This window comes from Ruegeria sp. CDSA079 (assembly GCF_059612245.1).
The window spans coordinates 1-54,678 of record NZ_JBXWQF010000018.1; the positions used below are offsets into that span (position 1 = coordinate 1).

Genomic DNA, 54,678 nt, shown 5'->3' on the forward strand with positions numbered 1-54,678 from the left:
ATGGTGTCCTCCGTCAGATCTTCGACAACAAAGTCCTGATGCACCTGAGGGAACACCTCGTTGAGGTATTGCGACAGTTCATCCCGATTCATTGCCAAAGCCATACTTTCCCTCCTGCTCTTCCCGACCTAGAGTTGGCCCAACTTGGGATCGGAGGGCAAGATGGCAATTCTGGAACGTAACGACACAGGCGCAGTTGCGCGGCTTATAATGAACGCCCCAGAGCGGTTAAACGCACTGAGCGAAGAGATGCTGGAAGCGCTTCAGGCCGAACTTGATGCCTTGCGCGATGACAGAACCATCCGCGCGGTGATCCTGGCAGGTGCTGGAAAAGCGTTCTGCGCGGGGCATGACCTGAAGCAGATGACGGCCGGACGTCAATCCGAGGATGGAGGCAAAGCCTATTTCCAGGATCTGTTTGCGCGCTGCGCCCGGATGATGATGTCAATTCAATCCCTGCCCCAGCCCGTGATAGCTCAGGTCCATGGCATTGCCACGGCCGCCGGTTGCCAGTTGGTGGCGACCTGCGACATGGCCATTGCGGCCGAAGGCACGCGATTTGGTGTGAACGGCGTGAATATCGGACTGTTTTGCTCGACCCCCATGGTTGCGCTGAGCCGCAATATACCCCGGAAACAGGCTTTTGAGATGCTGACCACTGGCACATTCATCTCAGCCGAGCGCGCCGCAGAGCTTGGGCTGATCAATCGCGCCGTCCCGGAAATGTTGCTGGAACATGAGGCCGACACACTGGCCGAACTGGTTGCCTCCAAGCTTGGGGCCGCCGTCAAAATCGGGAAAGAAGCGTTTTATCAACAGCTTCAGATGCCTTTGGATCAGGCCTATGCCTATACCGGAGACGTAATGGCGCAGAATATGCTGCACCGGGATACAGAAGAAGGCATTTCCGCCTTTATTGAAAAACGCCCTCCGAATTGGACCCAATGAGGCAATTGTTTTGCATATTTTTTGCCACTGTTTTGATTTTAGCACTTTTCAAAACGGCGACTCTGTGGCAAAGCTGGGTCGAGGCTGAGGCCTCAGGACACTTTTGGGTCGTCGTGGGCGGAAGGTCCCTCCAGCTGGTCTCTCTCACCAGCGCTGACATTCCCGCAGCGGCGACCCCAAGATTCCCCTTTAAAATTGGCTAAATCAGCGCTGGCTGAGTTGCGCCCGATTGTGGTCTGCCCTATGTGGCAGCGCATGACACAAGTTTTGCATATTGTAGGCGGCGGAATGGCCGGATCCGAGGCGGCGTGGCAAGCGGCTGAAATGGGCGTTGACGTGGTGATCCACGAAATGCGCCCCACGGTTGGCACATTTGCCCATCAAACCGGCAATCTGGCTGAAATGGTGTGCTCCAACTCGTTCCGGTCGGATGATGACGAACAGAACGCGGTGGGCCTGTTGCATTGGGAAATGCGGGCCGCCAACGGGCTGATCATGACAACCGCTGATTCCCATCGCCTGCCCGCCGGAGGGGCTCTGGCGGTGGATCGCGATCCCTTTGCCGCAAGCGTCACTGCAAAACTCCGCGCCCATCCGCGTATATCGGTCACGGACGAAGAAGTGACCGCCCTGCCCGATGATGGCCAATGGATCTTTGCAACCGGGCCTCTGACCTCGCCTGCGCTGAGTGAAGCAATCCGCACGGAAACAGGTGCCGAGGCGCTGGCCTTCTTTGATGCCATTGCCCCCATCGTCTATGCCGAAAGCATCGATATGTCGAAGGCTTGGATGCAATCGCGGTATGATAAGGGCGAGACTGAAGAAGAGCGCACAGCCTATCTGAACTGTCCGATGGACCGCGATCAGTATGAGGCGTTCATCGACGCGCTTTTAGCCGCTGACAAGGCCGAGTTTCACGAAGGAGAAACAGCTGGCTACTTTGACGGCTGCCTGCCCATCGAAGTCATGGCAGAACGCGGGCGTGAGACCTTGCGCCATGGTCCGATGAAACCTGTTGGCTTGACCAATCCGCATGCGCCGGACGTGAAATCTTATGCCGTGGTGCAACTGCGCCGTGACAACGCATTGGGCACACTATTCAATATCGTGGGGTTCCAGACCAAGATGAAATATGGCGCCCAGACCGAGGTGTTCCGTATGATCCCCGGCCTTGAGAACGCAAGTTTCGCACGATTGGGCGGCATTCACCGCAACACGTTCATCAACTCGCCCACGCTGCTTGATGCGCAGATGCGGTTGAAATCGAAACCCAACATCCGGTTTGCCGGGCAGATCACAGGTGTTGAGGGCTATGTCGAAAGCGCCGCAATGGGGTTGCTGGCCGGGCGTCTGGCCGCTGCCGAAATCTTGGGCCGCGACCTGCCGGAATTGCCACAAGACAGCGCTATGGGCGCCTTGATCCATCACATCACGGGCGGGGCCGAGGCCAAGACATTTCAGCCAATGAATGTGAACTTTGGCCTATTCCGACCAGTAGACGGCCTGAAAGGTGGGCGGCGGGGTCGGAAGGACCGATACAAAGCCTATACGGACCGTGCCAAGTCGGAATGGAGCACCTGGTTGGAGCATTGCTGACTGGACGCACAATGTGGTCTCGGCTTAGCATGCAGTTATGACCGACAAGTTCCTAGACAGCACTTACAACCTCGGCACGCCACAAGAGACTGAATCGCATTACAAGAACTGGGCCGCGACCTATGATGAAGAGGTCGAAGATCACGGGTACGTCACCCCGGGTCGCGTAGCGGCGGCTTTGTGGTCTGTCCACCCCCACCCTGAAACTCGGATTCTGGATTTTGGATGTGGAACCGGACTTTCCGGTCAGGCTTTGCGCGCAGTCGGGTTTGAAATCATCGATGGCATGGACCCCACCCCCAAAATGCTGGAAGAAGCAAAGGCTAAAGGTGTTTACAAAACGCTGACCGGCTTTGATATCACCAAGCCTGCTCCACTCAAGCGTGATGCCTATTCAGTTATCACGGCCATCGGTGCCATCGGTCAGGGTGCAGCACCGCCAGAGACATTCGACGTTTTGATGCACGCTTTACCCAAAGGAGGACTGTTTGCGTTGTCTTTGAATGATCACGCGCTGGCAGATCACACATTCACATGCCGCATCACCGATTGGGTCGACATGGGGGCTGCACGTTTGCTGTTTCGTGAACATGGGCCACATTTGCCCGGCATCAACCTTAACTCTGACGTGTATGTATTAGAAAAAGCGTGACTCTTATAACGCGCTTCGCGCCTTCCCCAACCGGGCCACTTCATCTGGGACACGCTTATTCCGCATTGATAGCCAGCGACATGGCCACAGCTGAATGTGGTCAATTCTTGCTGCGGATCGAGGATATCGACCAATCTCGTTCGCGACAGCATTGGGAGGATCAGATCTATGATGATCTGGCTTGGCTGGGCCTGAATTGGCCACGTCCGGTTATGCGCCAGTCGGATCGCATGGCGGTCTACGACGCTGCCCTGAATCACCTCTGGGCGCAGGGCTTTCTGTATCCCTGCACCTGTAACCGCAAAGATATTGCCGCTGCAGCCAGCGCTCCGCAGGAAGGCGCACCGCTGCACGGGCCGGACGGAATAATCTATCCCGGAACTTGTCGAAATTTGCATGCAGGCAAAGACTTAACCCAGCACCCTCGTCCAAAACACGAAGCAGTGCGGCTGGACATTTCCAAAGCTTGCCAAGCGATTCACGACAGTTCCAGGTTTCAATTCACCGAATTCAGTTCAGGGCCTGACGGGGAAACCGGAACGATAGCCTTCACCCCTGATGAATTGGAAGCAACCGTCGGCGATGTTGTTCTGTCCCGTCGAGACATGGGTACGTCTTACCATTTGTCCGTTGTCCTTGACGACGCCGCGCAAGTAATCACGCAGGTGGTCCGAGGTCAGGATTTGTTCGAAGCCACCCGCATTCATGTTCTGCTTCAAGCGCTGCTGGACTTGCCAACGCCCGCGTATTTTCACCACGATCTGGTCCGTGATGATGCAGGCAAACGATTGGCCAAGCGCGACGATGCGCGCGCGATCTCGAAATATCGCGCTGAAGGGGCCAGCCCTGCAGATATTCGGTGCCTGGTCGGGCTTTGATCTGGCACTCTTACTCCATAGGAGCCATCAGTTCTGTCTCGTTCCCATCACGAACAGCTGTGTAGAAACAGGTTCGGCGATTGGTGTGGCAGGCGGCCCCGGTCTGACGCACCAGAACCAGTAGGCAATCCCGATCACAATCGATCCGAAAATCCACCAACTCCTGCACATGCCCCGAGGTTTCGCCCTTGATCCAGAAAGATTGACGCGACCGCGACCAATAGGTCACCTTGCCCGTTTCCAGCGTCTTTTCAACAGCCTGGGCATTCATCCATGCCATCATCAGAACCTCGCCTGACACATCGTCCTGCGCAATGGCCGGGATCAGGCCGGCGTCATTGTATTTCAGGGTCGCTGGATCAAACACGACGGTATCAGTCATCTCGAAAAACCTTTTGCATCCGGTGGGGTGACCACTATGTATGAGGAACACACGACGAGGGAAAGCCATGAGCGGCGAGAACGATCTGATCAAGTTGTACTCTGGGCGCATTCTGGCGCTGGCGGCGGATATTCCGCATCTGGACCGTCTGGACAACCCGGACGCGACGGTCAAGAAACGCTCGCCGCTGTGCGGTTCGACCGTGACGGTGGATGTGAAGGTTCAAGACGGTCGTGTCAGTGCCTTTGGTCAGGACGTCAAAGCCTGCGCCTTGGGTCAAGCCTCGGCTGCGGTTGTCGGGGATGCTATCATTGGCACGACCCGCGCTCAAATCGAAGCTGCGCGCGGCCAACTAACCGCCATGCTCAAGAAAGACGGGCCTGCCCCGGATGCGCCCTTTGACGGCCTTGAGGTTCTGATGCCTGCAAGGGACTACAAGAACCGGCACGCCTCGATCCTGCTGGTATTGGACGCCACGGCCGAAGCCATGGCGCAGGCGGAACAGGCGCACTGCGCCTGATTGTAGCTATTTAAGGTAAACCCGTTTACCTTCCGCTAAGATTTAAGGAGGGGTGGGTTTGAACAATTTGCTTGAACATTTCGTGACGCTTTGGGTCGTCATCGACCCGATTGGGACAATTCCTGTATTTATCGCTGTCACCGCAGGCCTCACCGCAGCATCTCGACGCAAAACGGCTTTGTTGGCGTCGCTCATCAGTGCCGGGGTTCTTCTTTTCTTCCTGGTTTTCGGACAATTGCTGATTGAGGCGCTGGATATAGGCCTGAATTCCTTTCAGGTGGCAGGCGGCATCATCCTGTTCCTTTTTGCGCTGACTATGATCTTCGGCGAAAGCAAACAAGAGATCGAGCAGCGGCAAGCTGAAGAAGATCAGGAAGACAAGTATCACAAGCAAAATCCGGCGATCTTTCCCCTCGCCGTGCCCTCACTGGCCTCACCCGGGGCGATGCTGGCCGTCGTGATCCTGACGGATAACCACCGGTACAGTGCAACGGACCAGGGAATCACTGCTTTGGTCATGCTGTCCGTACTGTTGGTTGCTTTTGTTCTGATGCTTCTGGCGGAGCCGATCATTCGCCTGATCGGTCATTCGGGTGCGGCGATCATAAGCCGTATCATGGGGATGATCCTGGCCTCGGTTGCGGTCAACTCCGTCCTGTCCGCGTTGCTTGAGATTTTCAAAACCGGCCAGCTATAAAAAAACCGCCGCACCTTCCGGGCGAAAGGGCGGCGGCAGGCATTGCGTGTCTCGTGTGGGGTCCGGTTCACCGCGCGGGGCCGAGGCATGGCCCCTCAAGGGGTTTGGGACAGGCAGGTCACCCTTGACTGAAATGGGGATGACAGCGCGGTTTTTCGGCACGAGATCGCAGGCAGAAAGGCTTAGAAACCAACCGGCAAGTGAAGGGCCACCATCAGGATCACGACCAAGGACATCACGCCAACTGCATCCTGAAAGATGGTCGATTGCGCGCGGCTGAAAGCGGTCTTGATCTGGGTCAGCATAGGGTCACCTCCGGTCAGAGTTTTAATCCTTTGTTGACCTTTTGTTCTCATATTTACCCGAGTCGGTAAAGAACTTTTTGAGAACATTTGTGAACTTTTCGGAACTTCTCGCCTAACCCACTGAAATCAAACGGATCGCCTGATCCTGTTTCATCAGCCAAAGTAGAACACGCGCCGCACGTCCCCGGTCTGAGGTCAGTTTGGGGTCGGCAGTCAGCAAAGCCCGGGCATCAGATTGGGCCACAGCCATCAATCCAGCCTGACGTTCCAGATCGGCAATGCGGAATTTTGGCAGGCCCGACTGCGCTGTTCCGATCAGGTCCCCGGCCCCGCGCATTTCCAGATCGGTTTCGGAAATGCGGAACCCGTCTTCGGTTTCGCGCAGAACCTCCAACCGTTTGCGCCCGCCGTCGCTGAGCGGCGGTTGATACATCAACAGGCACGTCGAGTCCGCGTCGCCGCGCCCCACACGACCACGCAATTGGTGCAGCTGGGCCAGGCCAAAAATCTCGGCCCGCTCAATGACCATGATCGTGGCGTTGGGCACGTTGACCCCAACTTCGATAACGGTCGTCGCCACCAGAACCTTGGTTTCGCCGGTCTGAAAGGCGCTCATGGCCGCGTCCTTGTCGGCGGGTGGCATCTGACCATGAACCAGCCCTACCACGCCTTCCCCCAAAATAGCGCGCAGGCGTTTGAACCGTTCTTCGGCTGCGGTCAGGTCCGAGACTTCGGATTCGTCGACCAACGGACAGACCCAATAACACTGGCGCCCTTCTTCAATCGCGCGACGCAGATGCGAAACGACCTCATCCATGCGCTGGGTGGTGACAATCGCCGTCTTGATCGGTTTACGTCCCGGCGGCTTTTCGTCCAGCACCGAGACATCCATGTCCCCATATTGCGCAAGCGCCAGACTGCGTGGAATCGGCGTCGCCGTCATTACCAGAACGTCGGCACCCTGCCCCTTTTCTGACAACTCCATCCTCTGCCGAACGCCAAACCGGTGCTGTTCGTCTACGACTGCCAGTCGCAGAGCCTTGAATTCCACATCACTCTGAAACACGGCATGGGTGCCCACCAGAATATGAATATTGCCCTGTTTCAGAGCCTCAAGCTTGGCGCGACGCTCGGCACCTTTGTCGCGTCCGGTGAGCAGTTCCAACACCACCCCGGCCTCTTCGGCCAATGGCCGCAACCCTTCCAGATGCTGGCGCGCAAGTATCTCGGTTGGGGCCATCATCACCCCCTGCCCGCCGGCCTCGACCGCAATCAGCAAGGCCATGAAAGCCACCAGTGTCTTACCCGCCCCCACATCGCCCTGAAGCAGCCGGTTCATCCGAGCGTCTGATGCCATATCTGCCGAGATTTCCGCGACCGCGCGGCTTTGGGCTCCGGTCGGGCGATAAGGAAGGCTGTCCAGCACCTTGGATTGCAAAGCTCCCGTCGCAACGCTGACGATTCCACGGGATTTTCGTTCCCGTTGGCGGGCCAAGGCCAGTGTCAACTGATGCGCAAAAAGCTCGTCATAGGCCAAACGCTGCCGCGCGGGTGCAAACGGGGCGACGTCATCCGCCCCTTGAGGGTTGTGCCCGGCTTGAATGGCCGAAGCCCAATCCGGCCAGTTTTGTTGCGCCACCTGCGCAGGGTCGATCCATTCCTCAAGCTCGGGCGCGCGCGCCAACGCGCTGCGGCTGGCCTTGAACGCGGTTTTCTGGGTCAACCCTTGTGTCAGATGATAGACCGGTTCGAATTCCGGGATTTCTTGGGCCTGTTCGACCGGTAGCATGTGGTCCGGATGCACCATCTGGGCCAATCCGTCGAACAATTCCAACTTTCCTGAAACCACCCGGCGCGATCCCTCAGGCAGCACCTTTTTCAGATAATCCCCGCGCGCATGAAAGAAGACCAGCTGGAAATCGGCCTGACTGTCTTCGACATGAACGCGATAGGCCCCACCCTTGTTGCGCGGCGGGCGATGCGTGCCCACCGTCACTTCAACTGTCAACGTGGCAGGAAGATCAGCGCGCTGAATCGTATCGCGCCTGCGCCGATCAACCACCGCGTATGGCAGACCAAACAGAACATCGCGCGGGCTTTCCACGCCAGTCTGTGCCATGACCTGCGCAGTCTTTGGGCCGACACCGTCCAGCGTCTCCAAACCCGCAAAAAGCGGGAAAAGCTGCTCGGGCCGTCCGCTCATGCGCCTTCGACCAGCTGTAGCCAGCCATCCTCATCCAAGGTTTCGATTCCCAGTTCTGCGGCCTTTTTCGCTTTCGATCCAGCGCCAGGACCTGCAACCAGAATATCGGTTTTCTTGCTGACCGAGCCTGAAACTTTAGCCCCCAACGCTTCGGCCCGAGCCTTGGCTTCGGCGCGCGTCATCTTTTCCAACGTTCCGGTAAACACAACAGTTTTGCCTGCCACTGGACTATCCGACGCGGGCGCATCTGGTGCAACGACCGTCAGTTCCTTGCGTAACGTGTCAAATGCGCGCCTCTCTTCCTGATTTGCAAATGCGTCGGACAGAGACAGACCAAGCGTTGCGCCGATCCCATCGATACCGATCAGATCAGACCAAGCCGCATTAGCCTCTGAAGGAACACAGGCTGCTACAATGGCCGCATCACGTACTTCTTTGACGCGGGCACGGCGGTCTTCGGCCAGCGCCGCTGCCCGTTCAGAATCTTCCGCCTCTTCGGCTTGCCGTTGAGCCAGAGCGGCCGGGCGCGCTGCGTCCAGCGCTTGCGCCATGGTATCCCACTCGCGGTAATACAGCGCCAGATCACGCGCGCCGACCTCACCCACATGTCGAATACCCAAGGCAAACAACAGGCGCGCAAACGGAATTGTCCGTTTTTCGTCAATCGCAGCAAACAGATTTCCGGCCGAAGTCTCCCCCCATCCATCCCGGTTTTTCAACCGGGCCAGATTACCCTTGTCGCGCGGTTCCAGTGTGAAGATATCCGCAGGCGTATTTATCGGCAGGACCGGATCATCGTAGAACATCTCGATCTGTTTTGCACCCAGACCTTCGATGTCAAACGCTTTGCGCGAGACGAAATGTTTCAACTTTTCAACAGCCTGCGCGGGGCAGATCAAGCCACCTGTACAGCGGCGCACGGCGTCGCCTTCCTCGCGGATCGCTGCACTTTGACATTCTGGGCAGAGGGTTGGGAACGCAAAAGGCTGAGCATCAGACGGGCGTTTCGAAAGGTCTACATCTGACACTTTCGGGATCACGTCACCCGCACGATAGACCTGTACCCAGTCGCCGATACGGATATCCTTACCCTCACGGATCGTACCGCCCTTGGCATCACGCCCGGCAATATAATCTTCGTTGTGCAAGGTCGCGTTGGACACCACAACACCGCCAACTGTCACTGGATGCAACCGAGCCACAGGACTGAGCGCGCCGGTGCGACCAACCTGAATGTCGATCGCCTCCAGCCTCGTCCAGGCCAGTTCGGCGGGAAATTTATGCGCAATTGCCCATCGCGGTGTGGTCGAGCGGAACCCCAAGCGCGCCTGGAGCGACAAGTCGTTGACCTTGTAAACAACACCGTCGATGTCATACCCCAAGGTTGAACGTTGCGCCTCAATATCCTGATAATGCTCTAACATCTCTTGAGTCGTTGCGCATAGGCGGGTCAGATCATTCGTTGAAAACCCAAGCGATTTCAGCCGATCAATCGCCCCAATTTGCGTGTCAGCCATGGGCTCTGACAGTTCTCCCCAAGCATAGGCGAAAAACTTCAGAGGACGGGACCGTGTGATTTCCGAATCCAGTTGCCGCAAAGACCCGGCCGCTGCGTTACGTGGATTGGCAAAAGGCTTTCCGCCCCGCTCTGTCTGTCGGGCATTCAGCGCCTCGAAATCCGCGTGGGACATATAGACCTCGCCCCGCACCTCTAGCACAGCCGGTGCGCCCTCGATCCTTTGCGGAATATCCGAGACCGTGCGGGCGTTGGCGGTGACATTCTCACCGACTTCACCATCTCCACGAGTTGCGGCTTGAACCAGTTCGCCATCCTCGTATCGCAAGGACAAGGATAAGCCATCAATCTTGGGCTCTGCTGTGAAAGCCAGCGGCGTGTCCGCGGCCAACCCGAGGTATTTTCGGATCGAACGGTCGAAATCGGCCACATCTTCATCGTCAAAGGCATTGCCCAGCGACATCATGCGCATGGCATGCGTGACCTTGGAAAACCCGTCTGCTGCGCGGGCTCCGACCTGTTCGCTTGGGCTGTCGCTGCGTTTGAGGTTCGGGAACTGTGCCTCGATCTCGGCATTCCGGCGTTTCAGCGCATCGTATTCCGCATCTGAAATCTCGGGCGCATCTGCCCCGTGATACAGCGTGTTCGCCCGAGACAACACATCCGCCAGGCGCGCCAATTCGGCGCGCGCTTGGTCTTCGGTCAGATCAGAGATGGAAATAGAATTGCTCATGGCCTCGCCCTGTCACGCGTTCTTGGACCTCAGTGATAGGGCGAGGCCATGGCCAGGTCCAGACGTGCTGAGCCGTGAGTGCAAAGTGCCGCCCTGGACCACCAGCGGCACAGGTGGTTCAAATCAGAGGCCGACAGCCATCCGCGTCTCGTCCAGAGTGTTGCTTTGCGGGTCGCGCAGCACATACCCACGCCCCCAGACGGTTTCGATATAATTCTCGCCGCCAGTCGCATTGCTGAGCTTTTTGCGCAGTTTACAGATGAACACGTCGATGATCTTCAGTTCGGGTTCATCCATGCCGCCGTAGAGGTGATTCAGGAACATCTCTTTTGTGAGGGTCGTGCCCTTGCGCAAGCTGAGCAGTTCAAGCATCTGATATTCCTTGCCGGTCAGGTGAACAGTCTTTCCATCCACTTCCACGGTTTTGGCATCCAGATTAACCGCAACACGACCGGTATGGATAATAGACTGCGAATGTCCTTTCGACCGGCGGATAATGGCATGAATGCGCGCCACCAGTTCTTCGCGATGGAAGGGTTTGGTCAGGTAATCATCTGCGCCAAAGCCAAAGCCTTTGATCTTGCTTTCCGTGTCATCGGCCCCTGACAGGATCAGGATCGGTGTTTCAACCCGTGCGATGCGCAACTGGCGCAGCACCTCATGCCCGTTCATGTCCGGCAGGTTCAGATCCAGCAATATAAGATCGTAATCGTACAACTTCGCCAGATCGATGCCTTCTTCGCCAAGATCCGTTGCATAGACGTTCAGGTTCGCGTGTGTCAGCATCAATTCAATGCTTTTCGACGTAGTCGGATCATCCTCGACAAGAAGTATGCGCATTTCTTACTGCTCCAATTCGGGTCAACAATTCCAATTAAAATTAAACCTGAACAAGAATGGTTAATCTGACGTTACCGTTGAATCATTTATTCACACTCTCCTCTAGGTTGTCGATATTTTTTTAGCGCGGTGGCCTTCAACGCCTGGACCCCATGCTCTGCAACGAGGGACACCCAGCCGTTGAATTCTTCATCGCTGATACCGTAATTCTTTTTTACTTCGGACAAGCTGATCAGGCCGTAAAGCACTCCACGCACGACCAGAATTTTGCGCGAAGCCACCCAACGCCGTGTATCCGCAGGCGGTAGATCAGCGCGTGTCAGTATGGAGCCGTCGGGGAGTGTCACTGACCGAGGGCCTTCAACTTTGTGCAAAAACATCTTTCAACCCTTTTATTACTGCATCACAGCTGACATCAGGCTACTTAAGACCGTGTGAAACCGCCCCTTGAGAATGTGTAGAATTTTCTTATATTCCGGCAGTCTTCTTTAACCCGAAACGGAACTGCTCATGGCCCTCGATACCGAGACTCCGCTGAACTCGCTTGGTTTTGCAAAGCCACCCTCGGAAACGCGGGTGGTTGTTGCGATGTCGGGTGGCGTCGACAGCTCTGTTGTGGCGGCTTATCTGGCTGATCAGGGCTATGACGTCGTGGGTGTTACGCTGCAGCTTTATGACCACGGCGCAGCCCTGGCCAAGAAAGGCGCGTGCTGCGCCGGGATCGATATCCACGATGCCCGCCGCGTGGCTGAAGAGCGCGGCTTTCCGCATTATGTTCTGGACTATGAGAACATCTTCAAAGACGCCGTGATCGACGAATTCGCCGACAGCTATCTGGCGGGTGCAACCCCTGTGCCGTGCATTCGCTGCAATGAACGGGTGAAGTTCAAGGATCTTCTGGAAACCGCCAAGGATCTTGAGGCCGACTGCATGGCCACCGGCCACTATATCCAGCGCAAGATGGGCCCCAACGGACCCGAGCTGCATAGCGCCGAGGATGCGAACCGCGATCAATCCTACTTCCTGTTTTCGACCACGCCGGAGCAGTTGGATTTCCTGCGTTTCCCTCTGGGTCACCTGCCCTCAAAAGACGCAACGCGTGAGATGGCGGCGCAATACGGGTTGTCCGTGGCCGACAAGCCCGACAGTCAGGACATTTGCTTCGTGCCCAACGGCAATTATGCCAGCGTGATTGAAAAACTGCGCCCGGGTGCGGCAGAACCCGGTGAGATCGTTCACGCCGACGGTCGCGTTCTGGCGCAACATAATGGGGTGATTCACTACACTATCGGGCAACGGCGCGGTCTTGGCATCGGCGGCCTGACTGAGCCGCTGTACGTCGTTAAGCTGGACGTCGATAAGAAACAGGTTGTTGTCGGCCCCAAAGAGATGCTGGCTACACGTGTCGTTCCGGTGCGCGAGATCAACTGGCTGGGTGATGAATCCTTCACGTCGCGTGATGAATGGCACCTGAAGGTCAAGGTCCGCTCGACCCGCCCCCCGCGTGAAGCAATCATCCGCCCGCTGTCGAACACCACAGCCGAGGTCGAGCTGCTAACGCCCGAGGAAGGTATTTCACCGGGTCAGGCCTGTGTGTTCTATACAGGTGAAGGCAGCCGCATCTTTGGCGGCGGCTGGATCTGGCGTGGATACTAAGCCGAAACCGGTTCAACCTCGGTTTCGATCTGGATCTGAAGCGCATCGTTGAAGCGGTTGAAGGCACCGCACAAAGCGATGCGCCAGGTCAGCTCAACGATTTGCGCGTCCGCGAACCACTCCCGCAGGTCAGACACTTCAGCGTCCCGCATACGGCCGGATCGTGTCGTCACAGCCTCGGCATAGCGCACCACGGCTTTATCACAGGCGTCCAGCTCTGGATGATCCTCAACGTTCGGCAGACGCGCGGCGCCTTCTGGGCTCAGGCCTGCGACGGTCAGCAGCGGTGTGTGATGTGAAACGCAATAATCGCAGGCGTTGAGCTTCGATACCGTTACCATCGCCAGTTCCAGCGCTCGCCGCGGTAGGTTCTGCTGTTCGCGCAAGGTCGTTAGCATTCCTGTAACGTGGTCCAGAACGGGTGGACAATAAGCCGCCACACGTGCCCAGTTATCGAACGGGCCATACGCGCCCAAAGCCGCGTGGGACGCGCGCGCCTCTTCAGTCATCTCCTGATCCGACAATGGGGGAATGCGAGTCATGGCAAAGCTCCTTTATTGGCCAAGATACCCCAGGCCGCTGCCCCTACAACAGCCGGATAGAGATCACATATACGAGACACGACGCGTCTCCTGCCGATCACACAATATCCGTGGGCGAGTTGAAGAGAATATAAAGCCCGACACAGACCATGATATACGGGGCGATCCGATCCAAGCGGGCGACACGGGGGCCGAGGCTCTTGGCGCGAGGCGCACCCCAGGCCGCGACAGCAACAAGTGCGGTGGCTGCCGCGACAGCGCCAACCAGCGCAGCAACGCGATAAGTTGGTGCCGAGTCTGCAAGCAGAGGCGTCATAACCGCAAAACTGTCGATCGAGAGGCTCAGGAAAAGCGTCACCACCGAGGTCACGGCCCCTTTGGACTCTGTTTCCCGCGCTTCAACGTTGCGATACTGCTTCCAGATGCCGCGCAACCCAAAAACCAGGGGCACGATGCCCAGATATCCGATCCAGAACGGAATACCGCTTTGGTTCAGGCCAAGTGCCACGGTCATCGCCAAGGTCAGAACAAGTGTCTGGGCGACCGCAAAGCCAATGATGGCGCGGCGTTGTTCCATGACCAAAATCAGGCCCAGCAAGACGGCCAGATTGTCGAGATTGGTGGAGATCACCGCGATTCCGGCAGACACCGCGAACAGCGCATGATCAAGCATAGTCGACCTGCATTCTGTCCAGTACGGCCCGCGCTGCACGCAAGCCGGGGTCTTCGCCACCTCGACCCAATCTTTCCATGGTCAGGCTCATGGCATGCTGTTGCGCGTCCGGGGCGTTGACCACATTGCGCAAGGCGTCAGCAATCTTTGCGGGTTGGCAATCATCCAGCAGACATTCCGGCACTGCACGCGTATCTGACACCAAGTTGACCAGGGTCACAGTGTCCAGTTTGACCATCCGTTCTGCCATCTTCTGCGTCAGCCAGTTGAGTTTGTAGGCAATGACCATCGGCGTGTTCTGAGCTGCAAGCTCCAGCGACACTGTCCCCGACGCCGCAAGCGCCAAATCGGCGACGCCGAAGGCTGCGCGCTTATAGGCCAGCGCCTGATCCGCACCTTCGTGACGCGGCTCCAGCACAACCGGGCGTCCGGGCCAGTCCGCCACCCGTTCTTTGATAAGATCGGTTGTCGCGCCTACAGTCGGGATCACCACACGATAATCTGCATGGTCTTCCATAAACAACTGCAATGCCCCGCCGAACGCGTCCGCCAATCGTTCGATCTCGCCCCGGCGTGACCCGGGCAAGGCCAGAAGGATTGGCGCGTCGCCCAGATCAAAACTGCTTCGAAATGTTGCAATCTCTTCCGGGGTGGCAATCGGTTCACTGGCCACAGGATGGCCGACAAAGTCGCACTCCATCCCTGCCCGCTCCATGTACGGCGGCTCAAAAGGAAGCAGCGCCAGCACATGGTCAATAACCTTGGCCATCTTGTCGGCCCGTCCCGGTCGCCAGGCCCAGACACTCGGGGCGACGTAGTGAACCGTGCGGATGTTGCTTGCGGCCTTAACGATCTTGGCAACACGCAGACTGAAATCCGGGCTGTCGATGGTGATCAACACATCTGGCTTCGTGTCCAGCACGGCCTGCGCCGTTTCAGATATCCGGCGCTTGAGATGGAAGAACTTCGGCAGAACTTCTACAAGGCCCATGACCGAGAGTTCCGACATGGGAAACCGGCTGGTCAGACCCTGCGCCGCCATCAGCGGGCCACCGATCCCGTCAAATTCAACATCGGGGATCAGAGTCTTCAGCCCCTCCATCAACGCGCCGCCCAGCCGGTCGCCCGAGGGTTCACCGGCGACCAGAAAGACACGCATCAGACCGCCCGCTCGCGGACGTACAGAAACAGACCCAGACGGTTGCACTCGGCGATGACCTGCTCTTGCCGCAACACAAGCACACCGCCTTTTTCCAATACGATCCCGGTCAACCCAGCCGCGACCGCGTCACTGACGGTATCGGGTCCTATGGCAGGCAAGTCGGCGCGCCGGTCCTGATCGGGTTTGGGCCCTTTGAACAGAATACCTCCGCCCGCATCCGGTCGTTGTGTCAGAGATTGCAGCATCCAGGCGGTGCCAAAAATTCCTTCAATCGCCAGAGCCTGGCCATTTAACACAGCGCAGGCTTGCCCTGTATCCGCAGCCCCCATTGCACGCAGAATACCAGCAGCACGGTCGGCATCGGCCATGTCGGCCTCGGACGGCTGCGTATCCGTCAGGCACCCCAGAGGCGGAAGCAAACCGGGCGCAATTTCGTGCGCGGCACGCATTTGCAGCCCTGCATTTTCAAGAATCCCGATGACCGCACGCAAAGCGCCGTCATCGCCGGACATGATCGCCCTTTGGATTACCGGAACCAACGGCAGGGTCGCTGCGTCAATGCGACTTGGGTCAATGGGCGGACGCCGAACGGCACCGGCCAGACAAATCTGGGTCACGCCTCGTGCTTTCAGATCAACAATGAAGCTGCCCAACTGCTCCAGCGGAAACACGACATCTGCGTTCAGATCGTCAGGCAAAAACCCTTCCATTGCGCAGATCAAAGGTCGGTCGGTCAGCTGAGCCACAACTTCGGTTGGCAGCGCCCCTGTTCCCGCAATCAACGCCAGCATAAGCTTACTTCCCCGGTGTCAGGAACGAGCGGTCACTGTGCCCGGTGACAAAGTCGACGATCCGCTGCACGTAATCGCTTTCATTGCCTTCGCCGATCCGGGAGGCACGGTCCATGAAGGTTCCATCGCCTTCGGACAATTCCTTGAACGCAGCGCGCAGCGCCGAAATATCCTCGCGCGAGACGCCTTTACGTTTCAGACCCACAAGATTCAGGCCGTCCAGCTCACCACGTGATGCCTGCACGAGGCCATAGGGAATAACGTCCTTGGGCACCATGGTCAGCGCACCAATAATCGCGCCACGCCCGACTCGCACCCATTGATGCAGGCCCGAGATGCCACCGACAATCACATCGTCTTCAACGATACAGTGACCAGCCGCACCTGCATGGTTGACCATGATGACGCGGTTGCCGATCTGCACGTCATGAGCCACGTGAACGCCTGCCATCAGTAGGCAATCGTCCCCGATCCGCGTCACGCCGCCACCTCCATCGGTGCCGGTATTGATCGTGACATGTTCCCGAATGCGGTTCCGTTGTCCGATTTCGAGTCGGGTGTTTTCGCCACCGAATTTCAAGTCCTGCGGGATTTCACCAATTACCGAGAAATTGAAGATGACGGTGTCTTCGCCAACCGACGTATCTCCGGTGACGACCACATGAGATTTCAGCTCAACCCGATCCGCCAGTTTGACATGCGCACCTACGTAGCAAAACGGACCGATGGTGCAGTCCTGCCCGATCTGAGCGCCCTCTTCGATAATTGCGCTGGGATGGATTCCGCTCATGTTGTTTTTTCCATGTCCCAATCCACATAGGCCGAAAACTCGGCCTCAGCCGCCACTTCGCCTTCAACCGTGGCCCGGCCGCTGAACTTGAAAAGCTTGCCGCCCTTTTTGCCGCGGACTGTTTCGACGTGCATCTCAAGAACGTCACCCGGCACAACCTTGCGGCGGAACTTACACTTGTCGATGCTCATGAAATAGATCAGTAGCTCAGTATCGATGACATCCATGCCAACACCCAGCATGACACCTGCGGTCTGGGCCATGGCTTCGACAATTGTGACGCCCGGCATGATCGGCGTGCCCGGGAAATGTCCCTGAAAATGCGGTTCGTTCATGGTCACATTCTTGATACCACGAGCCGACTGATAGCCCGAGATGTCTACCACCTTGTCGACCAGCAAAAACGGATAACGATGCGGCAGGATCCTCTGGATCAGCTGAATGTCGGCGCTTTTGGTTTCCGTGGTCATTGATCAGATATCCCGTTTTGGATGTTTCTTTTCCGCGTGGTTAGCAATACGGCAATCCAAGGGCAAGCAGCCCTATTCGCCGTTGTCCTCTTGCAGCGCGCTGCCATCACCGATTGCAGCATCGATACGGGCAATAGCGGCCTCGGTAATGTCGGCCGTGCTGACGACCACATTGGAACGTTCGATCATCACGCTTGCACCAAATTCACGCAGCAAGTCTACGAGGATGGGACGGACGATCTCAAAAAAAGTCTGTTGCGCTTTTTCGCTGCGCTGGGCCAGCGCATCCAGTTTGGCGCGCTGGCCTTCGCGATGAGACTGAACCTTGACATCAAATGCCTCGGCCAGCGGGCGAAACTCCTCGGTCGGCAAGGATGTTCGCTGTTTTGTCAGTTGCTTTTCTTCCTGGCTGAGCTCAGCCACGATCCGTTCGTTTTCTTCGGCCAGCAAAGCGCTTTCCGTTTCGACTTCACGTAGAACGCGCTGACCGAACGCTGAATCCGAAAACAGCTTCTCACTGGACAGCGTGACGACACTGGCCTGAGGCACCCCCAGCTGCTGTGCCTTCGCGACAGGAGCACCAAAAAGGACCGAAAAAACACACAGGGCCCGCATTGGGCCCCGTGCTATCATCAAGAGCTTGTTCAGCATCTGCGATCAGAACCGGGCCTGAATGGTCAGGTCAAAGTTCTGTTCCTTGTCGAAAGATTCTTTCTTGAGGGGCTGTGAAAAGTTGAACTGCAGCGGTCCGAAAGGCGTTTCCCACAGAACCGATATACCAATTACATGACGGATCGAGCCATTTGCGCCGACGATAGTTGCACCTGCAGTGTTCACATTGTCGATGTTGTAAAGGTTGCCAACATCATAGAACAAGCCACCGCGCAGCCCCAACTCTTCGGGCAAACCCAACGGGAAGTCGGTTTCGAACCGGGCAACCCAATAGTAGTTGCCACCGATAGCGTCATCCTGACCATTGGACAAATCACGTGGGCCAATACCGGCAGGTTCAAACCCGCGGAAAGTGTTGGGCCCCAACACGAAACGGTCGACGGCACGGCTGAAATCATTGCCAGTCCAGTTCAAAGCGCCAAGCTCAACCGTGGCCCGCAAGACAACTTCTTCGTTCCAAACGCGGGTTTGGGCAATACCACGCGCCGTGGTCTTGAAGAACTTGTTGTCTCCGCCAAGACCGGCCGCATCAACACCCACTTCGAACAGAATGCCCGAGTTCGGATCCAGACCACCGCGTCTGCTGTCATACACGTAGGACAGTCCCAGAGTGCTGGATGTCCGCTTGCCCTGTGCAATCTCTGACGAGATCACCGCGCCGTTTACCTCGTTGTCCTGCTGCGTCATCTCGCTGCGATCCCAACCATAACGCAGTCGCAGTGACGAAAGTTCGCCAATGGCATAAGTCAGCTGTGGGGTGAAGAACAAAGAACTGGTGTCATAGCTGGCAAAGCCCGAGTTTGTTCCCGACAAACCCAAACCCAGGTCAAAACGCAGTTTTCGGCCCAACAGGTAAGGTTCGGTGAAGCTTATCGAGTATTCCTCCGAATCCTGCGCGGTCGAAATCGTCAGACCAAGGTTCTGACCACGGCCCAGGAAGTTGGATTCGTTCAGACCAATTGCGATCCCGAAACCGTCCGTCACCGAGTAGCTACCACCCAGGCTGAGCGAACCGGTGGGTTGTTCTTCCACATCCACATCCAGGATCACCTGGCTGGGTGACGACCCTTCACGCGGCTCGACATCCGCGTTGGCGAAGAAGCCCAAAGCATTGATCCGTTCGGCAGCCTGACGAATTTCGCGGGGGTTGAACGGGTCGCCCTCTACCGTGTCAAACTGACGGCGGATGACGCGGTCCAGCGTGGTGGTGTTGCCTTCGATATCGATCCGTTCAACAAAGATGCGCGGACCTTTTGTCAGTACGAATTCCACATCCAGTGTCAGGTCGCGGTCATTGCGCGTGATACGCGGCTCGACCCGCAGAAAGTCCACGCCTTGCTTGACGCCCAGACGTTCCTGGCGGGCGATCGAGTTTTCAATCAGCGTGGGCGTATAGGTCACGCCCGGTTTGATCTTCAGCGCATCTTGATAATCGGCGGCGTTGATGCCCGGAATTTCGCTGACCGTCGTGATTTTGCCGAACGAGAATTTCTGACCTTCGGTAACGTTCATCACCAGAAAGAATGCATCCCGCTCGCGGGTAAACTCGACATTGGCACTATTCACACGGAAATCGATATAGCCGCGCGACAGGTAGAAATCGCGGATGACCTGTTTGTCGAACTCGATGCGGTCGCCGATAAACGTGTCGTTACGGAAGAAAGTCCGCAGGAATGTCGCCTGTTTGGTCTCAAGAACGCGGCGCAAACGGCGATCCGAAAAGGCCCGGTTGCCGACAAAGCTGACACGCTCAACTTCGATGGTTGTACCTTCCGATACTTCGAAAACCAGATCGACACGGTTATCACTGCGGCGAATGATCCGAGGGATGACAGTTGCGGCCACCCGGCCCTGTGCCGAATACACTTCGGCTATAGTGTCTGCATCCGATTCAGCGACCTGAGCGGTAAATACGCGGCGCGGTTCGGATTGAATGACGTCGAGCAGAACGTCGTCTTTGACGCGTGAGTTTCCTTCGATGCTGATCTGGTTGATCGTGGGGTATTCCTGAACTTCGATGACCAGAGTCGTGCCACTTGGCGTTAGCTCAACTGTTTCAAATACACCACTGTCAAGCAAACGCTGATAGGCGTCATTGATCTGTCCGGCTGTGACCGTCTGGCCCGGTTCGATTCCCGTTCGGGCGATAATCGTACCGGTTTCGATCCGGCGGTTGCCCTCAACCTGGAAGGAGTTGATCGTGAAGTTCTGCGCCTGCGCAGCGTTCGGAAATGCGGTCGAACTCGCTGCAACAAAAAGGAAAAGAACCGTTAGCGCCTGCCACAAAATATTGTTTGTCGGCATTTGCCCCCCGCAGGATGTGCCCGCGTCTCGCCTGTCAGTCATTTTGCGCTCTACCCAGAATTTTACGTCTTTAATGCTGAGTAACGGGATTGAATGAGCTTGTCAAAAGGCGAAATAGAAGCACTCGGGCACGCAGCCAGATCGGGGGGAGTTGTCGATTTAAGTAAGAATCACAATCCGGCCAGATAGACACCGGCTAAGTAAGCTGCACATGCCAGCGCCAGAGCGGTCATCGCAAAACTCAAAAAAACATCCCAGTTCAAAAGGAACAGAAAGCTGAAGCCCTGGTAGGATTTTTTGAGCGCTTTGGTCATGGCAATACCCTTTTCAACGCGAAAGACTATAGCCGTGAAATAAGGCGGGAATGCGGCCCAATTCTGCGCCGCGCGCCACAATCAGCAGAACAGATCGTTACTGACCGACAAAACCATCAGCGAGAGGATAAAGGTGATTCCAAGCGCCATGAGAATCCGAAGCGCTCTGTCACTGGGTGGTTTGCCGGCGACAGCTTCATAGGCGTAGAACACCAGATGACCGCCGTCCAAGGCTGGGATCGGGAACAGGTTCAGCAAGCCGACAGCTGTCGAGAGAACAGCGATGAAGAAGATAAAGTTCTGCGCCCCCTGGCTGGCCATCGCGCCCGAGGTTTCGGCAATCCCAATCGGACCGGAAATGTTGCAGGTACTGATCGCACCCGTCACCATATGCCACATACCAGACAGAGACCCTTCGATAATGCGACCCGTCTGAATGAAACCACCACGCAGGGAATCGTAGATACCAGCGGGTTCCGTTGCTGGGTCCAGCATCATGCCGCCGACAATCCCGATCCGCCAATGTGTGACGAAACCACCTTCCGGTTTCGGTTCATCCGTGCGGCGCGGGGCCAGAGCAAACTCCAGGTCCGACCCTTCCCGCCAAACATCCAATAACAGAACCTTTCCATCCGAGCTTTCGACGAAGTCCTTCAGCTGATCGAAGGCATAGATAGGCTCGCCGTTCACGGCGGTGATGACATCCCCCTGCTCAAGCTGGATATCCATGGCAGCACTGCGCGGAGCCACCTGTCTGATCAGCGGCGGGAACATCCAGGGGGCCTGAACATCCATCGTTTCGCCATCGCGGATTACCGTATAGTTCAGAACCGGTTCCACGAGCAGCGCATCGATGAAATCCTGCCAAGCACCCTCTTCATCATAATCCGGTGTCGGGATGCCTGCGATTGCAGTGATCACATCGCCTTCCCGCAGCTCCTGTACCGTCCCGGGCAGAGGTTGCAGAGAACCCACGGTCAACGGCTCGCGCGATACCCCCTGGGACCAAAAGATCATACCAAAGACCAAAATGGACATGGCGAAATTGAACGCCGGTCCAGCCGCCACTGTGGCAGCCCGCGCCCATAAAGGGGCCCCATGCATGGTGCGCCGCAACTCTTCCGGGCTTTGGGTCGCGATCTCGCCCATCGCCTCGTCATCCTTGCCCGACGCGGCATTGGCATCACCCAGAAATTTCACATATCCACCAAATGGTAACAGCGCGATCTGCCAGCGGGTGCCACGCTTGTCGACACGGCTCCACAATACCGGCCCGAACCCGATCGAGAATACCTCAGCATGGATGCCTGACCACCGTCCGACAATGTAATGACCGTATTCATGCACGGCCACGATGACCGACAGCGCGATGACAAAAGCCACAATCGTCCAAAGAAGATTGCCAAATTGCGGTATCAGCGAAAGTACGTCCAAAATTCTATCCTGCTCGTTCCACCACGGTGTCATCGACCCATTGTCGTGCCAAATGGTCCGTTTGCTGTACGTTATCAAGGGTCATCGGGGCATCAATAAGGCTGTCTGCGACATCAAAGCGGTCCAGAACCGCCGCCACAGCATCTGCCATGTCAAGAAATCCGATCCTGCGCGCAATGAAATGGTCCAACGCACGTTCTTTGGCGGCGTTGAAAACAGCGCCCGCCAGACCACCACGATCCATAACATCCCACGCCAATTTCAGCGCAGGATACCGCGTCAGATCCGGTGCCTTGAAATTCAACTGCCCCAGTTTCGCAAGATCAAGTTGTTTCACAGGAAGCTCACGCCGTTCTGGCCAGTGCAGGGCATACCCGATGGCATGACGCATATCTGGTTCGCCCATATGGGCCATCATCGCACCATCCCGAAACCCGACCATCGCATGCACAATCGATTCCGGGTGAACCAAGACCTCGATTTGTTCAGGCGAAACGGCAAAGTACTCATGGGTTTCAATCACTTCCAGAGCCTTGTTGAACATGGACGCGCTATCGATCGTAATGCGCTGTCCCATGTCCCAATTCGGGTGACTGGACGCCTGTTCAACCGTTGCATTGGCCAGTTCTTCCAACGGCCAGTCGCGGAAAGCGCCGCCGCTGGCCGTAATGATCACACGCTCCACCGCGCCGATGTCCTCTCCGACCAGCGCTTGAAACACGGCTGAATGCTCGCTATCGACCGGCAGCAATTGCGCGCCGTGCGCCTTGGCCGTGCGCAAAACCAAAGACCCGGCACAGACCAGCGTTTCTTTGTTGGCAAGCGCCAGCGTTGCCCCCTGTTTCAGCGCTTCAAGTCCTGGTGCCAGTCCCGCGGCACCCACGATGGCAGACATGACCCAATCCGCAGGGCGTGCGGCAGCTTCCGCAATCGCACGTGCCCCTGCCGCCGCTTCGACGCCGCTGCCGGCCAGAGCTGTACGCAGATCATCCAACCTGTCTTCATGCGCCGTCACAGCCAGTTCGGCCCCCAAACGGCATGCATCATCGGCCAGCTTCTGGATGTTTAAGCCGCCCGTTAAAGCCACGACCTCGTAGTCGTCTGGCGCGCGGGCGATCAGGTCGATTGTGTTTTGCCCGATCGAGCCCGTGGATCCGAGAATAGAAACCCTGCGCATTACATTCCACCTGGCGCATAGATCAGCCCCGCGATCAGAACAAACAAGGCAGCGCCCATCATACCATCAAAGCGATCCAAAAAGCCGCCATGGCCCGGGATCAGGTTTGAACTGTCTTTGACTCCAAACTTGCGTTTGACCGCACTTTCGACAATATCACCAGCCTGACTGGCCATTGAGGCCAAAACCGAAACAATAACGAAGGCCACTCCGAAACCGGCATGGGCCGCAAAGACAATCCCGACGCAAGCAGCAGCCGCCCAACCCCCTGCCGTACCCGACCATGTCTTTTTCGGACTCACCTTAGGCCAAAACTTGGGGCCACCTATCGCTTTGCCTACAAAATAGCCTGCAACATCCGTCGCAACCACGACCGCAATCAGCCAAACCATCCAGCCAAAGCCAGAATTCTCACGGATCGAGATAAAGCCTAGTCCAGCCCCAACGATCCAAACTGCAAACAACGCATACAGAATTTTCGACCGGCTCAACTGCCCCATACCCACCAAGGCGGGCGCGATCACCACGGGCAGTGTATAAACTGGCGGCAAATGATAGCTCAGCAGAACCGACGCGCTTGTAAGAATACCCAATTGAACGGCCACGCCAGGGCTTTGGGGCTCGATCATGCGCACCAATTCCCAGGCCATCAAACCACAGGCGACCGCAATAAAGGTTTCGAACCACACGCCACCCAGCCACACCTCAATCGCGCCGATCGCGACCAGTACCGCTGCCGAAAGAACTCGCGCCGTCAGGTCAGACCATCGGCCCTCGCTCATGCCAGAACCGCTCCGAACCGGCGTTCTCTCGAGCCGAAATTGCGACATAGCCGTTCAAGCTCGGTGGCGGTGAAATCCGGCCACAGGGTATTGATGAACTCATACTCAGAATAGGCGGACTGCCACAAAAGAAAGTTTGAAATTCGCGCTTCACCACTGGTACGTACGACAAGATCGGGGTCAGGAAGTACACGCGTATCCAGATACTTAGGCAACGTCTCCTCATCCACCTCGTCAGGTTTCAACCGTCCTTCAGCGACATCCCGCGCCAGTCTTTTCGTGGCGCGCGCCACTTCATCCCGGCCACCATAGTTTAGCGCCACGGTCAGATGAACGAGGTCATTGTTCTTTGTTTCTTGTTCCAGAGCATCCATCAATTCGGTCAGTTTTGTGTCCAACCGCACGCGGTCACCAATAAATCGTACGCGTACGCCGTTTTCAGCCAGCGTCCGGGTTTCTTTGATGATGTACCGGCGAAACAGGCTCATCAGCCCCGCCACTTCAACCTGTGTCCGCTTCCAGTTTTCAGTCGAAAACGCAAAAACGGTCAGATACTTGATCCCCAATCTTGGGCAGGCTTCGACGATCTCGCGAACCCGACGCGCACCGGCGTGATGACCGAACAGCCGGGGGCGGCCACGCGCCTGAGCCCAGCGACCATTGCCATCCATGATGATGGCGACGTGACGCGGGCCGCAGAGCAGTTCGGGTTGGGGATCTTTGGGCATCAAACCAGCTCAGACCTGCATGATTTCGGCTTGCTTGGTTTCAAGTGCTACATCAACCGCCTTGATCATCTCATCCGTCAGATCCTGAACTTCGCTTTCCCACAGCTTCTGATCGTCTTCCGACATTCCGTCTGCCTTGGCTTTCTTGATCTGGTCCATACCGTCGCGACGCACATTGCGGATCGCAACACGCGCGCTCTCTGCATATTGCCCGGCAACTTTACCCAGTTCGCGGCGGCGTTCTTCGTTCAGTTCGGGAATCGGCAACATGATGATGGTGCCGTTCAGCTGAGGATTGATACCAAGGCCGCTTTCGCGAATGGCCTTTTCTACCTTTCCAACCAGTGACTTATCCCACACATTTATAGTCACCATTCGGGGCTCGGGCACGTTTACTGTGCCCACCTGGTTGATCGGCGTCATCGAGCCATAAGCGTCAACCATCACCGGCTCAAGCATCGATGCCGAAGCACGACCCGTGCGCAGCGAGGCAAATTCGGTTTTCAGATTGGCCATGGCGCCATCCATGCGGCGCTGCAAATCATCGATGTCCAGTTCGAAGTCGTCAGACATGCTGCTCACTCCCCGTATTCAGGTACTCTTTGGATGGGTCTTACGCCATCACAATTGGGATGTATAGCAATCATGGTCGGGAATTGTATCAATGGCCAGAGGTGTTGCGACCATTTTGTACCAACTTGACACAGCTCCAGCCGAGTGACCTCGGCCAGAGCTGCCCGGATACCCAAATCTATGCGTTCACATCAACCACAACGCGGCCCTTGACCTGCCCTTTCAGGATATCGGCACCCAACTGAGGCAGATCCGAAAGTGCGGCGGGCTGGACCATCGCGTCCAACCTGTCCATCGGCAAATCAGTGGCGATCCGCTTCCAGGCGCGCAACCGGTTGCCATAAGGCTGCATCACGCTGTCGATCCCCAACAGGTTCACTCCACGCAGCAGGAACGGAATCACCGTCGCGGGCAGCGCCGCGCCCCCGGCCAAACCTACCGCTGCAACCGAACAGCCATATTTCATCTGACCCAGAACACGCGCCAGCATCTCGCCACCCACTGCATCCACGCAGCCAGCCCAGGCCTCGCTTTCCAGCGGACGTTTGGTGGTCTCGTTCAGGTCATCGCGCGGCACAATGGTCGTCGCCCCCAATGACTTCAGATAGTCACCGGTTTCGGGCCGCCCGGTTACTGCGGCAACCTCATATCCCAGATTGCCCAGAATGGCCGTGGCGACCGACCCGACACCGCCAGCAGCCCCTGTTACCAGAACCGGCCCTCGATCCGGGGTCAGCCCGTGATCCTCCAGTGCCATGACCGCTAGCATGGCCGTGAAACCGGCGGTACCGACAGCCATGGCCTGCCGCGCGTCCAACCCGTCAGGCAGCGGGACCAACCAATCGGCCCGCGCATTGGCTTTCTGAGAGTAGCCGCCCCAATGCGCCTCACCGACACGCCAGCCGGTCAGAACAACCTTGTCACCGGGTTTGTAGCGATCATCTGACGAAGCTTCGACCGTACCGGCAAAATCGATGCCCGGCACATGCGGATAGGCCCGCACCAGCCCGCCCCCTTTGGGAGACAGGCAAAGACCGTCCTTGTAGTTGACCGTTGAATACTCAACAGCAACGGTGACTTCACCTTGCGGCAGATCATCTTCCGACAACTGTTTGACCGATGGGCTCGCCAATCCGCTTTCTTCGTCCTTCTCCATCACCAGAGCATTGAACATTTTCAAATCCTTTCGTGTTTCTGCGCCTAGCCCGGTTCTTCACCTGGCCCAAAATATCCCGGGGGAGTCGCGTAGCGACGGGGGCAGCGCCCCCAACCCCCCTTTAAATCCAAAAATGCGCCTGCACGGTTGCGCGACGCATTCCATCCGGTGTTTCCACGTCCAGTTCCGTTCCCGCTTCCCAGTGGCTCAATCGCACCATGCCAATCGCCACGTTGGTTTTGAAATCAGGCGACCAGGCGGCGGACGTCACCTGACCGACCCACTTTCCGTCCGCGTAAAGACCCCAAGGCCGATCGCAGCCCGGCACAGGATCGCCCGCAATCGCGATAGGTCGGATTTGCTGAATGGGCCCTTCCTTGGCCACGCGCAGCAACGCGTCGCGACCGATGCAGCCGATGGCCGTGTGTGTGTTGCAGAATTTGCCCAAACCACATTCATGTGGGGTGTTGTCATCAGTCATGTCATTGCCATAGGACAACAAACCGCCCTCGATCCGCTCGATCAGGTTTGGACAGCCTGCACGCACCCGAAGATCTTCGCCTGCACCAAACAACGCGTTCCAGAGGGGCATACCAATGTCGCTGCCCTCAACATAAATCTCAAACCCGCCCTGTTTGGAATAACCCGAGCGCGCCACGGCCAGATCGCGCCCTTCAAATTCGAACATATCGAACTTGAAGAACCGGATGTCCCGTACTCGGTCTCCAAACACGCGGGCCATAAGCTCATCTGCCTTGGGGCCCTGAACCGCAAGCGGCGATACATCCGGTTCGTCCACCAACACATCCAAACGATACCCTACGGCGATCCCTTTGACCCACAGCAACAAGTCACTGTCAGCAATCGAGATCCACCAACGGTCTTCAGACAGTTTCACCGCCACGGGATCATTCAGCATTCCACCCGTTTCATCAACGATCGGCACATAGAAACACTGGCCGGGCAACATCCCTCGCAAGTCGCGCGGAGTCAGCATCTGCATCAGACGTGCGGCGTCCGGCCCGCGCAGTTCAACCTGACGTTCACAGGCCACATCCCACACCTGCACATGGGTCTTCAAATGCCGGTAATCGGCCTGAACGCTTTCGAAAACAGTGGGCAACAACATACGGTTATATACCGTATACCCCTTGACCCCAGCGGCTTCGACCCCATCCGAGAATGGCGTGCGCCTCAGGCGGCGAGAAGCAGATATTTGCGGCATTCAAACCTCCTGTGGCATGAAGACAAGATCACTGACGGGTGCTTGAGATCCAGCCTCGGTCAGCATTTTGTGCAATTGTCCGCGGTGGTGGGTCTGGTGGTTGAACATATGGATGACGCAACGCGCGTAAGGTAAAGTAATGTCGGCCTGTTTCGCGGCCGAATACCATGTGAACGGACCTGTCAGAGGTTCATCCTCCAGGGTTTCCGCCCATTTGATGATCCGCGCGTCGATCTTTTCACGCAGGGGCAGCCACGCAAGCAAGTCGGGGCACAGATACACGCTTTCATGAATACCACCGCCTGCGCGGTGAACGTTGCTTTCCGGTCCGTCCCCATTTTCAAAACGAGACATCCAGATCCAATCACCCCAAAGCAAATGGTTGGCTGTGCCCAGTATCGAGCCAAAAAAAGCACCACGTTCGAGGATCAGTTCTTCGTGAGAAAGTGCCTGAAAGAACTCCGCCAACTGCTTGTTTTGCCAATGATTGTACTGCGCCATCTCACGTGCGTATGCGCCGGTGATCATCACTTTGGCCCGCGCCAGTCAATCGGGCAAATTTCTGCTGACTTTCCGCCAAAGTCCCAAACCCGACCGTAATCACGCACTTTCGATTTCGTGCCCCGTGCCACGATAATGTCCGGTCCCATCCAGTATTTCGAGTTCGATACCATGACAGGATGCTCTGGATCTTTACCGCCGAGCATCTCGATCTCGCCCTGAATCTTGCGACCTATCATGATACGACGCTTGGTCCCGTCGCGTTCAATCTGAACCGGTGCGCGCTCGGCCCCTATGATCTCGCTGACCAGCATGGTGAAAAGCCCGGTGGTACCGCCCGCTTGTCCGCTGAAGATTTGCAGTAAACCATTGTAGGCCTTACCGCTGGCCCGTTCGTCGACATACGCCGCCACTTTCCACTGACCTTCGCCCATCCGGCCCGGAATATCGACCAGCAGTCCGACATTCAGCCCCGACAGATCTTCGCCCTCGTAATGTCCTTCATCAACGATGATGCCCATCCAGGCATGGCAATGGCCCTCGGTCGGAGGATGCGCGCCCAGCGACACAACACAGGGGCAGAACACATCGCACGAGCAGTTCAGGATCAATTCGCCTTTGATCGCCCATTCAGTCGGGCTCATCTCGCGCCGTTTAGGGTTTGGCATCCGGCTGTCGATCCGCTGGCTGATGGGCAACCTATCGGCTTCTGGTTTTCTGTTTTTTGCCATTGGCTTAACCTCCGTAGCTAATTGGATAGACGAGCAGGACCAGACCGCCCGCTATTAATGCAAACCCCATGGGCCGCGTTATCGCGTGCCCGATCTGGGGGAGTTTTTCCAAAACCATGAACAGCGTCGCGAGACCCATCCACAACAGGCTCATGACACCGCCCACAAATCCCAGCGCCATAAAGCCCCAGCAGCAGCCGACGCAAAACACGCCCAGGCCTAATCCCATGCGAACACCACCCGCGAAACCGGTTTTCCAGTGGCCTAGAAAATAGGTCATAGGGGCGTGACAGACTCCGTGGCAGACCTCTTTCGCACGGGTGAACTGAAAGGCCCCAACTGCGATCATCAATCCGCCCGCAAGCCAGCCGGACTTGGTTATGCCCAGCATATCGACCACACCGCCAAACAACAAAACCAGCTGAATTCCTGCAATCAGAGCCGCAAATCCAACCCAGACGATCGAATACCCCGCCAGAACGCCCATCCAGCCCGCACGGCTGCCATTGGCGCTGCGGATCAGGTCGTCATAGCTTCGCAGGGTTGGTACAAGCGTGGGCAGCATCATCGCCGCCATCATGATCGCCCACATTGAGAACAGCGGCCCAAACTCGGCCATCGGCATATACATGTCCATGCGCGGGTCCATGGCCGCCATGGCCTGCCCCATAGGCCCTGGGCGACCGATCATATCAAGGTCCATGTCCCGGCTCATTGAAAACATGACCCACCACGCCCACAAGATCAGGACATAAAAGCCCAGCCACATTCCGCTGCGCAGCCACGTACGACTCACTTCGGCCTCCCGACTCAACTCCCTTGCTTTTCAAATGTCAGACTTTTAAATGTCAGACAAATAAAAACTTGCCCGAGGTCCCCTGAAGATGAAAGCCGCGCCCCGGAAAACCGCTGACCTGTCCGCCCAGATCGCGCAAGCCATTCGGGATGCGATTGTGTCAGGTGAGCTAATCGTCGACGCACGCCTGCCTTCCGAGGCTGAGCTGTCCGATCAATTCCAGGTCTCACGCCCAACCGTGCGTGAAGCGTTGAAACGGCTTGCAGCACAATCCCTGATCCGCACACAACGCGGCGCGTCAGGCGGCGCTTTTGTGAACCGGCTGAGTTTTGAGGACGCCTATTCCCAGCAGGTCACGACCTCGATCCTGCTGCTTTCAATGAACGCCGTCAGCTTCGATACCGCCTGCGAGGCGCGCTATGCTCTGGAAAGAGCCTGCGCCCCGTTGTCTGCACAGCGACGCACAGCGGACCAACTGGCCACTATGCGAGCCGAGATTTTCCGTCAGTCCCAGCCCGGTCTGACGGATGAAGCATTTTGCGCTTCAGATGTCACCTTCCACCGTGCGCTGGTGGACGGGGCGGAAAATCCGGTGCTGTCTTACCAACTGGCCGGAGCTGTAGAAGCGATGCAGCCGCTGATGAACATGATCACCTTCACAGCGCGGTCCCGCGAGGAAATTATTACGTTGCACTCCAGAATAACCGACGCGCTTGAGGCACAAGACGCTGCAACCGTGGACTCAGCCCTGATCGATCTGGAACACTATACCCGACAGCTGGCACAGGATGTGGTCGAGAGCAAACGCAAACCCGCCTAAAGGCGCACACGCACTCAGCAGACGAAAGGCAGAAGAGCAGGTAGAATGTCACCCGGCGCAAGACCGGAACTCTCAATACGAATTGAAGACCAATGACTTACGGGAGGACGTTATGAACACTAGACCGGACCCAACCTTTTATCCATCCGCCAAACTTGCGATGGAGGGCCCCACTGAAACGCTTGCTTTCACCTTGATGCTAAGCCCTGATTTTTCGCAGCCCGACGGGCTGGCGGTTGTGAATGTCGATCCGACATCCGACGATTTCGGGAAGATCGTACATCAGGTGATCATGCCAGAGAAAGGCGACGAGTTTCACCATTTCGGTTGGAACGCGTGTTCATCCGCTTTGTCACCGCTGACCGGGCACGCCTTTTTAGAACGACGCTATCTGATCATCCCAGGTATTCGCTCCAGTCGGATATACATCATTGATGTTAAAAACCCGCTCGAGGCGAAGATTCACAAGATCATCGAACCCGAAGAAGTCTTTGCAAAGACTGGGTATTCCCGCCCGCATACGATCCATTGCGGACCCGAAGGCATCTATGTCAGCACACTGGGCGGTGGTGGTCCCGACGGCACCGACGGACCTCCGGGCATTTTCATCATGGATTGCGAGAGCTTCGAGATCATCGGGCGCTATGAGATCGAACGCGGTGTGCAGGACAAGCACTATGATTTCTGGTGGAACCTGCCGCGGGATTACATGGTCAGCTCTGAATGGGGCCTGCCCCCGCAATTCGAAAACGGAATCGTTGCCGAAGATCTGCTGTCGAACAAATATGGCCACCGCATCCATTTCTGGAACCTGCGCAACCGGACAAATATCCAGACCATCGATCTGGGCGAAAATCACCAGATGGCGCTGGAAATCCGCCCGGCCCATGACCCGGTCAAGCAGTACGGGTTCTGTGGCGTTGTTGTGGATACCACCAACCTGCAAGGTGCGATCTTCACCTGGTGGCGCAATGATGACGGCACATTCGAGGCCAAAAAGACCATCACCATCGATCCGCAACCTGCTGATCCGGATGATCTGCCAGATTTGCTCAAAGGGTTTTCGGCTGTGCCACCTCTTGTCACCGACATCGATCTCAGCCTGGACGACAAGTACCTCTACGTCTCGTGCTGGGGCACAGGAGAGATGCACCAATACGATGTGTCGGACCCGATGAATCCCAAACTGGCGGGCATGGTTGAAATCGGGGGGATCGTAAAGAAAACCAAGCATCCGAATGGCCAGAATTTTGGCTATGGCCCTCAAATGGTTGAAATCAGCCGCGATGGCAAACGCGTCTACTGGACCAATTCGCTCTATTCCACATGGGACGATCAGTTCTATCCCGGCGAAGGCGGCGCGGCCATGGTCAAAGCGGATGTTGGCGAGAACGGCGGGCTGACGCTGGATCCGAAATTCTGGGTCGCGTTCCCTGACGGCTATCGCAGCCACCAAATCCGATTAGAGGGTGGAGACTGTTCGACCGACAGCTTCTGCTACCCATCGGTCTGAGTTGGACGTTTTGATGACATCAACGGCCGGCCTTTGGCTGGCCGTTGTTCTGAGTGGCGCCTATCACGGTCTGAACCCCGGCATGGGCTGGCCGCTGGCGGTATCATCTGCCTTGATGGAACAACGCCAATCCGCCCTATGGCAGGCGCTGGCGGCTTTGGCAGGCGGGCATTTCGTGGCCATGCTGGGGGTGTTGCTGCCTTTTGCCCTGATGACGGTTCTGGTCGATTATCAGAAAGAAATCCGAATCGGAGCTGCGCTGATCGTCATCGGGATGGGGCTGTTCATCGCCATCACCCGCCGCCATCCCCGTTTTCTGTCACGTATTCCTCCAAGCAAACTGGCGTTATGGTCTTTCCTCGTCGCGCTCGCCCACGGGGCCGCCCTGATGCTGGTTCCAATCTATCTGGGTCTGTGCGCTGTTGATGAACTGGACGCTGGGCATCAAGCAATTTCTCAGATCATGACAACCAACACCCTACTGGTTCTTGGTGTTGCCGCGTTGCACACGGCCGCCATGGTTCTGGGCGGAGGTCTGCTGGCCTTCGCCGTCTATCGCTGGCTGGGCCTGCAGGTTCTGACGCGCAGTTGGTTCAACCTGGAACTCATCTGGGCGCTGAGCCTTATTCTGGTCGGAGGTCTTGGCCTTTGGTCCGCGCTCGGGTGAGCTTGTACTTTGTTTTGAAACGCGCTTTGTCCTCGGCAAGACAAATACGGAGCTTCCAAATGCAAGACCAAACCCGCCCAACCGAAATGCTGCGTCTGGGCAGGAACAAAGACTGGCAGGCCGCCACCACCCACGCCTTCACGCGCGAACTGTCCGACGGCACCCTGCCTCAGGACAAGATGCGTTGGTACTTGCGGCAGGATTATCAGTTCGTAGACGGGTTTGTGCGCCTGCTGGCCAGTGCCATCGCGCACGCTCCGACACTCGCAGACAGCGTGCCTGCCGCGCAGTTTCTGGCGGTGATCACTGGCCCCGAGAACACCTATTTCCTGCGTGCCATGGAAGCTTTGGGCACAGAACCCAGCACTGACCCCGCGCCTGCCACACAGGCGTTTCAGGACCTGATGGCCGAGGCGGCAGCCTCTGGCCGATACCAGAACATGCTGGCCGTGCTTGTTGTGGCCGAATGGGTCTATCTGAGCTGGGCCAGCCCGGAAAATCCACCCAAAGACGGCTTGCCCTTCTGGTTTGCCGAATGGATCGCGCTACATGCGGGCGAAGGCTTTGAAAGCGTGGTCGAATATCTGCGTTGCCAGTTGGACAAGGTCTGGCCCACGCTGGATGCGGCTGAACAGGCCGAGGTCACGCGGTTGTTCCATCGCGCGGTCGAACTGGAACGCGATTTCTTTGACGCGGCCTACGCGGCCTGAACCACAAGGGGGCCGGAATGGTCACAACATTGAACGTCATCGCCGCCTTGCTGACCGTTGGGTTCGGCGCGTTTGGATTTCTGGCCCCGGCGCACACAGCGTCTGCTTTGGATCTGGCGCCCACCAACAGCACAATGGGACTGTCCGAGATGCGCGCCTCGGTCGGCGGATTGTTTGTTGTGACCGGACTTGTCGTGATCTGGCTGAACAATCCGATGGCCTATGTGATGCTGGGCGTTGTCTATTCCGGGGCGGCTTTGGGCCGGTTCGTGTCGATTGCACTGGACAACCCGCCATTCGCCAAGGCGTTGATCTTTGGGGGAATTGAGCTGGTTCTGGCGGTTTGGCTGATTGCTGCGAACTATCACAAAGCGTCTTAACCGGCTTAAGATTTAAGCGGTTCAGACGCCATTCCGAGTTTGCATCCGCCCATCACCTCACCTATATAAGACATGTCCTTCTGGACTATGGACATAAACGCGCTCGTAATAAGCGGATCGGACCCGGGGGCGGTACCCGGCGGCTCCACCAATCATCCTTCGTTTGGGGATTTTGGGGCCGAAACAGGATCGACGAACGTCTAAAGGGGTTAGCTTTGTCTCGGCTGTCTGCCACCGTTACCGGCGAAAATAGTACAATTGCAAACGACAATCGTGCTCCGGTTGCAGTTGCTGCGTAAGCAGTAACAAGACCGAAATCTAAGCCCTTGCGCCTAGCCGCGTAAGGCGGGGTTCGCAGGTACCTGGCAACAGAAACCTGCATAACCCCCAATAGGTCTGATTTTATTGCCCTGCTCTGCGCGCATTCAGAGTTTGTTCATTCCTGCCTGTCATCATGCCCTCACTTGGACAGGAGAACTGGGATGACAAATTCAGAGATACTCAGAACATGGTATTCTGAGGTTTGGGAAAACGGAAACACCGAGGCGATCGATCAGTTCTTTGCACCTGAAACAACGGCGGAAGGGCTGATTCCTGAAATGCAGGTCGGTGCTGACGATTTCCGTGATCTGGTCACGGCCTTCCGCCATATCCTCGGTGACATCAAGGTAGAGCTGCCCAAGATAATCGAAAACGAAGATTGGGTCTCGGCCATCCTGCATGTGCATACGTCCCGCGCCGACAATGGCGCACCGCTGGAAGTGACCGGTCAGGTAATGGCGCGGTTCAAGGACAACAAAATGGTTGAGGCGTACAACCACTTCGATTTCGTCTCGTTTTTTGAAGAACTGGGCCAGTTTCCCGCAGACACCCTGCCCGTTTGCATGACCGGGCAAAGACTGGACTGGGCCTGAATCCAAAGCAATCTTGACCCCAACGGTGCTTGCACGGTAGCAAGAGCCATGGGGTAAAATTGCGAACGCCCCGTGAGGCGACAGCCTAAGTTTCGCATGTATCCGAAATAGCTCAGGAGACATGCCATGGCTGCACCCAATTCAATAACACCGAAACAACTATTGCGCCTGATCGGAACGTCCCAGGCGCCGGTCTTGGTCGATATCTGCGTGGATGCCGACTTTGACGACGATCCTTTTTTCATCCCAGGTTCCGTTCGCCATGCCGCCAAAGATCTTCCGGGGCTTCTTGACGTCATTGCGGACCGCCCCAGTGTCATCATCTGTCAAAAGGGTAAAAAGCTGAGCCAGGGTGTCGTGTCATGGCTTCGAAGCGAGGGTCAGCAGGTCGAGTATCTGGAAGGTGGTATGTACGCATGGCGAGATATGCCGGGCGCTCCACGTATTCCCGCCTCTGCTATTCCGCCGTTCCACGACCGCGGAACCCTATGGGTCACACGACATAGGCCCAAGATTGATAGAATTGCCTGCCCCTGGCTGATCCGCCGGTTTGTGGACCCTAATGCACGTTTCTTATTCGTCGCCCCGTCAGAGGTTCAAAGCGTCGCCGATATCTTTGGTGCGGTCCCGTTTGATATCAATGATACGTTTTGGAGCCACCGCGCAGACAAATGCACATTTGATACGATGCTCGACGAGTTCAACCTACACTTGCCTGCGCTGGATCGTTTGGCAACCGTCGTTCGCGCAGCAGACACCAATCGACATGACCTCGCACCAGAAGCCGCGGGATTGCTGGCCATCTCGGTCGGACTATCCCGCCAATACCGTGATGATCATGAGAATCTGGACGCAGGATTGTCTGTTTATGACGCCCTGTATCGCTGGGCCCGCGACGGCTTTGATGAAAGACATGACTGGCCAGCGGAGCGTCACACATGACGCCGACACTGAATGAGTTGGTCAAAGTATTTGGTCGTATCGGCCTGTTATCATTCGGCGGTCCGGCGGCACAGATATCCCTGATGCATCAGGAATTGGTTGAACGTCGACCTTGGCTGGATGAACAGACCTATCTGCGCGCCTTGTCACTGTGCATGTTGCTGCCGGGCCCCGAGGCGATGCAACTGGCCACCTATGCCGGCTGGCGCTTGCGTGGGGTCACCGGCGGCTTAATCGCCGGCAGCTTGTTTGTCTTGCCCGGAGCCTTGATTATCGCGATCCTGGTCGCGCTTTATGTTGCGTTCGGAGATGTTCCGTTGGTGCAGTCGGCCTTTATCGGCATCAAGGCCACCGTCATCGTGATCGTCCTGCAGGCGCTGCGCAACCTTTCGCGCAAGGCTATGACGGACAAGGATCATCGTATCATCGCTGCGCTGTCCTTCCTGTCCATTTTCCTGCTGAACCTGCCCTTCCCGCTGATCATTTTTGCTGCCGCACTTTGGGGATATGCGACATTCAGAGGCCCGTTCGAACCACCTGAGCCGAACCAAACATCGCAGCTTGCACGCTCTGCCCGAACGGCCGCTATCTGGCTGCCGCTTTGGCTGGGCCCGCTGGTTGCGTTAACCCTCAGCGGTCATCAATTGCTGAGCGATCTGGGATGGTTCTTTGCGCGACTGGCCGTTGTTACCTTTGGCGGCGCTTATGCGGTGTTGGCCTACATGACGCAAACGGTTGTGGATCAGTATCACTGGATCAGCACAGACCAGATGATTGACGGGTTGGGTCTTGCCGAAACGACACCCGGCCCACTGATTCTGGTGACGCAATTCGTTGCGATGCTTGCGGGCGCGCTGAGCGGAGGTTTCGGCCTGGCGCTGGCTGCAGGGGCCGTCGCGCTTTGGGCTACATTTGTGCCTTGCTTTCTGTGGATATTTCTGGCTGCCCCCTATCTGGATCGGTTGGCCGCACGCCCGCGACTGTCTGCGGCTCTTCATGGCATCACCGCGGCTGTTGTAGGCGTGATTCTCAACCTCTCCGTGTGGTTTGCCCTGAACGTTCTATTCGAATCAGTCCCACACATATCCTGGGGTCCGCTGGCAATACCCGTGCCGCAACTTTCTCAGCTGGACTTCACAGCTTTGGGCTTAACTATTCTGGCTGGGGTCTTGATTTTTCGAGTCAAATTGGGGATGGGCATGGTGTTGGCCCTGATGTCCGTCGCCGGGCTGGCCGCTCACAATATCTGATCAATCCGGCCATACCCGCTCTTTCGTTTCCGAACAAAAGCCCTATGCTGGTCGTAACCACTTTTGAGGATCACACATGTCGCAAGGCATCGATTACGGTAACCTGATGCACTCCGCCATGCGCGGACTTATCAAGAAAGTGCTGACGGATGTTTCCGAAACCGGTTTACCCGGGGCGCATCACTTTTTCATCACGTTCGACACACGCGAGGACGGGGTCGAGATCGCCGACTGGCTGCACGAGCGGTATCCCGAAGAAATGACAATCGTCATGCAGCATTGGTTCGAAAACCTTGAGGTTGGCGAAACGGGCTTCGCAATCACATTGAATTTCGGTGACTCACCCGAACCGCTGTATATCCCGTATGCTGCGATCAAAACCTTTGTGGACCCGTCAGTCGAGTTTGGCCTGAGGTTCGAAAGCCCCGAGGATGAGATCGATGATGAGGACATCTTGGAAGAGTCGATTGAGGTCGAAGAGGAAGAGACACAACATGACGCCGATGTTGTGTCCTTGGACAGCTTCCGGAAGTGACCCGCACAACCCCGCCCCGTGCGGGGTTATTTTCTTTGCAAGAATGTCTCGACCGACCTGGATTTTACCCCGTCAATAAAGCGAGAGAAGGACAGGTTCAGCCCGCCTTCACCCAGTGTTCGGTCGAATTGCTGTAATTCGTATCCCCCGTCCTCATCAATGAACAGGGAATACACGGTCAGCGTGTCCTCGACGATGCGCCCCCAGACAAAGGGTTCACCCTTCATCGGGTCCAACGGCACTTCGTGGCCGAACACGTTGCGCTTCATGGCTGCCGAAAACAAATCGCCACGCCCCGAAGGCACAAAGTCGATAGAGAATTTTTGTTCCTTTACGCGACCGTCCAATTTGTAGGTCGTGGTCCGCCAACTGACATTAAACCCGTTTTTGGTTTCAAAAATGGAAACGCTCATGTCCCGCGGGGTCGAAGTGCCGTCCACATCCTCGACGCTTGCAGAACCGATATAATCTCCGACAAACGGGGCAATTTCTGCTGCCCGTGCAGAAAGGCTGAATACGGACAACCACACCGCGCAAACAGCAATGGCCACGACGGCTTTGGACAGCGCAAATCGATGGAAATTCGGCATTTTGTCCTCCACGGCGTTGACCCTCCTATTGTAGCTCAGAGGGGCCTGCACACAATGGCACAATCCATCTCTTTCTCATTTAAAGTGACGCACCCCGGTACCTATACCTTTGGAGCACCTGAGTTTAAGGTGCGCGCAACTGGCCGATTGCGTCACGGCTTTGCTGCGGCTAAACGGCATACAATCGCATACCAGACGGAGTGACAGATGTCTCATACCCGCACCGAATCCGATAGCTTTGGACCGCTAGAAGTCCCTGCCGACAAATATTGGGGCGCACAGACGCAGCGTTCGATCATGAATTTCCCCATCGGTTGGGAAAAGCAACCCGTCGCCATCGTCCGCGCGCTGGGCGTGATCAAAAAGGCCTGCGCAATACAGAACAAGGCCACCGGCAAACTGGACGCCAAGATCGCCGACGCGATCATCGAGGCCGCCGGTGAAGTGATCGAGGGAAAGTTTGATGACAACTTCCCACTGGTCGTCTGGCAGACCGGCTCTGGCACCCAGTCGAACATGAATTCGAACGAGGTTATCGCAAACCGCGCCATCGAAATCCTGGGTGGTGTGATTGGCTCAAAAGACCCGGTGCATCCGAACGATCACTGCAACATGGGTCAGTCCTCAAACGACACCTTCCCCACCGCCATGCATATCGCCACTGCCATGAGTGTGCGCGACGTGCTGCTTCCGGGGCTTGAAAAACTAGCCTCGGGGCTCGAGCAGAAGGCCGAAGAATTCAAAGACATCATCAAAATCGGCCGGACCCACACCCAAGACGCGACGCCTTTGACGCTGGGACAGGAATTCAGCGGTTATGCCCATCAGATTCGTCAGGGAATCGCCCGCGTTCACGCGGCGATGCCGGGAATTTACGAACTGGCGCAAGGCGGTACTGCAGTTGGTACTGGGCTGAACACGCAGCATGGTTGGAGCGAGGCCGTCGCCGGCCATATGGCCGATATCACCGGCCTGCCCTTCGTGACCGCGCCGAATAAATTCGAGGCACTGGCGGCCCATGATGCCATGGTGTTCCTGTCCGGCGCTTTGGCGACCATTGCCGGTAGCTGCTACAAGATCGCCAATGACATTCGTTTCCTGGGCTCCGGCCCGCGTTCGGGTCTGGGTGAACTGATCCTGCCCGAGAACGAGCCCGGCTCGTCGATCATGCCCGGCAAGGTGAACCCGACTCAGGCCGAAGCGCTGACACAGGTCGCCGCGCATGTGATGGGCAACAACGCCGCGATGACTTTTGCAGGCAGCCAGGGTCATTTCGAACTGAACGTCTACAACCCGATGATGTCCTACAACCTGCTGCAGTCAATCCAGTTGCTGGGCGATGCTACAGACAGCTTTACCGAGCGGATGTTACTGGGCATCAAGGCCAACGAGCCGCGCATCGACAAGCTGATGAAGGAATCTCTGATGCTGGTCACTGCTCTGGCCCCGACCATCGGATATGACAACGCAACGAAAGTTGCCAAGACGGCGCATAAGAACGGCACAACCCTCAAGGAAGAGGCCGTCGCGCTGGGCTTTGTGGATGAGGCGACCTTTGACGCCGTAGTTCGCCCAGAGCAGATGATCGGGCCTAAATGACGGCGCGATTGACGCAAATAGCGCTGTGCTTGTCTCTGGCAGGCATGGCGACAACAGCCCAAGCGGAACTATTTGGGCTTATTGATGCAAGGCTGGAATGGATGCGGGACGTGGCAGCGTATAAATTCGCAAACGACCTGCCCGTCGAAGATCTTGCCCGCGAACAGATCGTCATCGCCGGTACGTTGGAAACGGCAACAAAGGCCGGTTTGGATCCTAAGGCGACCCAGGCTTTTTTCGAATCCCAGATCTCGGCTGCCAAAGACATTCAAACTTGTTGGATCGCCCGGTGGACCTCTGATCATGCTCCAACCACCTATCGTGACTTAACGCAGGAAGTACGCCCCGCCATATTGGACCTTGGCGCCCAGATTATTGCTGCACTGCAAGACCAAACACCTGTCCATGCCTCAGACCGGGATGATTTTAACGCTGTGGTTCAGGTTGATTGTTTGTCCGAAGACATTAAGAAAGCCCTGTTCGATGCCCTGACGCAGGTAAGAACTTTTCAATGAGCACCCCCATCAACCTGAATCGGTTTCGCAAAGAAAAGGCTCGGGCCAAAAAAAAGGCCCTTGCAGACCACAACGCCGTAACCTTTGGGCGAACCAAGGCCGAGAAAGAGGTCATCAAGCTGCAGCAGGAAAAGCAGAAGCGCGACCTCGACAATCATGAGTTGGACGAATGAGCGGCCGTCCGGTCAAACGCTCTTTGACCCTCAAGGGGCACCGAACTTCGGTGTCATTGGAGGATGAATTCTGGCGCGCTTTCCGTCAAATTGCCGCTGAAAAAGAAATGCCAATCAACGTTTTGGCCGCACAAATTGATGTGGCACGTGATCCTGAAACGGGTTTGGCCTCGGCCATTCGCGTCTTCATCCTGAAATGGTATCAGAACAAGACCTGAAGCGCTGTTTTTACGATCCACCTCATTTGCGCCGTCACAGAGGCTCAAAAGCAAGATGCGTGGTCAATAACATTCAAAGTCGCCTGATTGTTTCCCAAGCTAAACTAGACCACCGTGCCATTCGAAACAGGTGTGAGGCAAAGGTGCGACTTCAGCTTCGACGTCGAAACCGGCTTGGGGATATGATCGTCGCGTTGCAACTTCGCCGAAAAAACTCGAAAACGACCTGCCGGATTTTGCAACAATAGGCACATGCAACCCTCTGATCACAAGCGTCAAACTAGAATCGGAGGGAACAATGTGGTGCCCAAGGAGAGACTCGAACTCTCACGCCCGTGAAGGCGGGGGATTTTGAATCCCCTGCGTCTACCATTCCGCCACTTGGGCCACGGACACTGAATTAGCGCTCATCCAAGCGAAGGTCCAGAGGCAAAAAACATCCAATATTCCATTTGTTTCAATATCGGCGGTTGACGGTCCATCAGGTGCGTGTTTTGGCTTTCTGCGGCCGAAAACGGGATCTGAGTTCTTTATGTTACGATCACTTTATGACTGGACCATTCGTCTAGCAGAACACCCTCATGCCCTGTGGGCCCTTGCTGTCGTGGCCTTTATCGAAAGCTCGTTCTTTCCGATTCCCCCAGATGTGCTGATGATTCCGATGATTCTGGCGCGCCCATCACGTGCTTGGCTGATCGCGACCGTCGCGTTGGTGGCCTCGGTTCTGGGCGGAATGCTGGGCTATGCGATTGGTGCGTTTTTCTATGAAAGCATCGGCCAGCCCATTCTGGAATCCATGGGCAAGGCGCACGCGATGGAAGAGTTCAACACCCGGTTCAACGATTTCGGGTTCTGGGCTGTTCTGGCTGCGGGCGTGACGCCCTTCCCTTACAAAGTTATCACCATCATGTCCGGCTGGACCGGAATGCCGCTCGGCACCTTTATCGCCACTTCGATTCTGGCGCGCGCCCTGCGGTTCTTTCTGGTTGCGGGTCTGCTTTGGCGCTTCGGAGAGCCGATCCGGGACTTTATCGAAAAGCGTCTGGGACTTATGTTCACGCTGTTCATCATCCTTCTGTTTGGCGGGTTCGTGGTGGTTAAATACTTATGACAAGAAAATCCGGGCTTGTGGCACTGGCCACGATTGGCTCAGCAGCCCTGTTGTTGGGCGCGTTTGGCTTTCAGCATCTGGGCGGGCTTGCCCCGTGCAAAATGTGCATCTGGCAGCGCTACCCGCATGCGGTGGCGATCGCTATTGGCGGGGTTGCGCTGGCATTGCCAAGGCTGAGTTTCCTGCCTTTGCTGGGCGCCGTTGCCGCGGGTGTAACTTCGGCGATTGGTGCGTTTCACGCCGGTGTCGAGCAAGGCTGGTGGGAAGGCCCCAGCACATGTACCTCGGGCGATATCAGCGGGCTGAGTAGCGACGATCTGTTCGATCAGATCATGAATGCCCCATTGGTGCGCTGTGATGATATCCCGTGGGAGATGTTCGGCATATCGATGGCGGGTTGGAATGCCATCGCCTCGGCCGTGCTGATGCTGATCTGGATCGCGGCCTGGCGGGCGCGCGCTTAAAACTCGTCCAGCTCCGCATCCCAATACAAGAAGTCGATCCAGCTTTCGTGCAGGTGGTTCGGCGGGAATTTCCGACCGATATTGCGCAGTGCCTCGGCATCAGGCTGACGTGGTGGTTTGCGCAATGTCATCCCCGCCTGACGCAGCGACTTAGACCCCTTGCGCAGGTTACATGGACTGCATGCCGCCACCACGTTCTGCCAGCTGGTGACGCCGCCTGCAGCCCGCGGCACCACATGATCAAAGGTCAGGTTATCGCGGCTGCCGCAGTACTGGCAGCGGAATTCATCCCGCAAAAATAAATTAAAGCGCGTGAAGGCCACGCGCTTTCTGGGTTTTACATAGTCTTTCAAAACAACGACCGAGGGTATTCGGATCTCGGTACTCGGGCTTCGGACAACTTCGTCATATTCGGCCACGATGTCGACCCTGTCCAGCCACGCGGCTTTGATCGCTTCTTGCCAGGGCCACAGGGACAGCGGGTAGTAGGACAAGGGGCGGTAATCGGCATTCAAAACCAAGGCCGGATGTTGTTTGAGCACACCCGGCTCTCTGACAAATTCGGTCCTGAAGTCTCCGTCCATCACAGAATCGCTCCTCGCTCTCAACTGCCCGTTTGTGACACCAAAGCGGAGAGCACCCGCTCCGGCCTTATATTAACTATATATCGTGTTAAAACTCTGACAAGCCCTGAGTTTCCACAATATGTCGCTGAATGGGTAAGCCGAATTTGTTACAGGCTTGTGACAGTTATCCACAGCTTGCACCGGGCGTGTCCTTCGCGCTATGCGCGGGTCATGTCCTGGTTCATTCGCTTCAACAAACCTTATGACGTGCTGCCGCAGTTCACGGACCCCGCCAATGCCGAAAGTCCGCGTAGCACGCTGTCAGATTTTATCGACTTGCCCGGCGTTTACCCCGCAGGCCGGCTGGATCGTGACAGCGAGGGTTTGATGCTGCTGACGGATCACGGGAAACTGCAGGCCCAGATATCAGACCCCAAGCACAAGATGGCCAAGACCTATTGGGTACAGGTTGAAGGCATCCCGGATGAGGTAGCCTTAAAAGCCTTACGGAACGGGGTTGAGATGAAGGACGGTCTAACGCGGCCCGCAAAGGCCCGGCAGATTGATGAGCCCGAGGGGCTTTGGCCCCGTACCCCGCCTATCCGAGATCGAAAAAGCGTTCCCGACAGCTGGCTGGAACTGACCATCCGAGAGGGCAAGAACCGGCAGGTGCGGCGCATGACGGCGGCGGTGGGTCTGCCGACCCTGCGCCTGATCCGGTATCGCATAGGGGACTGGACCTTGGATGATCTTGAGCCCGGCCAATGGGGCAGCCTGCCTATGCCGACGCTGAACTCAACCCCACAGCGTAAACGCGACCGACGTCCACGCCGGTGACAAAACCCGCCCTAATCTGTTAGGCTTGGGGTATGAAACTCACGCCAGACATTCCGGCCCCTTCGGCCATTCTGGAGGCGGCGCTCTACGCAGACGATCTGGACGCCGCGGAACAGTTCTATGGTGAGGTTCTGGGTTTGGACCGTATTCAGCGCATCGGCGACCGTCACGTTTTCTATCGCATCGGCGGATCAGTTCTGCTGATCTTCAATCCAGAACAGACTGAACAGCCTCCGCTCAACCCGGAGATGCCCGTTCCACCCCATGGCGCCCGCGGCCCCGGACATGTGTGTCTTGTGTTGTCACGCGATGAAATCGCAGTGATGCGCAAACACCTGTTGGATTGGAACATCCCCGTCGATGCCGAATTTGACTGGCCTGGCGGCGCACGGTCATTGTACGTACGCGATCCGGCCGGAAACTCGGTGGAGTTCGCCGAGGCGCATCTTTGGTCTTGATCTGGTGCGGAACGCCTGAGCGCTCCGCCGATCTGATCTCAAAGGCTAAAGACTCAGCTTGTCGCGCATGAAGGCCAGCGCAACGCTTAGCCCGTCTGGTGCAATGCCGTGCCCGGTGCCTTTCATGACATGCGCATAGACCTCTTTGAAGTCAGCGGCCTGCAAGGCTTCGGCAGCCTCGGGCAGTGATTGCGGCGGCACAACGTCGTCAGCATCGCCATGCACCAGCAGGACCGGCATCCGGCTTACGGTTTCGTCGGGCAGAAGATCGGGTTCCAGCAACCGGCCGGAAAAGGCGACAATCCCGGCCACTGGATCCTCGCGGCGCGGGGCAACATGCAGGCTCATCATCGTGCCCTGACTGAAACCGAACAGAACAACCTGCTCGGGCAACACGTCTTCGTCCACCATCAGGGCATCCAGAAAGGCGTTAAAGTCCTCGACCGCCATTTCCATGCCTCGACGCGCCTCTTCCTCGGACGAGCCGTCGATCCAAGGGATCGGGAACCACTGAAACCCGTTGGGCATGCCTGGAATCTGTTCGGGCGCATCGGGGGCCACAAACAGCGTGTCGGGCAGATGTTCGCCCAGCGGATCGGCCAACCCCAGCAAGTCAGCACCGTTTGCGCCATAGCCATGCACGAACACCACGACCGAGCGCGTGTCACCCGAAACAGGCTCTTTCCTCAGCGCATTCAAAACCCGTGTCATCTGATCCCTTCTCTTTGTTTATCAACCCGGTAATAGGCCCACAGCACCCGCGCCGCAACCGAGCGCCATGGCGACCACGCTTCGGCCATTTGGCGCAGCTCCTTGTCTGTGGGGCGTTTGGGCAGGTCATAGAGGACGCGCGCGGCCTCTTGCAGCGCCAGATCGCCAGGCGCGATTACGTCCGCGCGACCCAAGGAAAACATTGCATAAATCTCGGCCGTCCAAACGCCGATCCCAGAAACTTGTGTCAGAGTGGATACGACCTCGGCATCCGGGGCATCGCGCAACGCTTTGTAATCAATGCGCGCCTCAGCCAGCGCCCGTGCATAGCGGATCTTCTGACGGCTCAACCCCACGGCGCGCAGATCGTCATCTGTGGCCCACTTGATCTTGCGCGGACCCGTCAGTTTAGCATCCTGCAACCGTTTCCAGATCGCACGAGCCGAAGCCACGCTGACCTGCTGGCTGACAATTGCGCTCAGCAGTTGCGCGAAACCATCCGGGCGACGGCGCAGAGGCAGCGGGCCTGTTTGTTCGATAGCGAAAGCCATGCGTGGGCAGGTTTGGACCAGCCATTCGGCCCCTTCGGCCACGCAATCAGGCGTTTCGATAATGCGGCCTACGGACATGCGGCCTCCCTGCTCGATGTTCATGGGCACGTTAGGCGCATGTGCCACAGATGCAAGCCGCTTGTGCCGCAAAGACTTAGCCGATAACCATTCGCCCATGACCATGACCTCCACTCTTCCCGATGACCGTCAAGCCAAGCGCAACGTGGCCGTTTTGGTGGCCGCACAGGCCATTCTGGGCGCACAAATGCCCATGATGTTCATTGTCGGAGGGCTGGCAGGTCAGTCGCTGGCCTCGAACCCTTGCCTGGCGACGCTGCCCATTTCCCTGATTGTTCTGGGATCAATGCTGGCGGCCACACCGATCTCAGCCATAATGCAGCGCTGGGGTCGCCGTGCGGGGTTCCTTGTTGGTGCAACCGCTGGTGCGTTGGGTGGGCTAATCGGAGCTTACGGCCTGTTCCTTGGCTCTTTCCCGATCTTCCTTGTCGGCAGCCTGCTGACTGGTATCTACATGAGCGCACACGGATTCTACCGGTTTGCTGCGGCAGATACAGCATCAGACTCTTATCGTCCGAAGGCCATTTCTTATGTCATGGCCGGTGGCTTGGCTGCGGCGATAATAGGTCCTCAGATTGTGAAACTCACTTCCGAAGCCTATGTCATCCCATTTCTGGGCACATATCTGGCCGTGATCGGGATCAACGTTCTGGGTTCGGCCCTGTTCTTCATTCTCGACATTCCGACGCCTGCGAAACCTGCGGCTGACGAACCCAAGGGACGGTCAAGGCTCGAATTGCTGAAGACGCCGCGCATCGCCGTGGCAATCATCTGTGCGATGGTGTCTTACGCATTGATGAACCTTGTGATGACCTCGACACCGCTGGCCGTTGTCGGCTGTGGGTTCTCGGCCAATGATGCTGCGGACGTAGTCACAAGCCATGTTCTGGCCATGTACATCCCCAGCTTCTTCACCGGCCATCTGATCGCGCGGTTTGGTGTTGAGAAGATCATGGCGCTGGGCCTCGCAATCTTGGCAAGCGCTGGGGTTGTTGCTCTGCAAGGGGTTGAGCTTGGCAACTTCTTTCTCGCCCTCGTTCTTCTGGGCATTGGTTGGAACTTTGGCTTTATCGGCGCAACCTCGATGCTGGCGGATTCGCATGACCCGCAAGAGCGTGGCCGGATGCAGGGCCTGAACGACCTTCTGGTGTTTGGCGGTGTCACATTGGCCTCGTTGGCCTCGGGCGGTCTGATGAACTGCTCGGGCGGATCCGCGGTCGAAGGTTGGACGGCGGTAAACCTGGCCATGGTCCCACTGCTGACACTGGCGGGTGGCGCTTTGCTATGGTTGGTGCTGCGGCCTGCCGACCCGGAACGGGCCTGATTACCAACGCCCGCTACTGACTGTCCACATCAGGGACAGGCGTTGCCGCATTTCGCCCGGTATCAACGTGCCAGAGGCAACGCTTTCAGGTTGCGCAACGGCTTGTTTCAACACCCAGTCCGCCAGCCACCCGGCAGAAAGCGCAGGACGGGCTTCGGCAGAGATCGCGGCCCGGTTTGCTCTGGCCTTGTTCAGCCGCTCCAGCGCGGATTGTGCAAGGGCACGCACCCCCTCCGGAGTGCCATCCAACAAAGGTACCCGCCCCCTGTTTTCCAACTCGGGAATCGCGCGAAACCAGTTTGCGACACCAACCGCATAACCAAATTTGCGCAGCACATCCTCGTCCGCTACACCCAGCGCCTGAGCGGAGGCTACAAACAAAGACCCCGTGCTGTGGTTGATATAGGCGTCAAAGTGCTCCTGATCTTCAAACGGATTCCGATATATATCCCAACGTCTTACGGCCACATACTCATCCAAGACACCGGCCAGATGTGGCGAGAGTACACGGGACAAAGGCGTTACCACTTCATGCCGTCGCACAGTGGTGCCTTCAGCAATTTCCTGTAAGGCGTCGCGCCACCATTGCAGCCGCATTTCGGCAATCATCGGCTCTTGTGTGACCCAGGGCGCGCGCGCAACTTCGACATTCAGCGCGTATAACGGAAACAGAACGGCACGGGCAGCTACAGGGGCCGCCATTGCGGCGCGGAATCGATCAGGATCAGCCCGCTGCACCAGCGCGGCACAAGCTTTGACGTCGTCGTCAAAGACCGCGCTCACTCAGCCGCCGCCTTCTGCGGGTCGCAATCGCGTACCAATTTCCACTGAATCGCATCCAGCAGAGCCTCGAACGATGCGTCGACTATGTTCGCGCTGACGCCAACGGTCGACCAGCGCCGCCCCTGCCCGTCCTCACTGTCGATGATGACGCGCGTGACCGCCTCGGTCCCGCCTTGTGTGATCCGCACCTTGAAGTCGACCAGTCGCATGTCTGACAGGACTTGCGAATATTGCCCCAAGTCCTTGGCTAAGGCTTTGGCCAGAGCATTCACCGGCCCCCGGTCACTGCCGGATTCGTCCATGGATTCGCTGACGGACAGCTTCTTCTCACCATCCACCTTCACGACAACAACGGCCTCGGACAGGCTGACCATCTTGTTGTACTTGTTCTTCCGCCGCTCAACCGTGACCTTGTAGCGTTTGACTTCGAAGAATTCGGGCAGTTGTCCAAGTTCGTCCCGCGCCAACAGTTCGAAACTGGCTTGCGCGGTGTCATAGGAATACCCATCCGCTTCACGCAATTTGATCCGATCAAGGATGCGACCGAGTGCAGGGTCACCCGCCTCAACGCTTAGCCCGGCTTCGGTCAGACGTTTGCGCAGGTTCGACTGCCCCGCCTGGTTCGACATCGGAATAATGCGCGTGTTGCCGACGCTTGCGGGCTCCACATGCTCATAGGTCGAAGGATCCTTGAGGATTGCGCTGGCGTGCAGCCCCGCTTTATGCGCAAAGGCAGACGCCCCGACATAGGCCGCTTGTTTGCTGGGTACGCGGTTCAGAACGTCGTCCAGCATCCGGCTGATACGGGTCAATCCCGCCAGAGCATCCAGACTTACACCCGTCTCAAACTGCGAGGCATAGGGTTCCTTCAGCAGCAGCGTCGGGATCAAAGCAGTCAGGTTCGCATTGCCACAACGCTCGCCCAATCCATTCAGCGTACCCTGAATCTGACGCGCACCAGCCTCGACCGCTGCCAGTGAACAGGCAACTGCGTTCTCGGTGTCGTTATGTGTGTGAATGCCCAGCCGATCACCGGGTAAACCAGCTGCGATGACTTCGGACACGATCCGCCCGACCTCGGACGGCAAGGCACCACCGTTGGTATCACATAGCACAACCCATCGCGCTCCGGCATCCAGCGCCGCACGGCAAACTTCGGTCGCGTATTCCGGGTTGTCCTTGTATCCGTCAAAGAAGTGTTCCGCATCAAACAGCGCCTCGCGACCCTGTGCCACGATATGCGCAACCGAAGCGCGGACGTTTTCGGTGTTCTCCTCAAGCGAGATACCTAACGCTTGAGTGACGTGATAATCGTGCGATTTGCCAACCAGACAGACGGCCTGCGTGCCCGCATTCATCACCGCCGCCAGCACATCGTCATTCTCGGCCGAGCGCCCCGCCCGCTTGGTCATGCCAAAGGCCGTCAGACGGGCCGAGGTCTTTGGCGCAGCCTCGAAAAACGCGCTGTCAGTCGGGTTCGCTCCGGGCCAACCGCCTTCGATGTAGTCCACCCCCAAGGCATCCAACGCCTGCGCGATCTGCACTTTCTCGGCGGTCGAGAACTGCACGCCTTGCGTCTGCTGCCCATCGCGCAGGGTCGTGTCGTAGAGGTAGAGGCGTTCTTTGGTCACAAGAATGCCTCCAAATCAGAGGCTGACGGATTACCCTTCAAGCTGGCGATGCCACCGTTTACGCCATTCGATGAACGCGTCGCACGTAGCTCGATCCCGGAAATCATCGCAGCAGACTTTAGTTCATCTGCTAGTTCCCAGTTTTTCTCACGGCGATATCTTAGCCATTTTCGGACTAAGGCAAGAGCTGCTTCAGATACATCCTGTGAAACATCACCCCAGCCGATCACGCCCACCGTGGGTTCATAGTCTTCACCTTCCAATAAGTAAGAACCATCAGTACCCTCAATTGAGAATGGTTTGGCCCAAGGTAATTGAGAGATTCTTAGAAGATCCAAACCCAACAACCTAGCCGACGCTGTCAACACTTCGCGTTGGTCTTCGTGAAACAGTTCATGCAATCGATCTATTGCCGCCCATGTATTCAAGTCATCCGCAAGGTCGAATTCCAAAGCCTCGTCAACAGGAGTATTGCCCGGATCGACAGCCACTTGAGCCCACTTTCTAAGCGTTTCTTTTGCTTCGTTAGCCTTTTCTGAAGTCCAGTCCATCGGCTTACGGTAGTGGGTTTGCAGGAACACAAACCGGATCACCTCACCCGGCACACCCTCACCCGGAACACCCTGCTCCAACAGATCATGCACGGTGAAAAAATTGCCCAGCGATTTGGACATCTTCTTGCCTTCGACCTGTAGCATCTCGTTGTGCAGCCAGTACCGCGCGAACTCACCATGCGGGTGAGCGCATTTGCTTTGGGCGATCTCGTTCTCGTGGTGCGGGAACATCAGGTCGTTGCCACCGCCGTGAATATCAAAGCTCTCGCCCAACAGTTCATAGGCCATGGCCGAGCATTCGATGTGCCACCCCGGACGTCCCCGCCCCCATGGGCTGTCCCAGCCCGGCAATTCATCGGTTGAAGGCTTCCACAACACGAAATCCATCGGGTTCTTCTTGTAGGGCGCCACCTCGACCCGCGCGCCCGCGATCATGTCATCGACCGACCGGCCCGACAGCTTGCCGTAGCTTTCTTTCCAGCTGTCAACCGCGAACAGAACATGGCCTTCGGCGGCATAGGCATGGCCCTTGGCGATCAAGTCTTCGATCATTTCAATCATCTGAGCGATAAACTGGGTCGCGCGCGGCATCTCGTTCGGCTCTAACGTGCCCAAAGCGCCCATATCATGAAGGTACCAGCCGATGGTCTCATCCGACCGTTCCTGCACCAGTTGCTCCAGCGTGCCCTCTGCCCCAGCCTTTTTGCGCGCCAGCGCCGTGGCGTTGATCTTGTCGTCCACGTCGGTGAAGTTGCGCACGTAGGTCACGTGCTCTGCGCCATAAACGTGCCGCAGCAGACGATAGAGCACGTCAAAAACAACCACCGGACGGGCGTTGCCCAGATGCGCGCGGTCATAGACCGTCGGACCACAGACATACATCCGCACGTTATCAGGGTCGATCGGTACGAAGTCTTGCTTCGTCCGCGTCCGCGTGTTGTGCAGCTTGATCGTCGTCATCGGTCGGGCTCCTCAGAAACAGCATGTGCTTGCGCGTTGGCGCGGGCTTAGCAACTTGTCTCAGGGATGAAAACGAAAGAAACCGGCCCGCTTGATAAATCAGCAGGTAATGCAGCAGATAATGATGCAGGTCACCGGGTTCATACCCCTCGGTTAGCACGGGTTCATCTTTAAGCCAAGTATTGAGTTTGCGAGTAGTCTAAGTCAGCGTGCAGATCATGGATCGAGATAACATCAACGCGATTTGCAAAGAATTCCCCGGAGCCGAGTTGTCAGACCCCTGGGGCGGCGGGCATGACGCGTGGAAAGTCGGCGGTAAGATGTTCGCCTGTATCGGCACGGCAAATGACGGGGTTTCTGTCAAAACGCCCGACGTCGAAACGGCACAGATGGTGATTGATGCCGGTGTGGGGGTGAAAGCCCCCTATTTCCATCGCAGTTGGGTGCGTCTACCGTTTGACGCAGAGCCCGAGGAATTGCGCCATCGCCTGACGGTGTCTTACGACATTGTCCGCGCGTCCCTCACAAAGAAACTAAAGACGACATTGCCGCCGCGAAGCTGATTGACAAAACTCTGTTGCTCTGCCCCATTCAACGGAAATGAGTCCAGGGGCATTGTTATGAAACTTTCTGAGCGCATCATGCATCTGACCGGCGACAGCGATGGATGGGACGTGTTCTACCGGGCGCGCCGGATGCTGAGCGAGGGACATGCCGTCACCGAGTTGACGATCGGTGAGCATGATGTCCGAACTGACCCGTCGATCCTGCATGCGATGGCCTTGTCGGCTCGCGAGGGGCACACCGGCTATGCCATGGTGCCCGGAACGGATCTTCTGCGCGACACGGTTGCGGCACGGGTGCAAACGCGGACGGGCGTTCCAACAACGCGCAACAATGTTATGATCACGCCCGGCGGCCAATCTGCCTTGTTTGCGGCCCATATGGCTGTATGTGACCCGGGCGATGTGGGCCTGTTCCTCGACCCCTATTACGCCACGTACCCAGGCACGATTCGCGGGGCCGGAGCAGTTGCCCGCGCGGTTCCGACCGCGGCAGAAGATGCCTTTCAACCCAACGCCGATTGGATCGATGCAGCGGCTAACGATGCCGTTTCACTGTTGATCAACACACCCAACAATCCGACCGGAGTGGTCTATTCCCGTCAATCGCTTGAAGCGATAGCCGAGGTCTGTCAGAGGCGCGACCTGTGGCTGATCTCGGATGAGGTCTACGATACGCAGGTCTGGGAGGGCGAGCACCTGTCGCCGCGCGTTTTGCCCGGTATGGCGGATCGGACGCTCGTTGTGGGATCGATGTCCAAGTCTCATGCCATGACAGGATCGCGTTGTGGTTGGATCGTAGGCCCCGAAGAGGTTATCGATCATCTGATTAATCTTGCCACTCACACGACCTATGGCGTGCCTGGCTTCATTCAGGACGCGTCCAGTTTCGCGCTGACCGCTGGACCCGAGTTGGAAGAGAAGATTGCCGCTCCGTTCCGCCGTCGGCGTTCACTGGCCATGGATATTCTTCAGGCGCAATCCACCGTTGGTTTGGTGCCAGCGCAAGGCGCGATGTACCTGATGCTGGACGTTCGAAAAACCGGGCTGTCAGGGGAAGATTTTGCCAATGCCCTATTAGATACGCACACCATTGCCGTCATGCCGGGAGAGAGCTTTGGTTCAGCCGCCGCTGGGCATATTCGAGTGGCCATGACCGTCGAAGATGAGCGTTTTGCAAGCGCCCTGACCACGCTGTGTTGTTTTGCAGAGCAGCTTGCGCAGCGTCACGCCGCAGAATAGCCGTCAAAATCGGAATGTGGTGCGCAGATTGAAGACGTTGGAATCCAAACTGCCGCTGGAACGGGTGACGTCGTCGAAATTCTGCCGCAGCGCCTCGCCGCTGATTACAAAGTTCTCACCTATCGGATAGGCTACGCCGATGCCGTAAACGGCGGCTGTATCGCTGTCGACCGAGGTTTCAGCCCGTGCCGCGCCGACAACCACATATCCCAATGCGCTGCCGAAATCATATCCACCGCGCAGCTTCAGGCGGGTCATGCTGTCCAGGCTACCCTGGGACGACCCCAGATCCAGCGATAGGCGGTTGTATTCCAGCTCTCCGCCCAGGACGAAATTCCCCAAATCCAGATCGTAGCCCACATGGGCCCCAAAAGCGGTATCGTCACCGCTGGCCCCTCCTGGCCCATCCGCATCAGCATATCCAAAGCTGAGGCCCACATATCCACCGGTCCAATCCTCAGCCAAACTCGGGCTTGCGCCAGCGATCAGGGTCGCTGCGATCAGGGCAGAAAGGGGTTTCCGAACCGGTTTCAAAGCTAGGCCGCTCTTGTTTCGATCTAAAGATGCAATCTCAGTTTAATCTGTGATCCGTTCCGTCAGAATTCAATTCAATGGTCACAACGTTCAATAGTAAGTGAAGGTACTATAACAGAATTCTACCAAAACGGGAGAAAATCCGCACCGACCCGCTTTCATCCTGAAGATGGCACACAGTGTAGGTCGCAAAATCAAGCAGAGGTCGCAAACAGAACAGATTGCGTTGCTGTATTTTGAAAACGTCGGATCAAATGTTGAGAGGCAGAATGACTGACCACGATTGGAAGATCAGCTTGATCAGCCGCACCATCGGTGCGGATCGTGGGCGTGCCGCACGAGGACGGCCGTAAAGGCGTTTTCCCTGCACCCCACGACAGCACTCAACGACCGGAAAACCCAAATGAACGACCAATCCCGCAACACATCCCGCAGTGGCGGCCGCGCCGCGCGCCGCGCCGCCCGTGCAACCGCCCTGCCCGAGCATTTGCGCCCTGTACGCCCCGGAATGGAAGGCGGCGTTCTGAATGTTCTGACACAGGCACAGATCGAACGGATCCATGAGGCCGCCCTGACCGCTCTTGAGACGATCGGGTTGGCGGATGCACCCCAAAGCGGCATCGATTATCTGGTCGGAGCTGGCTGCACCCTGGGCGACGATGGCCGCATCCGGTTTCCGCGTGCCTTGGTTGAAGACACGATTGCAAAGGCAAACCGCTCGGTCACTATGTACAGCCGGGACGGAAAAACCGATCTGGAACTGACGGGAACCAAAGTACATTACGGCACGGCTGGAGCCGCCGTATCCATGGTCGACGTTCACGGACGTGAATATCGCGACTCAACCGTGCAAGACTTGCATGACGCGGCTCGTATCTGCCAACAGCTTGACAACATACACTTTGTTCAACGCCCAATGGTCTGCCGCGACATCGCGGATAACCTCGAGATGGACCTGAACACGATCTACGCCAGCTGTTCCGGAACCTTCAAACATATCGGCACATCTTTCACCGAACCCAGCCACGTCGCCCCTGCGATGGAGATGATCTACATGATCGCGGGCGGCGAAGACAAATACCGCGAGCGGCCGTTTGTTTCGAACTCGAACTGCTTTGTGGTTCCGCCGATGAAATTCGCGACCGAAAGCTGCGAAGTGATGGAGGAATGCATCAAGGCCGGTATGCCGGTTCTGCTATTGTCCGCCGGGATGGCCGGTGCCACTGCGCCTTCGACCATAGCCGGAGCAATTGCGCAGGCGACCGCTGAATGTCTGGCAGGACTGGTTTATGTAAACGCCGTAAAGCCCGGTGCCCCTGCTGTTTTTGGCACCTGGCCCTTTGGTCTGGACTTGCGGACAGGTGCGATGTCCATCGGGTCTGGCGAACAGGCTTTGCTGACGGCGGGCTGCGCTCAGATGCACCGGTTCTACGACCTGCCCGGCGGTGCGGCCGCAGGAGCTTCGGATTCGAAGCTTCCGGACATGCAGGCCGGATGGGAACAGATGTGTTCGAACGTGATGGCAGGTCTGTCCGGGTTGAACATGGTGTATGAGGCTGCGGGTATGCACGCGTCTCTGCTGGGCTTCTGCTTCGAAAGCCTGATCCTCAGCGACGATTTGATCGGTCAGGCACAACGCTGTGTCCGCGGGATCGAAGTGTCGGACGAAACTCTGGCCCTGGATCAGATCGCATCAGTCTGCATGGGTGGCCCGGGTCATTATCTGGGAACGGAAGCA

At 57.1% G+C, this 54,678-nt stretch carries 61 protein-coding genes, 1 tRNA gene and 1 other RNA gene (1 of these 63 only partly in view); 29 read left to right on the plus strand and 34 right to left on the minus strand.

Features of this window, described 5'->3' with window-relative positions; all coding sequences use genetic code 11:
- Positions 1-162: 162 nt before the first annotated feature.
- The 4 genes from AC2FJZ_RS16720 (at position 163) to gluQRS (ending at position 4,074) form a co-directional block, all read left to right on the plus strand.
- Positions 163-948 carry an enoyl-CoA hydratase gene (locus AC2FJZ_RS16720; protein ID WP_496779043.1) on the plus strand — a complete coding sequence of 262 codons (786 nt, stop codon included), beginning with the start codon at positions 163-165 and terminating at the stop codon, positions 946-948.
- 255 nt (positions 949-1,203) lie between these two features.
- Entirely contained in the window at positions 1,204-2,544 is a 1,341-nt protein-coding gene (gene trmFO / locus AC2FJZ_RS16725) for a methylenetetrahydrofolate--tRNA-(uracil(54)-C(5))-methyltransferase (FADH(2)-oxidizing) TrmFO (RefSeq protein WP_496779045.1), read from the plus strand.
- Between the two features lie 37 nt (positions 2,545-2,581).
- Entirely contained in the window at positions 2,582-3,196 is a 615-nt protein-coding gene (locus AC2FJZ_RS16730) for a class I SAM-dependent DNA methyltransferase (protein WP_050602413.1), read from the plus strand.
- Positions 3,193-4,074: a tRNA glutamyl-Q(34) synthetase GluQRS gene (gene gluQRS / locus AC2FJZ_RS16735; protein WP_496779047.1), complete on the plus strand. Its 882-nt coding sequence runs from the start codon at positions 3,193-3,195 to the stop codon at positions 4,072-4,074. Before AC2FJZ_RS16730 ends, gluQRS begins: the two co-directional genes overlap by 4 nt.
- A gap of 10 nt (positions 4,075-4,084) precedes the next feature.
- Here gluQRS and hisI read toward each other — a convergent pair whose 3' ends face one another.
- Complete coding sequence (gene hisI / locus AC2FJZ_RS16740) at positions 4,085-4,456, minus strand: phosphoribosyl-AMP cyclohydrolase (RefSeq protein WP_496779049.1); 372 nt, start codon at positions 4,454-4,456, stop codon at positions 4,085-4,087.
- A gap of 67 nt (positions 4,457-4,523) precedes the next feature.
- On the opposite strand from hisI, the gene AC2FJZ_RS16745 reads away from it, so the two are divergent.
- Together AC2FJZ_RS16745 and AC2FJZ_RS16750 are read left to right on the plus strand one after the other, a co-directional pair.
- Entirely contained in the window at positions 4,524-4,976 is a 453-nt protein-coding gene (locus tag AC2FJZ_RS16745; RefSeq protein ID WP_496779051.1) for an iron-sulfur cluster assembly scaffold protein, read from the plus strand.
- A 58-nt stretch (positions 4,977-5,034) separates the two neighbouring features.
- Positions 5,035-5,673: a MarC family protein gene (locus AC2FJZ_RS16750; RefSeq protein WP_050602409.1), complete on the plus strand. Its 639-nt coding sequence runs from the start codon at positions 5,035-5,037 to the stop codon at positions 5,671-5,673.
- Positions 5,674-5,855: 182 nt separating this feature from the next.
- Here the strand turns inward: AC2FJZ_RS16750 and AC2FJZ_RS16755 are convergent, their stop codons facing one another.
- The 5 genes from AC2FJZ_RS16755 to sciP form a co-directional block, all read right to left on the minus strand.
- Positions 5,856-5,978 carry a hypothetical protein gene (locus tag AC2FJZ_RS16755; RefSeq protein WP_256364009.1) on the minus strand — a complete coding sequence of 41 codons (123 nt, stop codon included), beginning with the start codon at positions 5,976-5,978 and terminating at the stop codon, positions 5,856-5,858.
- Between the two features lie 112 nt (positions 5,979-6,090).
- Complete coding sequence (gene recG, locus AC2FJZ_RS16760) at positions 6,091-8,181, minus strand: ATP-dependent DNA helicase RecG (protein WP_496779053.1); 2,091 nt, start codon at positions 8,179-8,181, stop codon at positions 6,091-6,093.
- The gene (gene ligA, locus AC2FJZ_RS16765; RefSeq protein ID WP_496779055.1) at positions 8,178-10,430 is read right to left on the minus strand and encodes an NAD-dependent DNA ligase LigA; all 2,253 of its coding nucleotides are present in this window, start codon (positions 10,428-10,430) and stop codon (positions 8,178-8,180) included. The genes recG and ligA overlap by 4 nt, the downstream gene beginning before the upstream one ends.
- Before the next feature lie 123 nt (positions 10,431-10,553).
- On the minus strand, positions 10,554-11,270 hold the full coding sequence (gene ctrA / locus AC2FJZ_RS16770; RefSeq protein WP_050602406.1) for a response regulator transcription factor CtrA: 717 nt from the start codon (positions 11,268-11,270) through the stop codon (positions 10,554-10,556).
- An 86-nt stretch (positions 11,271-11,356) separates the two neighbouring features.
- Positions 11,357-11,650, minus strand: coding sequence for a CtrA inhibitor SciP (gene sciP, locus AC2FJZ_RS16775; protein WP_496779057.1), 294 nt, complete (start codon positions 11,648-11,650; stop codon positions 11,357-11,359).
- Between the two features lie 130 nt (positions 11,651-11,780).
- Between sciP and mnmA the strand changes: the two genes are divergently transcribed.
- Positions 11,781-12,926, plus strand: coding sequence for a tRNA 2-thiouridine(34) synthase MnmA (gene mnmA, locus AC2FJZ_RS16780; RefSeq protein WP_496779059.1), 1,146 nt, complete (start codon positions 11,781-11,783; stop codon positions 12,924-12,926).
- Here the strand turns inward: mnmA and AC2FJZ_RS16785 are convergent.
- The 19 genes from AC2FJZ_RS16785 to AC2FJZ_RS16875 form a co-directional block, all read right to left on the minus strand.
- Positions 12,923-13,468, minus strand: a complete 546-nt coding sequence (locus AC2FJZ_RS16785) for a carboxymuconolactone decarboxylase family protein (RefSeq protein WP_496779060.1) — start codon at positions 13,466-13,468, stop codon at positions 12,923-12,925. The genes mnmA and AC2FJZ_RS16785 overlap by 4 nt on opposite strands.
- Before the next feature lie 97 nt (positions 13,469-13,565).
- Positions 13,566-14,141, minus strand: a complete 576-nt coding sequence (locus AC2FJZ_RS16790) for a hypothetical protein (protein WP_496669837.1) — start codon at positions 14,139-14,141, stop codon at positions 13,566-13,568.
- Positions 14,134-15,300 (minus strand): lipid-A-disaccharide synthase, encoded by a 1,167-nt coding sequence (lpxB, locus tag AC2FJZ_RS16795; protein ID WP_496669835.1) that lies wholly within the window; start codon positions 15,298-15,300, stop codon positions 14,134-14,136. Before lpxB ends, AC2FJZ_RS16790 begins: the two co-directional genes overlap by 8 nt.
- A complete protein-coding gene (locus AC2FJZ_RS16800; protein WP_496779062.1) occupies positions 15,300-16,094 on the minus strand; it encodes an LpxI family protein in 795 nt (264 codons plus the stop codon). The genes lpxB and AC2FJZ_RS16800 overlap by 1 nt, the downstream gene beginning before the upstream one ends.
- 4 nt (positions 16,095-16,098) lie before the next feature.
- Entirely contained in the window at positions 16,099-16,884 is a 786-nt protein-coding gene (lpxA, locus tag AC2FJZ_RS16805; RefSeq protein WP_496779063.1) for an acyl-ACP--UDP-N-acetylglucosamine O-acyltransferase, read from the minus strand.
- A complete protein-coding gene (gene fabZ, locus AC2FJZ_RS16810; RefSeq protein WP_050602398.1) occupies positions 16,881-17,354 on the minus strand; it encodes a 3-hydroxyacyl-ACP dehydratase FabZ in 474 nt (157 codons plus the stop codon). The genes lpxA and fabZ overlap by 4 nt, the downstream gene beginning before the upstream one ends.
- A 72-nt stretch (positions 17,355-17,426) precedes the next feature.
- Positions 17,427-17,969 (minus strand): OmpH family outer membrane protein, encoded by a 543-nt coding sequence (locus AC2FJZ_RS16815; RefSeq protein WP_496779065.1) that lies wholly within the window; start codon positions 17,967-17,969, stop codon positions 17,427-17,429.
- A gap of 42 nt (positions 17,970-18,011) precedes the next feature.
- Positions 18,012-20,372 carry an outer membrane protein assembly factor BamA gene (bamA, locus tag AC2FJZ_RS16820; protein WP_496779066.1) on the minus strand — a complete coding sequence of 787 codons (2,361 nt, stop codon included), beginning with the start codon at positions 20,370-20,372 and terminating at the stop codon, positions 18,012-18,014.
- 128 nt (positions 20,373-20,500) lie between these two features.
- The gene (locus AC2FJZ_RS16825; RefSeq protein WP_172677849.1) at positions 20,501-20,644 is read right to left on the minus strand and encodes a hypothetical protein; all 144 of its coding nucleotides are present in this window, start codon (positions 20,642-20,644) and stop codon (positions 20,501-20,503) included.
- A gap of 81 nt (positions 20,645-20,725) precedes the next feature.
- On the minus strand, positions 20,726-22,078 hold the full coding sequence (gene rseP / locus AC2FJZ_RS16830; RefSeq protein WP_496779067.1) for an RIP metalloprotease RseP: 1,353 nt from the start codon (positions 22,076-22,078) through the stop codon (positions 20,726-20,728).
- A gap of 4 nt (positions 22,079-22,082) precedes the next feature.
- A complete protein-coding gene (gene dxr / locus AC2FJZ_RS16835; RefSeq protein ID WP_496669821.1) occupies positions 22,083-23,255 on the minus strand; it encodes a 1-deoxy-D-xylulose-5-phosphate reductoisomerase in 1,173 nt (390 codons plus the stop codon).
- Positions 23,255-24,037 carry a phosphatidate cytidylyltransferase gene (locus AC2FJZ_RS16840; RefSeq protein ID WP_496669819.1) on the minus strand — a complete coding sequence of 261 codons (783 nt, stop codon included), beginning with the start codon at positions 24,035-24,037 and terminating at the stop codon, positions 23,255-23,257. Before AC2FJZ_RS16840 ends, dxr begins: the two co-directional genes overlap by 1 nt.
- A complete protein-coding gene (uppS, locus tag AC2FJZ_RS16845) occupies positions 24,034-24,765 on the minus strand; it encodes an undecaprenyl pyrophosphate synthase (protein ID WP_496669817.1) in 732 nt (243 codons plus the stop codon). Before uppS ends, AC2FJZ_RS16840 begins: the two co-directional genes overlap by 4 nt.
- 9 nt (positions 24,766-24,774) lie before the next feature.
- Positions 24,775-25,338 carry a ribosome recycling factor gene (gene frr / locus AC2FJZ_RS16850; protein WP_050602391.1) on the minus strand — a complete coding sequence of 188 codons (564 nt, stop codon included), beginning with the start codon at positions 25,336-25,338 and terminating at the stop codon, positions 24,775-24,777.
- Between the two features lie 178 nt (positions 25,339-25,516).
- On the minus strand, positions 25,517-26,512 hold the full coding sequence (gene acuI / locus AC2FJZ_RS16855) for an acryloyl-CoA reductase (protein WP_496669815.1): 996 nt from the start codon (positions 26,510-26,512) through the stop codon (positions 25,517-25,519).
- Between the two features lie 103 nt (positions 26,513-26,615).
- Positions 26,616-27,719 (minus strand): dimethylsulfoniopropionate demethylase, encoded by a 1,104-nt coding sequence (locus tag AC2FJZ_RS16860; protein ID WP_050602389.1) that lies wholly within the window; start codon positions 27,717-27,719, stop codon positions 26,616-26,618.
- Positions 27,720-28,247, minus strand: coding sequence for a DinB family protein (locus tag AC2FJZ_RS16865; RefSeq protein ID WP_050602388.1), 528 nt, complete (start codon positions 28,245-28,247; stop codon positions 27,720-27,722).
- On the minus strand, positions 28,247-28,951 hold the full coding sequence (locus AC2FJZ_RS16870; protein ID WP_050602387.1) for a DUF1326 domain-containing protein: 705 nt from the start codon (positions 28,949-28,951) through the stop codon (positions 28,247-28,249). Before AC2FJZ_RS16870 ends, AC2FJZ_RS16865 begins: the two co-directional genes overlap by 1 nt.
- 4 nt (positions 28,952-28,955) lie before the next feature.
- On the minus strand, positions 28,956-29,720 hold the full coding sequence (locus AC2FJZ_RS16875) for a DUF2182 domain-containing protein (protein ID WP_496779141.1): 765 nt from the start codon (positions 29,718-29,720) through the stop codon (positions 28,956-28,958).
- A gap of 115 nt (positions 29,721-29,835) precedes the next feature.
- Here AC2FJZ_RS16875 and AC2FJZ_RS16880 point away from each other — a divergent pair, with 115 nt between their 5' ends.
- From AC2FJZ_RS16880 to AC2FJZ_RS16925, 10 genes are all read left to right on the plus strand, one after another.
- Positions 29,836-30,567 (plus strand): FadR/GntR family transcriptional regulator, encoded by a 732-nt coding sequence (locus AC2FJZ_RS16880; RefSeq protein ID WP_496779068.1) that lies wholly within the window; start codon positions 29,836-29,838, stop codon positions 30,565-30,567.
- A 112-nt stretch (positions 30,568-30,679) separates the two neighbouring features.
- Positions 30,680-32,080 carry a selenium-binding protein SBP56-related protein gene (locus AC2FJZ_RS16885; protein ID WP_496779070.1) on the plus strand — a complete coding sequence of 467 codons (1,401 nt, stop codon included), beginning with the start codon at positions 30,680-30,682 and terminating at the stop codon, positions 32,078-32,080.
- 13 nt (positions 32,081-32,093) lie between these two features.
- The gene (locus tag AC2FJZ_RS16890; RefSeq protein ID WP_496779072.1) at positions 32,094-32,747 is read left to right on the plus strand and encodes a hypothetical protein; all 654 of its coding nucleotides are present in this window, start codon (positions 32,094-32,096) and stop codon (positions 32,745-32,747) included.
- A 59-nt stretch (positions 32,748-32,806) separates the two neighbouring features.
- The gene (locus AC2FJZ_RS16895) at positions 32,807-33,457 is read left to right on the plus strand and encodes a TenA family protein (protein ID WP_496779074.1); all 651 of its coding nucleotides are present in this window, start codon (positions 32,807-32,809) and stop codon (positions 33,455-33,457) included.
- A gap of 17 nt (positions 33,458-33,474) precedes the next feature.
- Positions 33,475-33,837: a DUF4345 family protein gene (locus AC2FJZ_RS16900; RefSeq protein ID WP_496779076.1), complete on the plus strand. Its 363-nt coding sequence runs from the start codon at positions 33,475-33,477 to the stop codon at positions 33,835-33,837.
- 35 nt (positions 33,838-33,872) lie between these two features.
- Positions 33,873-34,220: a transfer-messenger RNA gene (gene ssrA / locus AC2FJZ_RS16905) on the plus strand.
- Positions 34,221-34,319: 99 nt separating this feature from the next.
- A complete protein-coding gene (locus AC2FJZ_RS16910) occupies positions 34,320-34,751 on the plus strand; it encodes an ester cyclase (protein ID WP_496779078.1) in 432 nt (143 codons plus the stop codon).
- A 126-nt stretch (positions 34,752-34,877) separates the two neighbouring features.
- Positions 34,878-35,693: a chromate resistance protein ChrB domain-containing protein gene (locus AC2FJZ_RS16915; RefSeq protein ID WP_496779080.1), complete on the plus strand. Its 816-nt coding sequence runs from the start codon at positions 34,878-34,880 to the stop codon at positions 35,691-35,693.
- A complete protein-coding gene (chrA, locus tag AC2FJZ_RS16920; protein ID WP_496779081.1) occupies positions 35,690-36,943 on the plus strand; it encodes a chromate efflux transporter in 1,254 nt (417 codons plus the stop codon). The genes AC2FJZ_RS16915 and chrA overlap by 4 nt, the downstream gene beginning before the upstream one ends.
- Positions 36,944-37,019: 76 nt before the next feature.
- Positions 37,020-37,478: an SspB family protein gene (locus AC2FJZ_RS16925; protein ID WP_496779083.1), complete on the plus strand. Its 459-nt coding sequence runs from the start codon at positions 37,020-37,022 to the stop codon at positions 37,476-37,478.
- 26 nt (positions 37,479-37,504) lie between these two features.
- On the opposite strand, the gene AC2FJZ_RS16930 is transcribed toward AC2FJZ_RS16925, so the two are convergent.
- Positions 37,505-38,068 carry a hypothetical protein gene (locus AC2FJZ_RS16930; RefSeq protein ID WP_050602376.1) on the minus strand — a complete coding sequence of 188 codons (564 nt, stop codon included), beginning with the start codon at positions 38,066-38,068 and terminating at the stop codon, positions 37,505-37,507.
- Between the two features lie 207 nt (positions 38,069-38,275).
- On the opposite strand from AC2FJZ_RS16930, the gene fumC reads away from it, so the two are divergent.
- From fumC to AC2FJZ_RS16950, 4 genes are read left to right on the plus strand one after another with little or no spacing between them, the layout of a single operon-like run.
- Positions 38,276-39,667 carry a class II fumarate hydratase gene (gene fumC, locus AC2FJZ_RS16935; protein ID WP_496779085.1) on the plus strand — a complete coding sequence of 464 codons (1,392 nt, stop codon included), beginning with the start codon at positions 38,276-38,278 and terminating at the stop codon, positions 39,665-39,667.
- The gene (gene aroQ, locus AC2FJZ_RS16940; protein ID WP_496779087.1) at positions 39,664-40,182 is read left to right on the plus strand and encodes a gamma subclass chorismate mutase AroQ; all 519 of its coding nucleotides are present in this window, start codon (positions 39,664-39,666) and stop codon (positions 40,180-40,182) included. The genes fumC and aroQ overlap by 4 nt, the downstream gene beginning before the upstream one ends.
- Positions 40,179-40,355 carry a DUF4169 family protein gene (locus tag AC2FJZ_RS16945; RefSeq protein ID WP_050602373.1) on the plus strand — a complete coding sequence of 59 codons (177 nt, stop codon included), beginning with the start codon at positions 40,179-40,181 and terminating at the stop codon, positions 40,353-40,355. The genes aroQ and AC2FJZ_RS16945 overlap by 4 nt, the downstream gene beginning before the upstream one ends.
- Complete coding sequence (locus tag AC2FJZ_RS16950; RefSeq protein WP_050602372.1) at positions 40,352-40,573, plus strand: ribbon-helix-helix domain-containing protein; 222 nt, start codon at positions 40,352-40,354, stop codon at positions 40,571-40,573. Before AC2FJZ_RS16945 ends, AC2FJZ_RS16950 begins: the two co-directional genes overlap by 4 nt.
- A gap of 301 nt (positions 40,574-40,874) precedes the next feature.
- On the opposite strand, the gene AC2FJZ_RS16955 is transcribed toward AC2FJZ_RS16950, so the two are convergent.
- Positions 40,875-40,960 (minus strand) — tRNA-Leu (locus AC2FJZ_RS16955).
- Between the two features lie 145 nt (positions 40,961-41,105).
- Here AC2FJZ_RS16955 and AC2FJZ_RS16960 point away from each other — a divergent pair.
- Entirely contained in the window at positions 41,106-41,684 is a 579-nt protein-coding gene (locus tag AC2FJZ_RS16960; protein ID WP_496669789.1) for a YqaA family protein, read from the plus strand.
- On the plus strand, positions 41,681-42,148 hold the full coding sequence (locus tag AC2FJZ_RS16965; RefSeq protein ID WP_496669787.1) for a disulfide bond formation protein B: 468 nt from the start codon (positions 41,681-41,683) through the stop codon (positions 42,146-42,148). Before AC2FJZ_RS16960 ends, AC2FJZ_RS16965 begins: the two co-directional genes overlap by 4 nt.
- Here the strand turns inward: AC2FJZ_RS16965 and AC2FJZ_RS16970 are convergent.
- Positions 42,145-42,732 carry an HNH endonuclease gene (locus AC2FJZ_RS16970; RefSeq protein WP_050602369.1) on the minus strand — a complete coding sequence of 196 codons (588 nt, stop codon included), beginning with the start codon at positions 42,730-42,732 and terminating at the stop codon, positions 42,145-42,147. The two genes, AC2FJZ_RS16965 and AC2FJZ_RS16970, sit on opposite strands and share 4 nt — an antisense overlap.
- A gap of 213 nt (positions 42,733-42,945) precedes the next feature.
- Between AC2FJZ_RS16970 and AC2FJZ_RS16975 the strand changes: the two genes are divergently transcribed.
- Both AC2FJZ_RS16975 and AC2FJZ_RS16980 read left to right on the plus strand, forming a co-directional pair.
- Entirely contained in the window at positions 42,946-43,551 is a 606-nt protein-coding gene (locus AC2FJZ_RS16975) for an rRNA large subunit pseudouridine synthase E (protein ID WP_496779089.1), read from the plus strand.
- Between the two features lie 32 nt (positions 43,552-43,583).
- Positions 43,584-44,009: a VOC family protein gene (locus AC2FJZ_RS16980; protein ID WP_496669783.1), complete on the plus strand. Its 426-nt coding sequence runs from the start codon at positions 43,584-43,586 to the stop codon at positions 44,007-44,009.
- Between the two features lie 45 nt (positions 44,010-44,054).
- Here AC2FJZ_RS16980 and AC2FJZ_RS16985 read toward each other — a convergent pair whose 3' ends face one another.
- The gene (locus AC2FJZ_RS16985) at positions 44,055-44,720 is read right to left on the minus strand and encodes an alpha/beta hydrolase (protein WP_171183335.1); all 666 of its coding nucleotides are present in this window, start codon (positions 44,718-44,720) and stop codon (positions 44,055-44,057) included.
- Positions 44,717-45,349, minus strand: coding sequence for a DNA-3-methyladenine glycosylase family protein (locus AC2FJZ_RS16990; protein WP_496669982.1), 633 nt, complete (start codon positions 45,347-45,349; stop codon positions 44,717-44,719). The genes AC2FJZ_RS16985 and AC2FJZ_RS16990 overlap by 4 nt, the downstream gene beginning before the upstream one ends.
- A gap of 97 nt (positions 45,350-45,446) precedes the next feature.
- On the opposite strand from AC2FJZ_RS16990, the gene AC2FJZ_RS16995 reads away from it, so the two are divergent.
- Positions 45,447-46,673 (plus strand): MFS transporter, encoded by a 1,227-nt coding sequence (locus tag AC2FJZ_RS16995; RefSeq protein WP_496779091.1) that lies wholly within the window; start codon positions 45,447-45,449, stop codon positions 46,671-46,673.
- Here AC2FJZ_RS16995 and AC2FJZ_RS17000 read toward each other — a convergent pair whose 3' ends face one another.
- The 3 genes from AC2FJZ_RS17000 to cysS are packed head-to-tail and all read right to left on the minus strand — an operon-like array spanning position 46,674 to position 50,601.
- Positions 46,674-47,456, minus strand: coding sequence for a squalene/phytoene synthase family protein (locus tag AC2FJZ_RS17000; protein WP_496779093.1), 783 nt, complete (start codon positions 47,454-47,456; stop codon positions 46,674-46,676).
- Positions 47,453-49,087 (minus strand): citramalate synthase, encoded by a 1,635-nt coding sequence (cimA, locus tag AC2FJZ_RS17005; RefSeq protein ID WP_496779094.1) that lies wholly within the window; start codon positions 49,085-49,087, stop codon positions 47,453-47,455. Before cimA ends, AC2FJZ_RS17000 begins: the two co-directional genes overlap by 4 nt.
- Positions 49,084-50,601, minus strand: coding sequence for a cysteine--tRNA ligase (gene cysS, locus AC2FJZ_RS17010; RefSeq protein WP_496779096.1), 1,518 nt, complete (start codon positions 50,599-50,601; stop codon positions 49,084-49,086). Before cysS ends, cimA begins: the two co-directional genes overlap by 4 nt.
- 218 nt (positions 50,602-50,819) lie before the next feature.
- Between cysS and AC2FJZ_RS17015 the strand changes: the two genes are divergently transcribed.
- Complete coding sequence (locus AC2FJZ_RS17015; protein ID WP_496779098.1) at positions 50,820-51,164, plus strand: MmcQ/YjbR family DNA-binding protein; 345 nt, start codon at positions 50,820-50,822, stop codon at positions 51,162-51,164.
- Positions 51,165-51,221: 57 nt separating this feature from the next.
- Positions 51,222-52,406, plus strand: coding sequence for a pyridoxal phosphate-dependent aminotransferase (locus tag AC2FJZ_RS17020; RefSeq protein WP_496779100.1), 1,185 nt, complete (start codon positions 51,222-51,224; stop codon positions 52,404-52,406).
- Between the two features lie 3 nt (positions 52,407-52,409).
- Here the strand turns inward: AC2FJZ_RS17020 and AC2FJZ_RS17025 are convergent, their stop codons facing one another.
- Positions 52,410-52,940, minus strand: a complete 531-nt coding sequence (locus tag AC2FJZ_RS17025) for an outer membrane protein (RefSeq protein ID WP_496669771.1) — start codon at positions 52,938-52,940, stop codon at positions 52,410-52,412.
- A gap of 403 nt (positions 52,941-53,343) precedes the next feature.
- On the opposite strand from AC2FJZ_RS17025, the gene AC2FJZ_RS17030 reads away from it, so the two are divergent.
- Positions 53,344-54,678: the 5' portion of a trimethylamine methyltransferase family protein gene (locus AC2FJZ_RS17030; RefSeq protein ID WP_496779102.1), read on the plus strand. The gene runs 210 nt beyond the window's last position; only the first 1,335 of its 1,545 coding nucleotides appear in the window; the start codon lies at positions 53,344-53,346; its stop codon lies beyond the right edge, outside the window.

Excerpts from the sequence above, each read along its gene's own strand:
- AC2FJZ_RS16720 (WP_496779043.1), top strand. The coding sequence starts at position 163 with ATGGCAATTCTGGAACGTAACGACACAGGCGCAGTTGCGCGGCTTATA.
- trmFO (WP_496779045.1), top strand. The coding sequence starts at position 1,204 with ATGACACAAGTTTTGCATATTGTAGGCGGCGGAATGGCCGGATCCGAG.
- AC2FJZ_RS16730 (WP_050602413.1), top strand. The coding sequence starts at position 2,582 with ATGACCGACAAGTTCCTAGACAGCACTTACAACCTCGGCACGCCACAA.
- hisI (WP_496779049.1), bottom strand. The coding sequence starts at position 4,456 with ATGACTGATACCGTCGTGTTTGATCCAGCGACCCTGAAATACAATGAC.
- AC2FJZ_RS16745 (WP_496779051.1), top strand. The coding sequence starts at position 4,524 with ATGAGCGGCGAGAACGATCTGATCAAGTTGTACTCTGGGCGCATTCTG.
- AC2FJZ_RS16755 (WP_256364009.1), bottom strand. The coding sequence starts at position 5,978 with ATGCTGACCCAGATCAAGACCGCTTTCAGCCGCGCGCAATCGACCATC.
- recG (WP_496779053.1), bottom strand. The coding sequence starts at position 8,181 with ATGAGCGGACGGCCCGAGCAGCTTTTCCCGCTTTTTGCGGGTTTGGAG.
- ligA (WP_496779055.1), bottom strand. The coding sequence starts at position 10,430 with ATGAGCAATTCTATTTCCATCTCTGATCTGACCGAAGACCAAGCGCGC.
- ctrA (WP_050602406.1), bottom strand. The coding sequence starts at position 11,270 with ATGCGCATACTTCTTGTCGAGGATGATCCGACTACGTCGAAAAGCATT.
- sciP (WP_496779057.1), bottom strand. The coding sequence starts at position 11,650 with ATGTTTTTGCACAAAGTTGAAGGCCCTCGGTCAGTGACACTCCCCGAC.
- mnmA (WP_496779059.1), top strand. The coding sequence starts at position 11,781 with ATGGCCCTCGATACCGAGACTCCGCTGAACTCGCTTGGTTTTGCAAAG.
- AC2FJZ_RS16785 (WP_496779060.1), bottom strand. The coding sequence starts at position 13,468 with ATGACTCGCATTCCCCCATTGTCGGATCAGGAGATGACTGAAGAGGCG.
- AC2FJZ_RS16790 (WP_496669837.1), bottom strand. The coding sequence starts at position 14,141 with ATGCTTGATCATGCGCTGTTCGCGGTGTCTGCCGGAATCGCGGTGATC.
- lpxB (WP_496669835.1), bottom strand. The coding sequence starts at position 15,300 with ATGCGTGTCTTTCTGGTCGCCGGTGAACCCTCGGGCGACCGGCTGGGC.
- AC2FJZ_RS16800 (WP_496779062.1), bottom strand. The coding sequence starts at position 16,094 with ATGCTGGCGTTGATTGCGGGAACAGGGGCGCTGCCAACCGAAGTTGTG.
- lpxA (WP_496779063.1), bottom strand. The coding sequence starts at position 16,884 with ATGAGCGGAATCCATCCCAGCGCAATTATCGAAGAGGGCGCTCAGATC.
- fabZ (WP_050602398.1), bottom strand. The coding sequence starts at position 17,354 with ATGACCACGGAAACCAAAAGCGCCGACATTCAGCTGATCCAGAGGATC.
- AC2FJZ_RS16815 (WP_496779065.1), bottom strand. The coding sequence starts at position 17,969 with ATGCGGGCCCTGTGTGTTTTTTCGGTCCTTTTTGGTGCTCCTGTCGCG.
- bamA (WP_496779066.1), bottom strand. The coding sequence starts at position 20,372 with ATGACTGACAGGCGAGACGCGGGCACATCCTGCGGGGGGCAAATGCCG.
- AC2FJZ_RS16825 (WP_172677849.1), bottom strand. The coding sequence starts at position 20,644 with ATGACCAAAGCGCTCAAAAAATCCTACCAGGGCTTCAGCTTTCTGTTC.
- dxr (WP_496669821.1), bottom strand. The coding sequence starts at position 23,255 with ATGCGCAGGGTTTCTATTCTCGGATCCACGGGCTCGATCGGGCAAAAC.
- AC2FJZ_RS16840 (WP_496669819.1), bottom strand. The coding sequence starts at position 24,037 with ATGAGCGAGGGCCGATGGTCTGACCTGACGGCGCGAGTTCTTTCGGCA.
- uppS (WP_496669817.1), bottom strand. The coding sequence starts at position 24,765 with ATGCCCAAAGATCCCCAACCCGAACTGCTCTGCGGCCCGCGTCACGTC.
- frr (WP_050602391.1), bottom strand. The coding sequence starts at position 25,338 with ATGTCTGACGACTTCGAACTGGACATCGATGATTTGCAGCGCCGCATG.
- acuI (WP_496669815.1), bottom strand. The coding sequence starts at position 26,512 with ATGTTCAATGCTCTGGTGATGGAGAAGGACGAAGAAAGCGGATTGGCG.
- AC2FJZ_RS16860 (WP_050602389.1), bottom strand. The coding sequence starts at position 27,719 with ATGCCGCAAATATCTGCTTCTCGCCGCCTGAGGCGCACGCCATTCTCG.
- AC2FJZ_RS16865 (WP_050602388.1), bottom strand. The coding sequence starts at position 28,247 with ATGATCACCGGCGCATACGCACGTGAGATGGCGCAGTACAATCATTGG.
- AC2FJZ_RS16870 (WP_050602387.1), bottom strand. The coding sequence starts at position 28,951 with ATGGCAAAAAACAGAAAACCAGAAGCCGATAGGTTGCCCATCAGCCAG.
- AC2FJZ_RS16875 (WP_496779141.1), bottom strand. The coding sequence starts at position 29,720 with ATGTGGCTGGGCTTTTATGTCCTGATCTTGTGGGCGTGGTGGGTCATG.
- AC2FJZ_RS16880 (WP_496779068.1), top strand. The coding sequence starts at position 29,836 with ATGAAAGCCGCGCCCCGGAAAACCGCTGACCTGTCCGCCCAGATCGCG.
- AC2FJZ_RS16885 (WP_496779070.1), top strand. The coding sequence starts at position 30,680 with ATGAACACTAGACCGGACCCAACCTTTTATCCATCCGCCAAACTTGCG.
- AC2FJZ_RS16890 (WP_496779072.1), top strand. The coding sequence starts at position 32,094 with ATGACATCAACGGCCGGCCTTTGGCTGGCCGTTGTTCTGAGTGGCGCC.
- AC2FJZ_RS16895 (WP_496779074.1), top strand. The coding sequence starts at position 32,807 with ATGCAAGACCAAACCCGCCCAACCGAAATGCTGCGTCTGGGCAGGAAC.
- AC2FJZ_RS16900 (WP_496779076.1), top strand. The coding sequence starts at position 33,475 with ATGGTCACAACATTGAACGTCATCGCCGCCTTGCTGACCGTTGGGTTC.
- AC2FJZ_RS16910 (WP_496779078.1), top strand. The coding sequence starts at position 34,320 with ATGACAAATTCAGAGATACTCAGAACATGGTATTCTGAGGTTTGGGAA.
- AC2FJZ_RS16915 (WP_496779080.1), top strand. The coding sequence starts at position 34,878 with ATGGCTGCACCCAATTCAATAACACCGAAACAACTATTGCGCCTGATC.
- chrA (WP_496779081.1), top strand. The coding sequence starts at position 35,690 with ATGACGCCGACACTGAATGAGTTGGTCAAAGTATTTGGTCGTATCGGC.
- AC2FJZ_RS16925 (WP_496779083.1), top strand. The coding sequence starts at position 37,020 with ATGTCGCAAGGCATCGATTACGGTAACCTGATGCACTCCGCCATGCGC.
- AC2FJZ_RS16930 (WP_050602376.1), bottom strand. The coding sequence starts at position 38,068 with ATGCCGAATTTCCATCGATTTGCGCTGTCCAAAGCCGTCGTGGCCATT.
- fumC (WP_496779085.1), top strand. The coding sequence starts at position 38,276 with ATGTCTCATACCCGCACCGAATCCGATAGCTTTGGACCGCTAGAAGTC.
- aroQ (WP_496779087.1), top strand. The coding sequence starts at position 39,664 with ATGACGGCGCGATTGACGCAAATAGCGCTGTGCTTGTCTCTGGCAGGC.
- AC2FJZ_RS16945 (WP_050602373.1), top strand. The coding sequence starts at position 40,179 with ATGAGCACCCCCATCAACCTGAATCGGTTTCGCAAAGAAAAGGCTCGG.
- AC2FJZ_RS16950 (WP_050602372.1), top strand. The coding sequence starts at position 40,352 with ATGAGCGGCCGTCCGGTCAAACGCTCTTTGACCCTCAAGGGGCACCGA.
- AC2FJZ_RS16960 (WP_496669789.1), top strand. The coding sequence starts at position 41,106 with ATGTTACGATCACTTTATGACTGGACCATTCGTCTAGCAGAACACCCT.
- AC2FJZ_RS16965 (WP_496669787.1), top strand. The coding sequence starts at position 41,681 with ATGACAAGAAAATCCGGGCTTGTGGCACTGGCCACGATTGGCTCAGCA.
- AC2FJZ_RS16970 (WP_050602369.1), bottom strand. The coding sequence starts at position 42,732 with ATGGACGGAGACTTCAGGACCGAATTTGTCAGAGAGCCGGGTGTGCTC.
- AC2FJZ_RS16975 (WP_496779089.1), top strand. The coding sequence starts at position 42,946 with ATGTCCTGGTTCATTCGCTTCAACAAACCTTATGACGTGCTGCCGCAG.
- AC2FJZ_RS16980 (WP_496669783.1), top strand. The coding sequence starts at position 43,584 with ATGAAACTCACGCCAGACATTCCGGCCCCTTCGGCCATTCTGGAGGCG.
- AC2FJZ_RS16985 (WP_171183335.1), bottom strand. The coding sequence starts at position 44,720 with ATGACACGGGTTTTGAATGCGCTGAGGAAAGAGCCTGTTTCGGGTGAC.
- AC2FJZ_RS16990 (WP_496669982.1), bottom strand. The coding sequence starts at position 45,349 with ATGTCCGTAGGCCGCATTATCGAAACGCCTGATTGCGTGGCCGAAGGG.
- AC2FJZ_RS16995 (WP_496779091.1), top strand. The coding sequence starts at position 45,447 with ATGACCATGACCTCCACTCTTCCCGATGACCGTCAAGCCAAGCGCAAC.
- cysS (WP_496779096.1), bottom strand. The coding sequence starts at position 50,601 with ATGACGACGATCAAGCTGCACAACACGCGGACGCGGACGAAGCAAGAC.
- AC2FJZ_RS17015 (WP_496779098.1), top strand. The coding sequence starts at position 50,820 with ATGGATCGAGATAACATCAACGCGATTTGCAAAGAATTCCCCGGAGCC.
- AC2FJZ_RS17020 (WP_496779100.1), top strand. The coding sequence starts at position 51,222 with ATGAAACTTTCTGAGCGCATCATGCATCTGACCGGCGACAGCGATGGA.